Raw genomic sequence first — 55,279 nt, 5'->3', positions numbered from 1 at the left:
TTTTGGAGGAATTTATGTCATCTTGGATTTCAAGAATTATCAAGGGAATGATTATCGCCCTTGGATTTATTTTGCCCGGTGTTTCTGGTGGTGTATTGGCTGCGATTTTGGGCATCTATGAGCGGCTCATCAGCTTTTTAGCCAATATTCGCAAGGATTTCAAGGAAAATTTGCTCTATTTTATCCCTGTTGGAATCGGGGGAATTTTGGGTATTGCCCTCTTCTCCTTTCCGGTTGAATTCCTGCTCAAGCACTTCCAGGTACCCGTTCTCTGGGCCTTTGCCGGTGCCATTGTAGGAACCATTCCTAGCCTGCTCAAGGAATCTACTCAAAAGAGCCAGCGTGACAGCATTGACTGGATTTGGCTGGTTGCAACCTTTATCATCTCTGGTCTTTTGCTCTACAATTTGAACAGTTTGGTCGGAACCCTGCCAGCTAGCTTTGCTAGTTTTGTCTTGGCTGGTGCTCTGATTGCTCTGGGGATTTTGGTACCTGGGCTCAGCCCGTCTAACTTGCTTTTGATTTTAGGGATTTACGCGCCTATGCTCAATGGATTCAAGTCCCTGGACCTGCTTGGCACTTTTCTGCCTATCGCTATCGGTGGGGCCCTAGCTATGGTGGCATTTTCTAAAGCCATGGACCATGCTCTCAAGGTCTACCACTCCCGCGTTTACCACTTTATCATCGGTATCGTCGCTTCATCTACCATTCTCATCCTTATCCCACAAGCTGGCAATGAGGAAGCCATTTCCTATGCTGGAGCTGGCATCGGAACCTGGCTTGCTGCCCTTGTCCTCTTTGTTCTTGGTGCCTGGCTTGGCCTTTGGATGAGCAAACTCGAGGAAAAATACAAGTAGGAGGTCATCCTATGGCAAAGAAAGAAAAAATCAAGAAAACCTTGGTCGACCAGATTCTGGACAAGGCCAAAATTGCCCACGACAGTCTGTTCATCAATGCCCTTGAAGGCAAGGTACCTGAAGGTATCCAAATGGAACAAATCTACAAAACCCTGGCCCTAAAAGGTGATAAGACAGGGCCCATTATCGGAATTGTTCCCATTACCGAGCACCTGTCCGAAAAGAAATTGGCCAAGGTCTCTGGCAACAAGAAGGTCACCATGATTCCACAAAAGGATCTGGAAAAGACGACCGGCTATGTCCACGGTGCCAACAACCCTGTCGGTATCCGGCAAAAGCACAATTTTCCTATCTACATAGACCAGTCAGCACTGGAAACGGGCTACATGATTGTCTCTGCTGGTGAAGTGGGCCGTTCCATCGGCATTGATAGTCGGATCCTGGCTGATTTTGTCAAGGCTAGTTTTTCCGATTTGACCGAGGGAGACTAGCATGAGGATTTACTTTATCCGCCACGGCAAGACCGAGTGGAATCTGGAAGGTCGATTTCAGGGTTATTCTTGCGACTCTGCCCTCCTGGCTCAATCCTATGAGGACTTGAAAAGAAACTGTTTATCAAGTCCGTCAACGTTTAGTCGATTTTGTCAAAAATCTGGAAGATTCCCAGCTATCAACTGTTCTCATCGTGTCACATGGTTCAATCTTAGTCGCTGGAATCATGACGCTGCTGGGCTATCCTGCCCACGAGGTTTGCTCTCGCGGTGGCTTGGACAATGCCTCCGTGACTATTCTTGAAACGTTTGATATTGAGCATTTTATGGAAATTTGCTGGAATGATACATCTTATAAACAGTAGAGAAATCTGCTGTTTTTTTGTTTCCCTGGCTATTTCCTGCTGATTTTTTCCCTATTCTATGATAAAATAGAAGGAACAGACTTTGGAGGAATGAAAATTTTATGTCAACTGAACATTTTGAAGAATTAAATGACCAACAGATTGTCCGTCGTGAGAAAATGACGGCTCTTGCTGAACAGGGAATTGACCCATTTGGTAAACGTTTTGAGCGTTCTGCCAACTCAGCTGAATTGAAAGCCCAATACGAAGACAAATCAAAAGAAGAATTGGAAGAGCTGGGTCAAACGGCTATTATCGCTGGTCGTATCATGACCAAACGCGGTAAGGGTAAGGCAGGTTTTGCTCACATTCAAGACCGCGAAGGCCAGATTCAGATCTACGTTCGTAAGGATGATGTTGGCGAAGAAAATTATGAAATCTTCAAAAAAGCAGACCTTGGTGACTTTATCGGTGTCGAGGGAGATGTTTTCAAGACAAATGTTGGTGAGTTGTCTATCCATGCTCGCAAATTGACTCACTTGTCTAAAGCGCTCCGCCCATTGCCAGAAAAATTCCACGGTTTGACAGACATCGAGACCCGCTACCGCAAGCGTTATTTGGACTTGATTACCAACCGTGAGAGCTTTGACCGTTTTGTAACCCGCTCAAAAATCATCTCAGAAATCCGCCGTTACCTTGACGGACTTGGTTTCTTGGAGGTGGAAACACCTGTCCTTCACAACGAAGCTGGTGGTGCAGCGGCTCGTCCATTCATCACCCACCACAATGCCCAAAACATTGATATGGTCCTTCGTATCGCGACAGAACTCCACCTCAAACGCTTGATCGTCGGCGGTATGGAACGCGTCTATGAAATCGGCCGTATCTTCCGTAACGAAGGTATGGATGCGACCCACAACCCTGAGTTCACTTCCATTGAGGTTTACCAAGCCTATGCGGATTACTTGGACATCATGGACTTGACCGAAGGCATTATCCAGCACACTGCCAAGGCAGTTGTCGGTGATGGTCCTGTGACCTACCAAGATACTGTCATTAACATCCACGAGCCATTCAAGCGTATCCACATGGTCGATGCTATTAAGGAACAAACTGGCGTGGACTTCTGGCAAGAGATGAGCTTCGAGGAAGCAAAAGCCCTTGCAGCTGAGCACAAGGTCCCTGTGGAAAAACACCATACAGAAGTTGGTCAAATCATCAACAGCTTCTTTGAAGAATACGTTGAAGCAACTCTTATCCAACCAACCTTTGTCTATGGTCACCCAGTAGCCGTATCTCCATTGGCTAAAAAAAACGATGAAGACCCACGCTTCACAGACCGCTTCGAGCTCTTCATCATGACCAAGGAATACGGAAATGCCTTTACAGAATTGAACGACCCAATCGACCAATTGGAACGCTTTGAAGCCCAAGCTAAAGCCAAAGAATTGGGTGACGACGAAGCAACAGGTGTGGACTATGACTACATTGAAGCCCTCGAATACGGTATGCCACCAACAGGTGGACTTGGAATCGGTATCGACCGCCTCTGCATGCTCTTAACAGATACAACAACCATTCGGGATGTACTTCTTTTCCCTACGATGAAGTAAGTTTGAGATGAGTGCAGTTTTAGGGACTCATATCAATTCCAATCGCTCTCTTATTTCTCAGCGATTGGCTCCAATAGTCCACTGGACTATTGGACTCCCTAATTGAAATATGCTCTAGCTGAACGCAAATTTATAGCTTCACACCAATTCCAACTAGAAAATCAAAAAAATGAGTTACAGTTTCATTGCTGTAGCTCATTTTCTCTTCTAATCAAACAAATTTCCTAGTCCGGCAAAGGGATTGTTGGTCACGACTTCTTGCTGACCTAGCATCTGTTGGTTTTCATCAAACTCTAAAAATTTCTCATATACCTGGGCGGTCATACGAGCATCTTCTAGGCTATTGTGCCCTCGTCCCTTGACACCCAGATAGTCCGCCACTGAGGTCAGCTTGAGATTGACGATACTGTTTAAGTCTGTTGACCGACGCTCCAAGGCCTCTTCATAGAGGTCAACCTGGTACTGGTCCTTCAAATCCAGACCATTTTCTGCCAGAATAGGTAGATCAGACTTCATAGCATTGTAACCGCTGAGGGCTGCTTGTCCCACAAAGGCCTGAAAATCTGCTAAAACTGTCTCTATTTTAGGGGCAGTTTTAATCTTCTCTGCGGTGATACCTGTCAAACCGTTGATAAAGGACTGGAGGGGAATATCTGTGTAAACATAGCTGTCGAACTGGTCCACTTCCTCATGGTTGACAAACTTAACTGCCGACAGCTGGATTAGCTGATAAGCACCGTTGGCCGCATTAAATTCCAAATCAAACGCTACATATTCCTGTAAATTTTCCATTTTGCACCCTCAAACATCTATTTCTGCATCTATTATACACCATTTTTTCCTAAAATGGACAGATAAAAAGGCTGGCGAATACCAGCCTTTCAGTGAGGGCAAATTTACTTTTCAGCTTCTTCTTTTTTAGCAAAATATTCTCGCACAATCGGTGCGACTTCTTTACCATAAAGCTCGATAGCACGGAGGACATCCTCATGTGGCATAGAGCCGATTGGCAAGTGGAGGAAGAAACGCTCCAAATCCAAGGTTTCGATAGTTTGGATAATTTTTGCAGCGACGTGCTGTGGATCGCCAACAATGCTTGCTCCTTCATCTGTCAAAGAATAGAGGTATTGGGCCTTGGTCATTTCAGACCAGTGTGGCCGGTCCTTTGCGATATTGTTAGTGACCACTTTAGTTGGGTGGAAGTATTCCTCAACAGCCTTGTCATGGTCATCAGCAATCCAGCCCCAAGAATGGGCTGCAACCTTAGTTTTCTCAGGTGAGTGACCGGAATTGCGAGCCACCTTGCGGTAGGCATCTACCAGCGGTTTGAAACGATGAGCCCCTGCTCCAATGACTGCATAAACGATTGGCAGGCCTTTTTGGGCAATCTTGATGGTTGACTCGACATTACCGCCAGTCGCTACCCAGATAGGAAAATCTTCCTGAACAGGTCGCGGATAAACAGGCTTATTGTCCACCGACTGGGTGAATTTACCACCCCAAGTCAAGTTGGTAGCTTTGTCAATCTCTAAAAGCATATCCAATTTTTCATCGAACAGTTCTTCATAGTCATGCAAATCATAACCAAACAAGGGGAAGGACTCCGTAAAGGAACCACGGCCAGCCATGATTTCCGCTCTACCATTTGACAAAGCATCAATGGTGGTGTACTGCTGATAGAGGCGGACTGGATCCATAGAGGAAAGAATCGAAACTGCTGATGTCAGTTTGATATGCTTGGTATTGACAGCACCTGCTGCCAGGACAATTTCAGGTGCAGAGACCGCAAAATCTTCGCGGTGATGCTCCCCAATCCCATAGACATCCAGGCCAACCTGGTCTGCCAGTTCAATCTCTTTGACCAGCTGACGAATGCGCTCGTCGTGGCTGTACGTTTCTCCTGTCTTTTCAAGGGGGGTTGTTTCGCCAAATGTTGAAATACCTAATTCTACCATGATGTTACTCCTTTAATCTGAATGATGTCCTTATTTTATCTTTAACTAGTGATAATGTCAAGCCGTTTGCTCACAGAAAAACGACTAGGAAAAACCTAATCGTTTTGAATGTTATTCATATCGCAGTGCTTCAATTGGATCCAATTTAGAAGCCTTATTTGCTGGGAGGACACCGAAGATGATACCAACTAGGGCTGAGAAGGCGAGACTCCCCAGAACCACTGGGATAGAGATGACGGCGGACATACCCTGACCCATGACCTTGCTGATATTGAGCAAAACGACAGTCGTTTGGGCGATTAAGAGACCAATGGCACCGCCCAGAGTGGTCAAGACCATAGCCTCAATCAAGAACTGACTCAAGATATTGGCACGAGTCGCTCCCAGTGCCTTCCGCAGACCGATTTCCCGTGTCCGCTCGGTCACGGATACCAGCATAATGTTCATCACGCCGATACCGCCGACCAAGAGGGAGATACCTGCAACCGCACCTATAAAGGTGGTCACAATACCTAGCTCACTCTTGAAACTTTCAATCATCGCAGACATGTCAAAAATATCATAGCGAGCCTCTTTTAGACCAGAAACCCTAGTCAGATAGTCCGCAGCAGCCTGACCAACCTCTGTGACCCTGGTCACGTCTTCGACATAGACATAGAGTCCAGAATTTTCTTTCATGCCCATCTCTGCAGCAACCTGGGTATTGGCCATAATGGCATTACCGCCTGAGTTCATCCCAAACATGGCCGTGCCAGCATTGGGCTCCTTGTAAACACCGATAACTAGATAGGCATTGCCATTGAGAGAAACCGTCTGGTTGAGGGAGGCTTCCATGGAGCCAAACAGTTTTTCAGCCAGATTGACATCCAGCATGATAATGCGAGCAAAGCGACTATAGTCATTAGGAGTGAACTTGCGTCCTGCCAAAATTTCTAGATTTTTGACATCAAAATAGGAATGGCTGACCCCATTGATGGTCACATTATCAGCTGATTTGTTACCGGCTTCTATTGTTCCCATATTACTCAAATTGATATAGTAGTTGCTTATACCATCAATTTCCAGAAGTCCTTGCAACATGCTATGGGTCAAGTCAGGCTCTTCTTCCATAGACATTTCCCCAGTGAAGCCAGCATTAAATAAACCCGACGAAACCTCTTCTAAATTTACATAAGGAGAAAAATGGACAGAGACATTATTTTGCTCCCCAGCCAGGGCCTTCTCCATGGATTTCTGTAGACCTTCACCTAGAGCCATGATGATAACAACAGCAGCCACACCGATAATGATTCCCAGCATGGTGAGGAGGGAGCGCATCTTGTGGGCTAGGATTGATTTTAAGGCAAATTTCCAATTTTCCATTAAGCCTCCTCCCTTCTTCTATCCTCAGTGATAATCCCGTCCCGAAGAACTATTTTCCGCTTGGCATAGGCGGCAATCTCTGGCTCGTGGGTGACCATGATAATGGTCTTACCTTCATTGTTGAGCTCAGTCAAAAGCTCCATAATCTGCTGGCCAGTCTTGGTATCCAGGGCCCCCGTCGGCTCATCCGCCAAGATAATGGCTGGGCTATTGACCAAGGCACGCGCAATAGCCACCCGTTGCTTTTGACCTCCAGACAATTCCGACGGCAGGTGGTCCATACGTTCTGCCAATTCAACTTTTTCTAGGTAACGTTTGGCCTTTTTCTTACGTTGGTTGGACGGTACTCCTGCATAAATCAGGGGTAACTCCACATTCTGCAAGGCGTTGAGCTTGGCAAGGAGGAAGAATTGTTGGAAGACAAAACCGATTTGGTCATTGCGGACCTGGGCCAACTTTTTCTCCGATAACTGGCTGACTTCCTCGCCTTCTAGCCAATAGTTGCCAGAACTAGACCTGTCCAGCAAACCAATAATGTTCATGAGAGTGGATTTACCAGACCCAGACGGTCCCATAATGGCTAGAAATTCTCCTTCTTCGACTTCCAAATCAATATCCTTGAGAACTCGCAACTCCTGGTCGCCGTTTTTATAGGATTTGTTGATTTGTGTGAGTTTAATTAGCTGGTTCTTCATCGGCTTCTACCTCTTGACCCTCTTGTAAGTCAAAATCTGGGAGGACAATGACATGGTCACCTACAGACAAGCCCTTGGTTACTTCCTGGTTAAGAGCATCTGCATTACCCAGAGTCACCTCTACTTTTTTAGCCTTACCATCTACCAATGTCCAAACAAAGGTCTTATCATCCTCATAGACAACAGCTGTCACAGGGACCAAGATATTTTTGCTGGTGTTGACCACTTCCATATTGACAGTGAAACCTTGTTTGAGGTCGCCAATATCGCTAGTCAAAGTCACTTTGAAAGGATACTTGGCACCACCGCCAGATCCGCCGCCACCCGGTACTGCTACCGCAGTTTGATCATTGGCTGGATAGTTTGAAATATAGGAAATTTTACCAGTCCAGGTCTGTTCTGGATAGACTTTAGTGCTTAATTTCACTTCTTGGTCAACCTTGATATTGGCCAAATCATATTCTGTAAGCTGACCTGTCACCTGCAGGCTATTTTGGTTGACGATGTGAATGACTGTCTGGCTATTGGTTGAGCTCTTAGAAACAGACTTATTGACCTCAACAACTGTACCTGACACGGTGCTGGCAACGGTCGCTTCATTGACGGCCGTCCACGCCTTGTCTACCGCCGCTTGGGCATCCGCATAGGCATCATTCAAATCCGCCAATTGCAAATCAATGGAACGTTGGGCAGAGGCCGCTGCTTCTCCATCCAAGGCTGGGTCACCTGTTGTTGGCAAGGTCTGACCACCATTTTGCACATCATATATTTGACGTCCAATCTTATCCCGTCCGCGCACAGCCGAATCAAGAGCCGTTTGCAATTCATAAGCATCATAGCGAAGCAGGGCCGTTCCAACCTCTACCTGGCTCCCCTGTTCAACGTAAAATTCACTGATATCGCCTTTAGAGGGGTCATAATAGACAAACTGCTCTTCACCCGCAGCCACTGTCCCCGTCAACAAGGTCGACGAAGCAATCGAACCTTCCTGAACCACCCTGTAGGTCATGGGTAATGTAAAGTCTTCACCTGCGCTACCTGAACCACCTAAGGCATTAGAGAAGAGTAAGGCCCCACCGACCAGGGCTACCGATGCAACCCCAAGACCAGAAAAAAGGGCAATTTTTGCTTTTTTGGACTTAAACATATCTGTCTCCTTTACATGTTACAAAAATAATTGTCTTATAAAGATAATACACTTATACATCGTTTTTTGCAAGTGTTTTCCATACTAATTTTATAATATTTTTGTCAATTATCCCACTTACATTTTTGTAAGAAATAGCTTCTATCAATCATGCAGGTATGGCCAGTATTTTTACAAAATAATAGTAAGAAAAACCTAAACAAGGTTTCACGATAGACGTAGCGGATTTTTGATTGAAAGATAAAAAAAGGGTAGAATGTAGTCAAGAAATCTTTGGAGGAAGAAAATGAGAGAATTTGATATTATCAGCATTGGTGGAGGAAGTGGTGGTATTGCCACTATGAATCGAGCGGCTATGTATGGTGCCAAGGCTGCCGTTATTGAAGGCAGCTATATCGGTGGAACCTGTGTCAATCTAGGCTGTGTTCCTAAAAAAATCATGTGGTACGGTTCTCAAGTAGCTGAAGCCATTCACACTTATGGACCAGAATACGGCTTCACCAGCCAGGACGTTCACTTCGACTTCGCAACCCTGCGTCAGAACCGTGAGGCCTATATCGAGCGTTCTCGTTCCTCTTATGGCAATACCTTCAAAAACAATCAGGTTGAGGTCATTCAAGGTTTTGCTAAATTTGTAGATAGCCATACGGTCGAGGTCAATGGTGAGCGAATCAAAGCCAAACACATTGTCATCGCTACTGGTGGTCTTCCAGTTATTCCCGCCATTCCAGGTGCTGAATTGGGTGTCGTGTCCGACGACTTCTTTGCCTGGGAAGAATTGCCAGAGTCTGTCGCTGTTATCGGCGCTGGCTATATTGCCGTTGAGGTGGCTGGCGTCCTACACGGTTTGGGAGTGGATGCCCAGCTCTTTGTCCGCGGCGACCGCCCATTGCGTAACTTCGATACCTACATTACGGATGCCCTCATGGAAGAGATGGAGCGGACTAAGCTCCCACTTCACACCCATAAAACGCCAAGCAAGCTGGAGAAAACGCCAGAAGGAAAAATCCAAATCTTCTTTGAGGACGGCACTTCCCACATTACTGACCAGGTTCTCTGGGCTGTTGGGCGCAAGCCAAATACCGACCAGCTTAACCTAGAAGCTGCTGGTGTGACACTAACAAAATCGGGCCACATCGAAGTCAACCAATACCAAGAAACAGTGGTTCCTGGCATCTATGCCTTGGGCGACGTGACGGGTGAAAAAGAGTTGACACCCGTTGCTATCAAGGCTGGACGGCTCCTATCGGAACGCTTATTCAACGGTAAAACAGATGCCAAAATGGACTACACAGACATTCCAACTGTTGTCTTCTCCCACCCAGCTATCGGTACGGTCGGATTAACAGAAGACCAGGCCCTTGTTCAATACGGTGCGGACCAAGTCAAGTGCTACACTTCAGCCTTTACCTCTATGTACACAGCCATGGCAGACAACCGCCAGCTGACCAAGATGAAACTAGTCACCGTTGGTCCTGAAGAACGAGTGGTCGGCCTCCACGGTATCGGCTACGGTGTCGACGAGATGATCCAAGGTTTCTCAGTTGCTATCAAAATGGGAGCTAGCAAGGAACAATTTGACGCCGTTGTGGCCATCCACCCAACTGGCTCAGAAGAATTTGTCACCATGCGATAGAAATTTCATAAAAACGCTCAGACTTTCATCTGGGCGTTTTATCATCTTATGGCAAAATAGCAATGGCTCTAACTGGTGAACCCGAGCCCTTTTCCCAATGTGGAAAGGCGATGGAGATCAAGCTCCCCGTCGCTGGAACCTGATCAAGATTGTTGAGGACTTCTACCTGGTAAATGTCTTTTGACAGAAGATAGTATTCCTCTGGAAGGCTACCACCATTCTCTGCTGCTGACACTCCTGAGTCTGTATCCAGGGTCTCATGACCAACGGCCTTGACCTTGCGTTCCTCAATCAGATACTCCAAGGCATCATGGCTCCAACCTGGGGTATGTTGCACTCCATTTTCATCCAAATTTCGGATGGCATCCTGGCTTGGCCAGCGTTTAGACCAGTCTGAACGGAAGGCAACAAAAGACTCCTCTGCAATAGGACCATGTTCCTCTTCAAAATCCAAAATATCCTGCTTGGTGATTTGGTAATCTGGATTTGCTGCAACTGCCTGCGACTTATCGATAACATAAAGAGGCAGGAGCAAATCTTTCAAGTCAATCTCGTCCAAATAACGAGCCCCCTCCACAAAGTGAACAGGCGGGTCGATATGGGTACCATACTGGCCAACGACCGTGAACTGCTCTACGAAAAATCCGTCCTTGTGGTCAAACAAGGTCTTCTTCTCCAAGGCAGGCAGGGCAGGGAAATGAGGACTATTTTCATTGATTTGATGGGTCAAATCCACCCATTTTTTAGCTTTTAAGGTACGGTAAATAGCTAATAATTCTGACATAGGATGTCTCGCTTTCTTATTTTTATCCATTGTAGCATGAGAATGGACCAGTCTACTTAAAAAACATAGTTTTTTGCTTATATAACTTTTTTATGAATAGCTATAGATTTTTCCTATAACTGTGACAGCTGATAGTCAATGGATTGACTTCCTTTGAAAATCAAACTATAATTTTGTTAACCAATTATTATAAAAGGATAACCATCCCATGAAACAAGAATCAACTCTCCATTTGGTCTACACTGCAATCGGTGCGGCCCTCATTGCAGCCCTTTCACAAATCAGCCTTCCCATTGGTCCTGTTCCCTTTACTCTCCAAACCCTGGCTATCGCCCTGATTGCCTGCCTCTACCCAAGGAAACTGGCCCTGGCAAGTGTCGGAATTTATCTGACCTTGGGTGCCATTGGACTGCCTGTATTCGCAGGATTGTCAAGTGGAGTGGCCAATCTTTTCGGACCGACTGCTGGATTTCTCTGGGGCTTTTTGGCCTACGCGGCTATCACATCCAGCTTGACGACAAATAATAGTTCTCCATTCCAGGTCTTTCTGGCTTGTCTGCTGGGAACCGCTACTTGCTTTGGACTGGGATGTTTAGTATTCAAACTGGTCAGCGGTGCTAGCTGGACAGATACACTTGTCTGGACAGTCCTGCCCTTCATCCTGCCTGATTTAGCAAAAATTTCCCTCGCCACAGTGGCACACAAACTCCTCCAACCAGTTATGAGAAAAAGGAACCTAATCGCTTAGGCTCCTCATCTTACTAATTGGTAAATGCATCCAGCATGACTTGAAATTCTTCATTGCTGAGGGTAATGCCCTTGCCCATCTTGGTATGGTCGGGACTCCAAGTGCGGATGTCATATTTGGCTGGTGCCCCGTTAAAGGACACACGATTAAGCTCCTTGGTCCAGCCCTTATCATTCTCAGATAGGACCAAGAGTTTTTCTTCGATTTCAAATGTAAATTCTGCCATTTGTTACCTCCTTCACTTATTTGTTCGCAAACACTTGTCATTTTTATAAAAATTGTATAAGATGATTATAGCAAGTTTGAAAGGATATTGCCATGAAGAGGTTTTTGGAATCCATTTTCGACCGTATCAATGATTTTCTGGTTTACAGATCCCAACCAAAGCCTATGGAGCCTGCAACCAGAGAAGAGATTCAAGAGTATCTTGAGCTGGCCATTCAAAAGAAGGCTGCTATCCATGTTATTTATGGTGAACGTAGCTTTACCGGGGATATTGTCAAGTATGACAAGGAACGACAACGCTTGATTATGAAAAATTTCAAACGGCGCGTGACCAGTATCATTCGGATTGATGAGATTAAAAAAATCTCTCTGGTTCCAGAAAACATCAAAAAATCACAATTATCAAAAGGCTGAATTTCTCCAGCCTTTTTCTTATGCACGAATAGTAACAGCCTTGCCGTCCTCTTGATAGAGATTGATGAGCCCTGACTTGCAGGCGCGGATCATATCGCCTGGATAGATTTCACGGTCTAGCTTAATAGTCAGCAGTTCCATAGGCTTATTGGCACGGTCAATCTTATCTCCATTGGAATCATGCAGGCCTTGAATGGTCGTTTCAAAATGACGGAAACCTGGCCCGTAGAACTCAACTTGGTCTCCTTCGTTGATGACATTGCGCTGACGAATAGTTGCTGTCATGGTTTCCTTGTCAAAGGCAACAACTTCAGCGATAAATTTGTACTCAGGAATTTTGCGACGGGCACCAAACAATTGCTCATTTTCAGTTGGTGGATTGTAGTAAAAACCAGTTGCCAGTTCACGCTGGGCTACTTTCCACAACTCGTCAATCAGGTCTTGTTTGATCGCTTCAAACTTTTCTGGACTTTCTAGATAGGCATCGACCGCAGCCTTATAGCAGTTGGTTACGGTTGACACGTAGTGGACAGATTTCATCCGGCCTTCGATTTTTAGGCTATCAACCCCATTTTCAATCATGTCTGGAATATGGTCGATCATACACATGTCCACCGCAGACATGGAGAACTCCTCTGGTATTTCCCCCTTAATCGAACGACGCTCTTCACCGAATGGCAAGTCATAGAGGTTGTACTTCCAGCGGCAAGACTGGGAGCAACCGCCGCGGTTGGCATCACGTTTGCTCATGTGGTTGGAGAGGACGCAACGTCCTGAGTAGGAGATACACATGGCACCGTGGACAAAGGCTTCGATTTCAACATCTGTCCGTTTACGAATTTCAGCTACCTCTTCCATGGTCACTTCGCGGGCTAAAACAACGCGGGTTAAGCCCAATTCCTTCCAGAACTCGAAGGTTTCATAATTGGTCGATGAAGCCTGGGTGGACAGATGGATTTCAAGTCCCGGCGCTTCAGTGGCACAAATGACGATGAGGGCTGGGTCAGACACGATAACCGCATCCAAGCCCATATCCCGCAGTTCACGGAACCAGGCTCCCGCTCCTTCTTCATTCCCTTCATGGGTCACCATGTTAGCCGCAACATAGACCTTGGCACCACGGGCGTGGGCGTATTCAATCCCTTCCCGCATCTCGTCCATAGTAAAGTTCCCAGCCCGGCTACGCAGACCGTAGGCCTGACCGCCAACAAAGACAGCATCGGCACCATAATCAATGGCAACCTTCAATTTCTCCAATGTCCCAGCAGGTGACAAGACCTCGGGACGCTTTAATGCTTTTGACATAATATTCCTCTTTCTATTTGCAGGATAGAATTAAGATAAAAATTAAGAATTGGCGACGGTTTTCAAATGGAACGATATTTTTCCACTTGAAAACCTATTGCAGGGCCTAGAACTCGCCTAAAGGCGGTTCCGTACTTGGACCTTACCTATATTAAGTGGCAAAGTTGGCTCTGCCAGTATAGATTGATTTGAATTAAAATATGCGACGATAGCTAGGTCAAAACGACACTTTTTGACCTAGCTGTCTAGTGTAACTGACTAGGAAAGGTTCAATGGAACTTTCCGTTTAGTGTCAAGCTCCTTTAGAAGCCGACACTAAGTCAGTTACCAGGATAGAATTAAGATAAAATCTAAGAATTGGCGATGACTAAAACAACCCTCTGGACCGGGCTTTCCCATTGACAGGCTCGGGATAAAACAGTCCCACGGACTGGCCTCGCTTCTCTATTTCTAGGCTCGGGATAAAACAGTCCCCCGGACTGGCCTCGCTTCTCTATTTCTAGGCTCGGGATAAAACAGTCCCCCGGACTGTTTTATTACCTCACCTTGTTCCGGTCAAATTCGTAAAATCCGGTGTCCAAACCGCGTTGGCTTGGGTGGAACTTGCGTACTTGTTCGTCCAAGAGAAAGGCTTGGTCGTAGGTGAATTCTCCTTTTTCCAATAAATCACGCGCTTGGACGAATAATTTGGCAATCTCGACGAAGTTCTGACCTGGACAAAAAATACCATCCAACTTCCAATTTCGGTAGCCATGTTCATAAAGCTCTGTCAACTTGGTCATCATGTCGATATCATTGTTAATAAAAATATGCGTTCCGTGTTTATCCTCAAAAATGGAATAATGACTTTCTGGATCTGCAGGTTCTGCCAAGAAAAGTCCACGTTCCTTGGACAAATCCGTCTCATCCGCCTTAGTGAAGTTATAGTAGTTTTTGAGCAAGGTCCGCTTGGAATGGTGGATAACAGAGGCACCGTAAACCAATATTTCCGCAGGAATTTCCAGATTTTCCGAAATATCAAAGAGTTCTGCCGATGGGATTTCTCTTGCTAAGACAGCCTCGACAGCGCCGTGGTCCTTCCAGAAATTGATTTGTCGGCTGGATGTTACAAAGACAGATGTGTCGTAAATAAGCTTGAAATTGTAGCCGTCCCGCTTATTGATATAAAAAACACCTGCATCCCCAACGACCAGATAATCGACCTTGATTTCTTTCATCAATTCCATAAAAGGCTTGATATTGTCCATCATATCTTGGTGCATGAGAGCGTTGGCTGCGACAGTCAATTCCTTGCCTGCCTCGTGAACCAGCTCTGCTATTTGGCGAAGCTCATCATAGGAAAAATTGGTCGGAATGCGGAGGGCATGGTCTGCCTCACCAACATAAATACGGTCAACACCTGCTGCTAACAGTTCTTTGACCTGTTCAATGCTTTCAGCTGTTGCTGTTATAATAATATTTTTCATAATGTTCATTATATCACAAAGATTTTCTAAAAAAGGAAGCGGACCTGAATTTTAATCTTCAGACTTTTCTAATTTCTTTGTAACAATATTGTAATAATCTTGTTACAGTTTCCACTCAATTTTATGGTATTCTTGAAAAGCAAAATAAAGGAGACGATATGGCACTTAGACAATATCGGCCTGACCAAATCCCCACTGAAGAGTATATCCCGAAAGAGAAACAGGCCCCTTATCAAGCGTACCAAGCAAGAGAATCCAGTCTTCCACGAATCAATGAATTATTATTTTTTGTGAATATTGTTGTTTTTAGTATTTTGACGGTTCTAGCAACTTACGTGTATCTTTCGCTGAACATCCCTGCCTTCCTGTCCTTCTGCTTGGCTATTCCAAGTGGTTTTATTGGCATGCAGCTGCTCAAATACTCATCAAATAAAATATTTAAACGATTATTCTCGTAAACATCACCTGAGGGCTCAAAGCCCTCTTTTTCTTGCAAAAAAGCCAGGGCAGTAATCCTGTCCTAGCTCGCTGTCTTCGTAAAAAAACTAATATTGATTCAATAGCCTTGATGTAGAAATCCACTACTCTTGACGGACGTGGCTAATCTTATATCTGAACTGGTCTGCCCGCGCAATACTAAAGGTAAACTCAATAATCTTATTTTTTTGATTGTAGGTCTTCCGAGTGATATGAAGAACAGGACTATTGTTTTTAATGCCCAGGACCTTGGCCTCATGGTCTAGTGCAATACTGGCATAAAATTCTTCTTCTGCCAGCCGAATGGTTTGATTGTAATCTTCAGCAAATATTTCATAGAGCGGCATGTGATTAAGGCGCTCTTCAGTCATTCCAGGTACAACTTCAGCTGGAATATAAGTCTTTTCCAGCATCATTGGAACATTATCAGCCAGGCGAATCCGTTCTAATTCAACGATGGGCTCGTTGATGTCGATTTGCAGCTGCTTGGCCAGATACTCGGACGCATTTTTCTCAAGCAACGACAAAATCTGGGTCTTTGGAACCTTGCCGATTTTCCGCATCTGCTCTGTAAAACTATAGGCAGAGGACAGATCAACAGCAGGCTCTCTTATCTCTGAAACATAGGTTCCCTTACCATGTTTTTTATAAACAAGTCCCCTTCTTTCCAATTCTTGAATTGCCAGGCGGACTGTAATCCTACTCACCCCATGAATATGAGTTAACTCGCGCTCAGAAGATAATTTATCATTCGGCTCCATGGTATTCCGAATCTTCATTTCCAATTCGTCTACCAATTGTAAATATAGCGGTTTGTCACCTGCTTCGGTAACCATATTATCACCTCTTTCATTGGTTATAACCACCATTAGTATAGTAAAAAAACGTTCGGAAATCAAGAGTTTGTAGGGATTTTCCCTACTTTACATTTTTTAGGAAAATTTCAAGAAAAATGTCGGTAAATCATCCGTGACTGCCAGTAATAGACTCATTTCCTCACCAACTTAACCACCGCTTCGGTCCTCGCGGTATGTGGAAACATGTCCACACTTTGAATATAGTCAACATCATAGACTTTGGTCAGCTGGGTTAAATCACGCGCCAAAGTTGAGACATTACAAGAAACGTAGACCATTTTTTTCGGTTGGTATTTAACAATAGTTTTGAGGAGGGCATCGTCTAAACCAGTTCGTGGTGGGTCCACAACAAGGGCATCAGCTCGATAACCTTCTTGGTACCATTTAGGAATGATTTTTTCTGCTTTACCTGCTTCATAATGGGTATTATCAAAGCCCATACGACGCGCATTTTCCTTAGCATCTTGGATAGCTTCTGGGATAATATCCATCCCGCGCACGCTTTTGACCTGCTTGGCAAAGGCAAATCCAATAGTACCAACCCCGCAATAGGCATCAATCAAGTGGTCTTCTGGACTCACATCAAGAGCCTTGACTGCCTCACCGTAGAGCACCTGTGTCTGTTCAGGATTGAGCTGGTAGAATGCTCTTGGAGACAATTGGAAACCATAGTCCAAAACTTCTTCTTCAATAGCGTCTTGTCCCCAGAGAATCTCCGTTTCTGCACCGTAAATCTCACTAGATTTGGAGGTATTGAGGTTAAAAGCAACTGTTTTGATTTGCGGAAAGGCTGCAATTAAATCCTTAATGACAGCTGTTAAATTAACCCATTTGCTAGAAATAAAGATGATTTGAACCTGGTCGGTAGCTTCTGCCTTACGAACCATGACCGTCCGAATCCCATGGATTTTGCGCTCATTGTAGATAGGCACTTTGTATTTGTCTAAAAGATTGGTAATCTTGTTAATGATTTCCTGCGTCAACTGATCCTGCACCAAGCAATCTTCCAGAGAAACAAGTCGGTGGCTTCCTTCAGCATAAAGCCCAGCCTTGACGGAACCTCCAAAGGAGCGGGTTTGAAATTGCAACTTTGCGCGGTAATGCTGCGGCTTATCCATCCCTAATGTTGGACGAATCTCGTAGTTTTCAAAACCTGCTGGTTTAAATTTCTTGAGAGCTTGCTTAAGCAAATCCACCTTAAAATCAAGCTGCTTATCATAGCGAAGATGCATAATTTGGCAACCACCGCAAGCTTCATAGATAGGGCATTCCGGCACAACACGGAACTTAGATTTTTTATTAATTTCAAGAATCTTGGCTTCAACAAAGTTACGATTAACAGATATCACTTGGCAAAAGACTTCTTCTCCTTTAAGGGCACCTCGAACAAAAACTAGCGTTTTCTTATAAAAGCCAATCCCTTCGCCATTAATTCCCATGCGTTTGATTTTTAAAGGGATCCGTTGGTTTACTTGTAGATTCATGTTTCTATTTTACCGAAAATTCCTGTATAATGAAAGAATGAGAGTAACAAAGATTGAAAAGAAAAAAAGGCTCTATTTGCTGGAGCTGGATAGTTCAGATAAGCTCTATATCACTGAGGACACCATTGTACGCTTTATGCTGACCAAGGACAAGGAAATTTCTGAACAGGAGTTGGCGGAGATTCGGGACTTTGCCCAATTTTCTTATGGGAAAAACCTGGCTCTTTATTTTATTTCCTTTAAGCAGCGGACCAAGAAGGAAGTGGCTGACTATCTGCGAAAGTACGAAATTGATGAGAACACCATCCCAGCGATTTTGCGCAATCTAGAGGAGGAAAACTGGGTCAACGACCTAGCCTATGCGGAAACTTTTGTTCGGCAGAATAGCTTGAACGGGGACAAGGGGCCAGCTGTCCTTCGGCAAAAATTGCAGCTCAAGGGTCTTGAAAAATCCCTGATTGACCAGGCACTGACAGATACAGACTTTTCTGAGCTAGCGGCAAAGGTTGGAGACAAGATTCTACGAAAATATGGCCACAAATTGCCTCTCCGCGCCCTGCAGGATAAGATTGCCCAAGGACTGGTGACTAAGGGATTCTCCTATGGACTGGCCAAAAGCGTGGTAGCTAACTTGGACTTGGACAGTGATGAGGAGGCAGAAGCCGATTTGTTGGAAAAAGAACTGGACAAGCAATACCGCAAATATAGCCGAAAATATGAAGGCTATGAGCTTCAACAACGTCTGACCCAAGCCCTGGCCCGAAAAGGCTATGATTACGGTGACATTCGTTCGGCTTTACGCGACTATCTATGACAAAAATTTCGCCCAAGTGCCAAAAATATGATATAATAGTCAAGATAAATTGTAATAGTAGAAAGTTGGTAACAAGGTGAAATTACCAAAAGAAGGCGACTTTATTACAATTCAAAGTTATAAACATGATGGTGAAATTCATCGCGCCTGGCGTGACACCATGGTACTAAAAACAACAGAAAATGCCATCATTGGAGTCAATAATCATACATTGGTCACTGAAAATGATGGTCGACGTTGGGTGACAAGAGAACCTGCTATTGTCTATTTCCATAAAAAATATTGGTTCAATATCATCGCCATGATTCGAGATAACGGGGTTTCTTACTACTGCAACCTTGCCAGTCCCTATGTCCTAGACAATGAGGCTTTGAAGTACATCGACTATGACCTAGACGTAAAAGTCTTTGCGGATGGAGAAAAGCGATTGCTGGATGTAGATGAGTACGAGCGCCACCGGAAATCAATGAATTATTCGACAGATATTGACTATATCTTGAAGGAAAATGTCAAAATCCTGGTAGACTGGATCAACAATCAGCGTGGTCCCTTCTCTCCAGCCTATGTCAACATTTGGTACAAACGCTATTTAGAACTGCGAAATCGATAAAGTCATTCATAAAGAAAATCCTGTTTTTCAGGCTTTTTTCTTACCTGAGAGGAGGTTACTATGGCATTTCAAGAGACAAAAGGGCGCTATGCCAGCTTCGGCGTTGTCACTTCCCTTCCTGGCGAAGTGATCGACCATTTTTGGTTTATCATTGACAATTATTTAAAAGGAGTCCTGCCTTTGAAAAAGATTCTGCGCTTCTCCCTGAAAAATCGCAAGGGCAAACTCAGCATTACCTTTTCACAGGAAGGCTATAAAGAGGTTCTCACCATTGATTTCCAAAACAAATTCGACCCCTTCTTCCCGTCAACAGTATTGGTATTCGATAAAGAGGGGCAAGAAACCGTCGCCCTGCCGAAGGAATTGAATTATATATAGCAAAAGACTTGAGCCGAAACTCAAGCCTTTTCTTTGTCTTAGGAATTAGGATCATCCAAACTACGTCCGTGCAAGCCTTTCTCACGTTGGACTTGGCGGAGTTTCTCAGGGGTCACATCGTTGCCGTCCTCATCGACGACCTTGATACCTTCCACATGGGCACGCACGCTACGGCGGTAACCCTCGATGTACTCCTCACGAAGAGCTGCCTGTTCCTGCAACTCCGCCTCTGTCAAGCCTTCCGCCTTTTTCTTGCGGGCCAGTTCATTGATACGATCGATTTTTGCTTGTTCCATGAATACCTCCTACTTACTATTCAAGAGATTGAAAACAGCTACTGCTGAAGCCTTGTCCGCCAAGGCTTTCAGCAATGCCAAGCGGTTGGCTTTGACTGCTGCGTCATCTACCATAACCATGGTATTGTCGAAGAAGGCCGCGATGACTGGGCTGAGAGCAAAGAGCTTGTCCAAGTTGCCCGCCATATCTTCTGTCAACTCCAAGCCTGCCACTGCAGCAGCAAGGGCTTTTTCCTGGTCGTTTTCAAAGAGGGCCTCGTCAATGACAGTCGCCTCCGCCTTTTCAGCCAAGTTGAAGACCCGTGACAAGTTTTCCACGGCTTCCTTGTAGTCAGCCTCTTTTGATTTTTGGAAAATAGCAGAGCTGGCTGCCAGTTGCAGTCTGACCACAAAGGTTGAGCTAGCAAGCACAGCCTCGCGGATGTCTTTCGGAATCGCCTTATCCATCATCTTCTCTACACGAGCACGGATAAAGTCCATCACAGCTGGCTGGTTGTCGTAAGTCAAGCTAGCAAAGTTCAAGCTGTAGAGTTCCGCAATCAGCTGATCCAATGGAATTTCCCAACCAAAGGCTTCCAAGATTCGAACGATACCCTGTGTTGCACGACGAAGAGCGTAAGGATCGTTTGAACCAGACGGAATCAAGCCAACTGAGAAGAAGGATAGGAGGGTGTCAAACTTATCAGCCAGTGCCAAGACCGCTCCGACCTTGCTTTCAGGCAATTCGCCTTCTGCTGAGTTTGGCAGGTAATGCTCACGGATTGCTGCTGCCACCGCAGGTTTTTCCCCTGCAAGAAGGGCATACTTCTCACCCATGATCCCTTGCAATTCATCAAACTCGCCGACCATGCCTGTCAAGAGGTCAAACTTGTAGATGTCTGCCGCACGCGCCACATCTGCTTTTTCATCCGCAGACAAGCCAGCCAAGTCAGCCAGTTTTTCTGCGATGACTTTTGTGCGTGCCATGTGCTCGTAAAGTGAGCCGATTTTCTCATGGAAGGTCACGACTTTGAGGCGTTCCACCAAGTCAGCAATCTTGAGTTTTTGGTCTTCACGCCAGAAGAATTCGCCATCTTCCAAACGGGCCACCAAGACTTTTTCATTCCCTTTGATGACATTGTCAAGGTGTTGGTCGTTTCCGTTACGGACGGAGATGAAGTTTGGCAAGAGTTTTCCTGCTTTATCACGCACCACGAAGTAACGTTGGTGATTTTTCATGGAAGTGACCAAAACCTCTTCTGGTACTTCCAAATATTTGGTGTCAAATGAACCCATGAAGGCAGTTGGGTACTCAACCAGGTTGAGAACTTCATTGAGCAAATCTTCATCAATTTCGACTGTCACGTTGTGTTTGTCCTCGATAGCCTTGATTTGCTCGACGATCATATTTTGACGCTCTGCGGGGTCTGTAATGACAAACTGTGCACGCAAGTCTGCCTCGTAAGAATCTGCACTTGCAATCTCAGTTTCATTTCCAAGGAAACGATGACCACGGCTGATACGACCAGATGTAATGTCCAAGAAGTCCATATCCAATGCTTCATCGTCCAAGAGAACGGTCAAGGTGTGGACAGGGCGGATGTAGGCGAATTTGTTGGACGCCCAGTTCATGCTGACAGGGAAGGTCATAGCCTTCAAAACCTCTGGAATGCCCGCCAAGACTGCCTTAGCTGGCTGACCAGCTTCATGTTTGGTCACATAGACATACTCTTCACCCTTGATCTCGCGGAACTCAATGTCAGCTGTCGTCAAGCCTTTGCCACGGACAAAGCCTTCTGCAGCTTTAGTGAAGTTTCCATCTGCATCCAAGGCAATCTTCTTAGCAGGACCCTTGAAATCTTCTGTAAGATCAGTCTGCTGGTCTGCCAAACCACGCACACGAACAGCCAAACGGCGTGGCGTTGAAAAGACATCAATGCTGTCAAAAGCCAAGCGATTGTCTGTCAAAAAAGTCGCCATGCGGTCACGCAACTGGTGCATGGCTGGGGTTACGATGTAGGCAGGAATTTCTTCCAAACCAAGTTCAACAAGTAAATTCTTTGTCATTATTCTGCATCCTCCTTCAACAATTCTGCTCGTGTTGCTTCGTCTAAAAGTGGGAAGCCAAGTTTTTTCCGCTCTGCCACAAAGGTCTTGGCAACGACACGGGCAAGGTTACGGATACGGGCGATATAGCCTGCACGCTCGGTTACAGACACAGCTCCACGGGCATCGAGCAGGTTAAAGGTATGAGAACATTTGAGCACATAGTCAAAGGCTGGGTGAACCAAGCCCTCTTCCAAAGCCCGCTCTGCTTCTTTCTCAAACTTAGTGAAGTTTTCAAGGAGCATGTCTTGGTCGGATACTTCAAAGGAATATTTTGAATGCTCATACTCTGGCTGGATGAAGATTTCACCGTATTTAACGCCGTCTGCCCACTCGATGTCGTAAACGGAGTCAACTTCTTGGATATAGGATGCCAAACGCTCCAAACCATAAGTTACTTCGGCTGTGACTGGGCCTGTCGCCAAACCACCAACTTGTTGGAAGTAGGTAAACTGCGTGATTTCCATACCGTCCAACCAAACTTCCCATCCTAGACCAGCTGAACCAGTTGACGGATTTTCCCAGTTATCCTCAACGAAACGAATGTCATGTTCCAAAGGATTGATGCCCAAACGCTCCAAAGATTCCAAGTAGAGTTCTTGGATATTAGATGGAGATGGTTTCATAACGACTTGGAATTGGTGGTGCTGATAAAGTCGGTTTGGATTTTCCCCATAACGACCATCGGCAGGACGACGCGATGGCTCAACATAAGCCGCATTCCATGGCTCAGGACCGATGGCACGTAAGAAGGTGTAGGGACTCATGGTACCCGCACCTTTTTCCGTATCATAAGCCTGCATGAGCAAACAACCCTGCTCATTCCAAAATTGTTGTAAGGTCAGGATAATTTCCTGGAAAGTAAGTTTCTTTGACATAAGTTACTCCTGTTTCTTTTTAAATTTCTTTTTCTAATAATTCTTCCTGCACAAACCAGTTGAGTAGCGAAATGCTTTGGTCTGACTGTGCCCATTTATAATAGGTTTCAAAAAGTGCTTGGACCGAACCTACTTTCTCTACTAACTGGTCAATGGTGAGAAAACTTCGCCAGTACTCGTAAAAAATACTCGCGTAATTTCCTTCGTAAGTGGATTTTCCAAAAGAATCCAAGGAATGCCAGCCGTGTTTTTCTTGAAAGAGGCCAACCAAGAGCTGATTACAAAACCGCTCTTGAGCAAACTCTTCTTCTGTCAAAAAATACTGTCTGCTGATGTACTCGACCATGCCCTCTTCAAACCAGATGTTTGCATCATAGTCCGCAAAGTCATCCAGAAAAAGGTCTGACCAATGCGCCAGCTCATGACCGATAATTTGCAACAGATGATTTTCCGACAAACCTTTGTAGTGAGCACTCAATGTCTGCAAGTCTGGGCTGTTCTCGTAGCTATCTAGTTGATGCTGGTAAATCTTTTTCCAAACTGCTAAGTCTGGTGTCATGACCATGCGGATATCATTAGTGTAGGCTGGTACGGGACTTTGGCCAAGTAATTTTCTTGCGGCTTCTTCATTTGCCCAGATAAGGGCTTGGGGCAAATCACGAACTTGATATTCCTTCCTTAGAAAATGGATATAGTCATGCCATTTTGCCTCGTATTTTGAGACAAATTTCTGATAGTTAAACAGCTGTTCTTGGCTATCCACTAGATAAAAATTCTTCATATCTTCTCTTTCATCTCTGGTAAAACAGAAAAAGAACCACCTTCTCTCCCCCCTGCCTTGCGACATAGGGGCGTTGAGAACGCGGTTCCACCCTAATTTATTACTTCATTTTATATAATTTTTTCACTGAAAGCGCCAATTATTTCCACCCCGGCTCGGCTCCCACTCTCCCAAGCTCGCTAAACAAAGATGCTGAAACAACCTTCTTTCTTGTTGAATAGTATAGCAGATTTACTGGGCTTTGTCTACTACCATATCACAAACTCAAGCTATCCCAGTCTCCTGTCTGGGCAATCTCTACTCGACTACTGATTTGCTTTGCAGATGCTGCTAGGAGGTCACATTCCTCCTGTGTCAAGTCTAGTCGCACCCTGTCTACAATGCCCTCTCTGCCGATGACTGCTGGATAACCTAGATAAACCCCGTACTCTTGCTGGTAATGAGAAACCGGTAGCACTGCTCTGCTATTGCCCAAAACCGCCTCAACCAAGCGTTTGGCCGCCGCTGCGATGGCAAAATTGGTATAGCCCTTGCCGAAAAATACGGTGTGTCCGCCCATGCGCGCCTCCTCTGCCAGCTGGTCCATCTCTTTCTGGTGCAAAAGTGCCTGAATAGGCTGACCCGCCACCGCCACCTGACTCCATGCAGTGAATTGGGAATTGCCATGCTCACCTAGATTGTAGCCTGAGATGGCCGTCGGAGAGACCCCAAATCGATGCCCCACCGCACGTTTCATCCGGGCCGTATCTAGTAAGGTACCTGTGCCAATCACCCGATTGCGAGGAAAACCAGTATAGGTCTGATAGAGCTGACTGATGACATCGACGGGATTCGTAATGACAATCAAAATACCAGAAAAACCTGAAGCAACCAACTTGCTCGAGACTTCTTTGACCTCTTGACTAGTAAAAGGCAGTTCCGCAAAGCGACTATTGGCTGCATTGGCCTGGAGACTGATTTTCCCAAGGCTCGACACGATAATATCTGCGTCCGATAGAGCACTGTAATCATTGGCAATGAAAGTGGCAGACTGCCCCGTATTGGCCACACGGTCCTCCATATCCAGAATATCTGCCGCAAGTTTCTCTTCATTTTTGTCAATCAGGACATAGTCGTCAAAGAGATTGCCTGCCACCAAATCATGCAGGAGGGTGGCTCCGACATGGCCCAGACCTATGATACCGATTTTTCTAGCCATAGACTTCCTCCACCAGACTTTCCAAGGTCAACATGGCCTTAACCACATCCTGAGTTTGAATATTCTGATCAATATTGATGTAGCTTTCCTTGCTAGAGGTCGCAAACTCAGCCACCTTTTGCATAGCAGCTGCCCTATCCTCCGTCACACCCAGCTGTTTCCAAGAATATATGTAGCCGTTCTTTTGGTAAAAAGGCAGGAGTTTTCTGACCTCATCCCTGTCACCCGTCAGGCATAATTGCACCAAAATCCCATAAGAAACCTTGAGTCCGTGGGCAATGCTGTGGGTTTCATGGAGCAGGGTCAATCCATTATGAAGAGCGTGAGCCCCCGATACATAGTCGCTGGTCTGACAGCCGACATTAGCCGCAATGGCAAAGGTCGTATCCACAATCCGCTGAAAGGCTGGACTAAGTTTGTTCTGGTCAAAATCCGCAACAGCTGTCTCCGTGTCCTGAAGTAAAATATCCAGCGAGACCTTGGCTGTCGCTAGCGCCAGTTGAACAAGGGCAGGCAGGTCCGCACGATTTTTCCCTCTGTGAATCGCCTCCAGCTCATACCATTTGGCCAGGGTATCCGAAATGCCTGAAATGAAAAACTCCCGTGGCGAATCCAACAGCAGGTCATAATCCACCACCGTCATAAAACCCGACCGTTGGCAGTAATCAATAGACTTGAAGGTATGGTCTGGATGATAGGCCACCAAGAGCGGGGTCGAGCAGGCACAGGTAGAAACCAGGGTCGGTACAAAAACCGCCTCAATACCCAGACGGTCGGCTGTCCCCTTGGTCGTATCCATGACCTTGCCGCCACCTACGCCAATCAAGACATCCGCACCTAGACTTTTAGCCTTTTCTGCCAAGCGATTCATATCTTCATGACTGGCTGTCTGGTCATAGAAGAGCACCGGCCAATTGGGTTGATTGCCACCGTGTTTGACAAAGGCCGCATAGGATTTCTGCCCTGTCACAATGACCGGCTGCTTGAAGATTACCAATCTTGCTGGCAATTCTTTAATGGCACCGCTGGATGCCACATATTGCCCCGGCTCACCCCGCACTAATTTTTCAAATTCCATACTATTCACCTCTTTTTTATTTATGATATGAAAAAAACAAAGATATATCAACCATTAGCCAACATCTTTGTTTTCTGTCTATTAACGATGGTTGATTTTCTTGGTCACAAAATCTCCGACAAACTGGATGAAGAAGATCATGATCAAGATGAGGAGTGTCGCAACCAAGGTTACATCATCATCCGAACGGTTATAACCATAGGAAATAGCGACGTTACCTAGGCCACCGGAACCAATGGCACCTGCCATAGCGGTGTAACCAACCAGGGAAATCAGAGTCAGGGTTGTTACACGAATCAAGTCTGGCAGACCTTCGCGTAGGTAAACCTTGATAATATCAGGAATAGTGGCTCCTACTGACTGGGCTGCCTCAATCACACCCCGGTCCAACTCTGACAAGACAACCTGAACCTGACGGGCATAGAATGGAAATACAGACAGGGACAGAGGGACCAAGGCAGCTTTGAGACCGATACCTGTTCCTACAATCGCACGGGTTACAGGGTTGAGGACAGCCAAAAGGATGATAAAGGGAACCGCCCGAAAAAGAGAGGCCACCTTGTCCAAAATCCAGAACGCATACTTGTTTTCCAAAATGCCACGAGGGCCTGTCAATACCAAAAGAAGACCTCCGACCAAGCCCAAAAGGCCTCCAAAGATAAAGGACCAGAAGGTCATATAAATGGTCGCCTGAATGGCTGGCAACCAACCGTAAGGCGTATCCCAGCCCATTTTTATCACATTTTCAAATGTTGTTTCAATCCACTGATTCATCTTGTGCTCCCTTCAAAACAGTCACTTCTACCTGTGCCTCTGCCACAGCCTCCAAGGCATGGTGCAATTGGGCAGGTTCACCTGATAAGATAACGACTAGCTCACCCACTGGCGTGTGGTCCAAAATCTCAATATTTCCGTAAAGAATATTGGATGTCACCTGGTACATCTTATACAAATCATTGACAATAGCCGTATCCGTGCTGGCACCCGAATACTTGAGTTGGACCAGAAGACTGTCTTCCGGCAGATTTTGCACAATCCCCTGCTGGTAAATTTTGACCAGTGCTTCATCGATTCCTGTTGCTGTTTTGATAAAGTCCTGGGTCAATTCCTGCTTAGGATGTGAGAAAATCTCAAGAACAGATCCTTCCTCAATCAACTGACCATCCTGCATCACCGCCACCCGGTTGCAAATGTCTTTGACAATCTGCATCTCATGGGTAATCATGACAATGGTCAAGCCCAATTTCTCATTGAGTTCTTGCAAGAGAGCCAGAATCTGCTTGGTTGTTTTAGGGTCCAAGGCAGAGGTTGACTCGTCAGAAATCAAGATTTTAGGATCATTGGCAAGGGCACGCGCAATAGCGACCCGCTGCTTTTGGCCACCTGAAAGTTGAGACGGATAGTTTTCTGCTCGGTCCGCCAAATCAACCAGGTCCAAGAGCTTGGCAACCTTGGCTGCCTTTTCTTCCTTGGTCAAGCCAGAATGCTTGAGGGCAAAAGCCACATTTTCCGCAGCAGTCATCTGGGCCATCAGATTGAAATGCTGGAAAATCATCCCAATTTCACGGCGTTTGATTCGCAGTTGGGCTGGTGTCAACGTAACCTTATCACCTTCAAAAATCACATCTTCATCAATAGTGATTTTACCTGCTGTCGGCACCTGCAAGAGGTTGATAACACGGACCAGGGTTGATTTCCCCGCCCCAGAATAGCCGACAATTCCATAAATATCGCCTTGGTTAATATGGATGGTTACATCCTTAACCGCCTCAATCGTGCGCTTTTTCTGATGAAAGGTCACATCGATATTATCTAGCTTAATCATTTCCTTACTCATAACTTGCTATTAACTCCTCAATTAGTTGAACATGACTATAATAGTCAGCAATTTTTACATTTTCATCGCCCGCATGGTCTCGGCTATTGGCATTGCCCAGTCCAAATCCAGCAATTGGCACCTGCAGGGCATGAAAGACTGTATGCATAGGGCCTGTCCCCGGCGAGGTTGGCAACACCGAAACCCCGTCAACCGTCAACTTTTTAGCTAACTCGATAACTTTGGCAATGGCTGGCGCAGTCATGTCGCTACGGTAGCTCTTGATACCTAGGGTGAAATCGACCTGAACCCTGTCAAAGCCATTCTTCACCAGCTGTTGACGGACCTTGTCCAGCACATCCTGAGGATCCAAATCCGGTACCAGACGAATCTCCATCTTGGCAGAAGCCTGGGCTGGAATAATGGTCTTGACTCCCTGGCCCAGATAGCCTGTAGAAAGACCCTCAATGGTAATGGACGGCTCAAAATAAAGGCGTTTCAAAAATGCTTTTCGCTCTTCCAAGAGTGTTGGCAGGGTCAAGCTGTAAATCTCCGTAAGATTTTCAGGACTGGTTAGGGCGAACTCCTCTACCAAGGCTAACTCTTGCTCATTCGGCTCCTGAACCTGGTCATAGAGACCATCCACCAGGACACGACCATCTGGACTTCGGAGGGACTGGAGGCCGGACAAGAGATACCAGCTAGCGGAGTCAATCACTCCGCCATAGGACGAATGAATGTCCAGCTCTGCCGATTGGACAGAGACATCGAAAGTCACGATTCCCTTGTTTCCGCCAGCGATTTCTAGCTGATTGAGGGCATTTCGGTGACCTTGTTCCCAGATGAGCAAGTCGGCACCTGATAACTGGTCCTTGTACTTGACCAAATACTTATCCAAATCAACCGATGCCGACTCTTCAGCACCTTCCATGATGAAAATAACATTGACCGGTAGTTGACCGTCGTGCTTAGCCTGATAGCTCTGAAGGGCGGATAGGCGAGCTGTAATATGCCCCTTGTCATCATCCACCCCGCGGCCATACATGTGGGTCTCGTCCATTGTCAGTTCAAAGGGTTGCCCCTTGAGCCAAATTTGGTCACTATCAGCCGGCACTGTGTCATAGTGGTTGTAGAAAATCAGGGTCTTGGCATTGGGCACCGTCGCTGCAAAACGAGCCATGACAAAAGGAGCCGTATGAGACTGGTCCAAGATAACCTCTGCCCCTGCACTTTCAAACAAATTCTTGAGGTAAGTAGCAACCTCCAAAAGACCAATCTGCTGGGCAAAGATAGATTTCATACTAATCAGTTTTCTCAGATGCCCAATCCCCTCCTGGACAATCTTGTCTTCCTGGAAGGCTGCGATTTGTGCCTGCTCATTTGTCTGTCCCATTTTTTCTACCTCCTCCAAAAATAGGAAGAGAAGCTGGGGGTCTCCCAGCCTCTATCCTGTTGTTTAATTCTTTTTATTCTGCTTCGTTCCAGATTGGGAAATCTGTTTTCTTAGAGCCGTCCTCAATCAACTTACCAACTTCATCAGTGTTGTATGCTTTGACAAGGGCTTTGATCGCGTCAGCCTTATCTGACTCTTCCCACTTGTCTTGAGCAGCGATAACATTGTACCAAACTTTTGTATTTGGACCTTTTTCCTCGATATACAAGGCAGTGTCTGTATCGATACCTGCTTGTTGAGCGTAGTTATTGTTGATAACTGCCCCGTCAACTGATTCCAATGAACGAGCTGTTTGGCTAGCATCCAATTCAGTAATTTTGATATTTTTTGGATTTTCAGTAATATCAGCAAGTGATGCCAAGTCACCGTCTTTAACTTCCAACTTGATCAAGCCAAGTGACTCAAGCAAGAAGAGGGCACGGCTACCGTTTGTTGGGTCGTTAGGAATTGCGATTTCAGCACCTTCTGGAAGGTCTTCGACATCTGCATACTTGTCTTTACCGTCTGCGATACCTGAGTAGAAACGAATTGGGCTGTAAAGAGTGTAGCCCGCAACCTGCAAGTTTTCACCGTTTTCTGTGTTCCAGTTATCCAAGAAGAAAATGTGTTGGAAGGCATTGACATCCACATCGCCCTCAGCCAAGGCCTTGTTTGGTTGTGAATAGTCTGTGAATTCTGTGAACTCCAACTTCACACCTTCTTTGGCAGCATTTTCCGTAACCTTGTTCCAAACATCAGTCGTGTAAGTATTGCGCGTCATGATACCAACCTTCAAGGTTGTTTCCGCTGCATCTGAAGAAGTTGAACCTGATTCAGATGCTGGAGCACATGCTGCAAGTGTCGCAATGGATAGGGCAGCTGTTGCTGCAAAGGTAAATAATTTTTTAAGTTTCATAGAAAGTAGTCTCCTTAATTTTTGAACTGTATTTATCTTAACACAGAAAATGAAATCTGACCAATTGGTATTTTTTATAGATAGTTATAAGTTTTAACTATATCAAAACCCAGTTTCACTATAGCTTTTGAAAACATGCAAAAACCAACCACCCTATCGAGCAGTTGGTTAGCTTAAAATCGATCAACAATGTATTGGAAGAGTTCGCGGTGTTGACGGCAATCCTCAAACAAGAACTCTGGGTGCCACTGAAGGCCAAAGAGGGCCTGCTTGCCCTTGCTTTCATAAGCCTCAATGGTCCCATCTCGTGGATCACGTCCTGTTGCTACTAAACCAGGTGCCAATTCCTTGATCCGCTGGTGGTGGAAGGAATTGATTTGACTACCTTGGGCAAAGAGGTGGCTGACACGGCTGTGGCCCTCGACTTCTAGCTGGTGAGAGGTTCCTGCCCAATCATTCTGCCAATGGTCCTCCAAGGACTGCTCCAGACTACCACCCAGGGCCACATTGAGCAACTGCATCCCACGGCAGACCGCAAAAATCGGTTTGCCCTGACGAAGAGCCTCCTTAATCAAGGCCAATTCAAACTCATCACGCGCCAACAAATAATCGTCACTGTCAATCTCTTTTTCCTGGCCATACAGGCTAGGGTCTACATGCTGACCACCAGATAAAATCAACTTGTCCACCATGTCAATGTAATCCTTGGCCGAATCCGGACTTCCCATAGGAATCACGATTGGCAAGCCACCAGCCTGACGCACACCGTCTGATAATTCACGCGCCACCGTCACATAATGACGGCCCGATTTGCTTGGAAATTCTTGCTCATTACCCGAAATACCAATCACAACCTTCTTCATAGGAAATCCTCTCTATCAATTTTTTATTATTCTATCACGAGCAAGAAACATCGTCTAATATAGATTTTCAATCTCGTTATAAATTTTATTTATCAAGGCTTGAAAGGACAAAATGTCCCTCCTCCACCTCTAACCACTGACCTTGAGTGACAAAGTCGTGGCTCTGCTTATTCTTTGCCAAATCAGCCAATTCCTGCCGGGCCTGAGCTGGATTCAAACTCAGATTGGACTTTAGCAGATAGCGGGTATAGGCGTGCTGGGGATTTTGGAAAATAGCTGACGCAGAACCCAGTTCGACTAGACTACCCTTATACATGACAGCAATCCGATCTGCAAAGTGCCGCACCAAGGTCAAATCGTGTGAGATAAAGAGATAGGTCAAACCAAATTCATCCTGCAAGCCCCGTAGCAAATCCAAAATGGTCGCCTGTATGGAAACATCCAAGGCTGATGTTGGCTCATCACAGACCACAAACTGAGGCTGCGAGACGACCGCCCGTGCAATCCCAATCCGCTGACGTTGACCACCTGAAAAGGATTTGGGACGCTTGTGAACCGCATCCCCACTGATTCCCACCCGCTCCAGAATAGCCAAGGCCTTGCTTTCCGCCTCTTCCTTGGGCAGGGCGTAGAGGGGTTCCTTGACCAATTCCAAGGCTGATAGGTAGGGATTGAGAGACGAATAGGGATCTTGGTAAATGACCTGCAAGGCCTGTTTTTTCAGCTCCTGATCCGATAGGCTTGGAAAACGAATGTCCCCTTGGCTGGCTGTTTCCAGTCCCAAAATAATCTTGGACAGGGTTGATTTCCCACTACCTGACTCACCTACCAAGCCCAGGGTTTCCCCCTTGAAAATGGACAGGTCAATATCTTTCAGGGCCTGAACCACCTGTTCTTGACCCAACCAGGATTTTTTCCGATAGGTCTTGCTGACACCAGCAACTTCTACCATAATATCTTTAGGCATCTGCTTGCTCCTTTCTTACCCAATGGTCCGGACCGACCTCAACCAACTGACTGGTCGGACTATCTACTGGCAAGCTGCCGTCAAAGGTTTCCAAACGGGCTGCCTTGAGTAGGGCCTGGGTATAAGCATGCTGCGGTTCAGCAAAAATGGTCTCCACATTAGCCTTCTCTACCACCTTGCCCTGACGCATAACATAGACCAGGTCACATATGCCAGCAATCACACTGAAATCATGACTGACAATGGCAATGGTCAAGCCAAAGGACTCCTGCAACTCATTGAGCAGGGCCAAAATCTGAGCCTGAATAGTCACATCCAAGGCCGTTGTCGGCTCATCCGCAATCAAGAGCTGTGGTTTGGCTAATAAAGCCATAGCAATGACAATACGCTGCCGCATACCACCTGAAAACTCAAAGGGAAATTGCTTGAGACGTAAAGCTGGATCCGCAATACCAACCTTTTCTAGAATCGATAATATTTCTGTTTCCACCTGGTCCTTGCTCAAACCTGGCTGGAAACGACGCACCACTTCCCTCAGATGAAAACCAATGGTCCGCAAGGGATTGAGAGAGGTCATAGGATCCTGGAAAATCATGGACAAGGGCAGAGCTTTTGGATTGTCAACAGCCTGTCCGTTCATCTCAAAGCTGCTATAACTTGCCTCCAAACCTTTGGGCAAAATCCCCATCAGAGACTTCATGGTCAAGCTCTTTCCAGAACCCGACTCGCCAACGATACCGACGATTTTTCCCTTGGGAATGCTGAGGTCAATACCGTCCACCAAGACCATTTGAGAGGTCCGTTTCTGATTGGTAATGGTCAGATTGTTTAAGCTAATCAAATTCTCTGTCATTAGTAGACCTCTCTTTCTAGGCAATCACGAATCAAGTCACCAATATTGTTAAAGGAATAAATGGTCAGAAGGATAAAAAGTCCAGGCAAGATTGCCATATGTGGAGCACTCTGCAAGGTTGACTGGGCATTTTGCAGGAGACTTCCCCAAGAAGCCAGCGGTTGCTGGATCCCCATTCCCAAGAAACTGAGGGCAGACTCCGTCATAATGGCCGACGAAATGCTGGTCGATGCCGTTACTATCAAGGTTGGGAGGATTGCTGGTAAAATATGGCGCCAGATGATTTTCCGCTTTTTAACACCGATAAAGGCTGCATAGCCAACATAGTCTGCCACCTTGGCTTTCATGGTCTCGGCCCGTAAAATTCGGGCAATGCTCATCCAAGAAAAGCCACCAATAACGATAATAATAGTTGACAAGCCAGGTTTCAAGAAGACGCTGAGCACGATGACCAAAACCAGCCAGGGAATAGAAGACAGAACTTCAACAATCCGCATGATGACATTATCCCATTTTCCGCCAAGATAACCAGCCGTAATCCCGACCAGGCTGCCGATTGTCACCGAGGCGACCATGGCCATGAGACCGACTAAAAGGGAAATCCGTCCACCGTAGATAACGCGGATAAAGTAGTCACGCCCGACCTGGTCCGTTCCAAACCAATGCTCCGCACTCGGTCCCTGGTTCATCTGCGTCACATCCGTCAGATTGGGATCGATAGGGATAAGGGGGGCCAAGAGAGATAGGACTACCAAAAAGAGGATAAAGATGACTGAAAAGAGATAGAGGGGAGATTCTTTGAGTGTTGCCTTCAATTGTTTGAGTATCAACATTAGTTTTCTCCTCCTTTCCAGACACGGGGATCCACTAGGGCATACAAGACATCCGACAGGAGATTGCCCAGGATGACAAGGCTGGCAGACAGGAGCATAACCGCCATAATCACCGGATAGTCCAGGGCCTTGGTTGCTGCTGTCAGATAAGGTCCCACTCCCGGCCAGGCAAAAATGGTTTCTGTAATGATAGCTCCCGTCACCAACATAGGCAGGGCCATCCCCACCTGAGTGGCTACAGGAATCAAGACATTTCGTGCCACATGCTTGCCGAAGATTTCTGATTTTTTAGCCTTAAAAGCCTCTTGTACGGTCACATAGTCCTTGTCCACCTCCACAATGGCTGATGCCCGGATGAAACGAATTAATTCTGGCAGGAAAGCCATGGTCAAGGTCAGATAGGGCAGGGTGAAATGGGAGAGAAAATCCATAAAATCTCCTTCCTTGCCCAGGGTATACATACCGATAAAAGGAAAGAGGCGCCACTTATAACCAAAGAGGTAAATCAAAATCATGGCAAACCAGAAGGTCGGCATGGCAATCCCGATAGAGGCAAAGGCATCGATAACCTTATCAGCCCACTTCCCTCGCTGGGAGGCTGAAATCAAACCCAAGGCCACTGCCAAGACCAGGGCAGTCAAGTAAGAAGGCAAGACCAGCGAAATAGTATTAGGAATTTTCTCCGCCAAATCCGCCCCAATCGAATGCTGGGTCATCAGAGAAAAACCAAGGTCCCCTGTCAAGAGGCCCTTTAGCCAGATACCGTACTGAACCAAGAAAGGTTGGTTGAGCCCATACCGTTCCTTGAGCAGGTCAATTTGCTCCTGATCCATATTGGGCGTTGTCATGGAATCAATCACATCAAAGGGGGCCAATTGAATCAGAGAAAAGACGATAAAGGAAATGAGTAATAAGAGAGGAATGGCCTGCAAAATCCTCTTTACAATATAACGAAACATAGTTCCTCCAAAAACACGAAAAGGGAGCCGGCCAAAACCCTAGAACCTGTATTCACAGCTCGGCACCTTTAGCTAAGGCTATTTTTCTGCCACTCAGCGTTCGTTTTTCTAGAAATACTGACAGTATTTCTAGAAAAACGGCCTTGATGTGCAAAAAACTATTTCCTATCTAAATGTACCTTACTTGTGAATACAGGTTCTTATAAAGTTCGGACCTAACTTCCCACTATTGTTTGAATGGGCTGACTAAGATTAGTCAGGCCCATTCGTCTTGTTGAACAAAAGACTCCCTTATTCAATCGTCAATTTAGACGGATCTTCAAAGGTAAAGATTGGGACCAAACCAGCCTCTTCGACATTTTTCACACGCTTGTTAACAGCCAAGATTTTCTTGTTGTCCACAATTGGGTAGATAGCCGCTTGATTAGCCAATTCTTTCTGCAAATTGTCATAGATTTCTTCACGCTTAGCCTTATCCAGCTCAACCGCGCCTTCTGCAAAGTAGCCGTCAATTTCTGGTGAAGTCAATTTGAAGTAGTTAGACGCTCCACCTGACTTGAAGAGACGAGCATATTGGTCTGGGTCATTCCCCATGATGTAGCCACCCAGGAAGAGATTGTAGGCTGTTGAGCCTTCCTTGCGCAATTCTGTGAAGAGGGCAGATGAATCGCCACCAGCCAATTCAACCGTTACACCGATAGCAGCCAATTGCTGTTGGATCAAGGTTGCTTGTAGGGTTTGTGCTGCGTCAGATGAGTTGTAACCCAGGTTGAGGGTCAGATTGCTGACACCTGCTTCAGCCAAGAGCTCTTTGGCCTTCTCAACATTTTGCTCATATTTTTCAACATCATCTGTCTTGTATGGGTTGGCAACTGGAAGGAAGGAATAAGGTGTCTCATAGTATTCTTTATCCAAGTAAGCTGCCTGGTTGAATTCATCCTTGTTTAGTGCAAAGAGAATAGCCTTGCGGACCTTGACATCCTTCAACTCTTCAGTCGTCGTATTGAGACCCAGGTAGCCAACACGGTTTTCACTATATGCATAGGTTTCAAGTGTATCTTTGTCCAAGTCCTTGATAACCGCCGGAAGAACAAAAGCTGCATCTACTTCACCTGTTTGAAGAGCAACTTTAGTCGTATCTGGGCTTTCGATGATACGAAGGACCAGATTGTCGATTTCTGCCTCACCCTTGTAGTAGTTCTCGTTGGCTTCCAACTTGATGTACTCACCATTCTTGTACTCTACAAATTTGTAAGGTCCTGTACCGACAGGGGTTGCCTTCAATTGGTTAACAGATAGGTCTGCCTCATCTTTAAAGATGTGCTCTGGGATAATGTAGGTCTCTGCTACAATATTGTCCAAGGCAGGTGCAGATACTGCTGGAAGGACGAATTTGACCGTATAGTCATCTACCTTCTCAACCGTCACAGGTTGGTCGTTGATATAAAGGCCGTCTGAACCACCATTTTCTTTCTTCACTTTTTCATTGTAAGTAAAGACAACATCATCTGCGTTAAAGGCTTCGCCGTCTGACCATTTAACATCCTGACGGAGTTTAACCGTGATGCTAAGACCGTCTTCTGCAATCTCGTAAGATTCTGCCAATTCATTGACATAGCTACCGTCTGCCTCGATACGAATCAATGGAGAGTAGATAAAGTTGGTCAAGGTCAAGCCCCAACGGTCGCTGGTGTTAAGCGGGTTGGTCGAACTTGGGTCGCCGTCGATAGCATAGGTAAAGGTTTCCGTATCTGCTGATGATGCAGCTTTTGAGCTAGAGCCTGTATTGGACGCTCCGCCATTGGCGCAAGCCGCCAAGGTCAAAACTGCTACAGTTGATAAGAGGCCAGTAAGCCATTTCTTTTTCATGTCATTTTCCTCCATTTTACAAAAGTAGTACTAGTTTACCAAGAATCAACTGGCTTGACCAATATATAAAATTTATGAAGACTTAAAATTTATCTATACAGATCGTCTTCAAAGAAAAAACTCTCCGTCCTAGAAGCTACATGTCCAAGACTGAGAGTATTTGTTATTTATAGATATAAAATTGCAAGCGTCAATAGACTCATTCCAAGGCCAAGACCCCAAAGGAAGAAGTCCACCTTCCATTCGCTCCATTTTTCGGATTTGCCAGATAAACCGCCTAGTTCCAAGTGATGGTGGAAAGGAGTCATGCGGAAAATCCGACGACCTTCTCCAAACTTTTTCTTGCTGTATTTGAAATAGGACACCTGTAGCATAACGGATGACGTTTCAAGGACATAAACAAAGCCGATGAGGAGCAGGGTCCATTCCACACGAAGAGCGATTGAAATCGTAGCTAGCATGCCGCCCAGTGCTAGCGAACCGACATCCCCCATAAAGATTTTTGCGGGTTTGCGATTGTAGACGAAAAATCCAAGCAAGCCACCAATCATGGTTACACAGACCAAAAGAATGTCAAACTTCTGTTCCTTGTAGGCAATGACAGAATAGGCAAGCAAACTAATAACAACCGAAATGGAGGCCAAGCCATCAATACCATCCGTCAAGTTGACTGCATTTGAGAAACCAACCAACCAGAAAAGAACAAAGGGTAAATAAAGCATACCGAGATTGATGATTTGACCAAATACATTGAGTTCACCACCACCAGCAGCTCTTACATGGACAAAGTAGAAAACAAGTCCACCTAAAATCTGTAATGCTAATTTTTGTTTAGGGTTAAGACCTTCATTGATTTTTTTGAATATTTTCAAGAAATCATCCAAAAAACCGACCAATCCATAGAGTGCAAGGATGAAGAGAATAGCTAAAACACCACCAGTTAACATGTTAAGGCTAGCAGCAAAAATAAATGTAACTAAGATAGCAACAACGAGAAAAACTGTTCCCCCCATTGTTGGTGTACCTGCCTTAAATTGATGTTGTTTTACATCTTCGTGCATCTGTTGCCCTTCGATGCGTTTGGCTTGATAAAAAGTAATAAAGCGTGGTATCAGAATCACCGTTGCTAAAAAAGCAACCAATCCCGATAATAGTGAAAATTGCATTTTAATTTTACTCTCCTAGTGTAATCGTTATTTTTTTGTGTTTACTGATTTTTGTACCAAACTCAATACTCTGTTCAACAACCATCGAACCTGCTCCTTCATAAGTGACTTCAAGACCTAGCCATTCTGCAAGAATATCCATATTTTCTTTTGTCAAACCATATAAATCAGGCATATCTTCTACTGAATCTGTCAGCAAGAGAATTTGCTGGTTTGAAGAAAGATTTGTTCCGACATCTACAGATACTTTCTTTATTTCGGAACCATTCCCTACAATAACTGGCTGAATTAAATAACGACGCAATTCCTCAGCAGTTGTGCCTGGGCCTTGACCAATAACATCTGGTAACTTAAATTCTGTTTCATTTTCCACAAACTGCAATGAAGGAGCAACATTATCCAAGTTTAAATTATCTTTCAATAACATAGCCTCTTTCAGTATTGGATTAAATATATCCTCCCACTCCATTCCAGTATAGGATTCTGGCTCTCTCAAGATTGCATACATAATAAATTCTGGATCCTCTGCTGGAACCATGGCTACGACTGACTGAAGGTATTGACCATCAATGTAACCCGTTCCATCTTCCTTGGCAATCTCGCCAGTACCTGATTTTACTGCTACAACATAACCATTAACCTGAATAACTGGAGACATAGTCCACTTGTTATAGAGCGTACCAAAAACTGGATCAGTCCCAACAGTGATCATGTAATCCCGTGTATCTGAAGCTGCTTTTTCAGATACAGGATGGCCAACCACTTCAGGTTTGGCAATACGCACCGAATCGGAATTTGGATCATACAAGCCTGAGATGAACTTGGGTTGCAACATGGTTCCGTCATTACCAATAGCCGAGAAGGCCCGCAACATCTGGACCTGAGTCGCTGAAATACCCTGACCGAATGAAGACATGGTAATGGTTACGATGTTGTCGCCCGGCAGGAGGCCTGCACTTTCAGACCCCATTCCAAAACGTGTCGGATAGCCAAAACGGAACTTGGCTAGGTAATCCAACCATTTCTCATTGCCCATTTTTTGTTCCAACATGATCGTCCCGACGTTACTGGATAGGGCAAATGCCTGGGCCATATTGAGGGAAACAGCAGACTCTCCCCCATTGACCGTCCAGTCGTTAACCGTTGCATCCGCAATGGTATAGCCATTATTGACAAGCATCTGATTAGGATCAAAGACATTGCTATCGATTGCTGATGCCAAGGTCATGACCTTCATGGTCGAACCTGGCTCCATAGTGGCCTGATACAGAAGGGAGTACTGGAGCAAATCTTTATCAGCTAACCCTTCTTTTGTATCCGCATCATAGCTTGGTCGTTGAGTTGTTGCTAAAATCTCACCAGTTTTGGCTGATACCAAGGTTGCACTGGCATATTTTCCCTTTGTCTTATCAAAGAAAATATCCATGTTGGTTTCTAGCGAACGTTGCAAATCAGCAGATAGAGTCGTATAAACATCTTGACCATTTACAGTTTCTTGTTCTACATTTTCAGTACCTGGTAAAATCCGCCCCTGGCTATCTTTCTCATAAAGTACTTTACCATCTTGACCTGCCAAAATATCATTAAGGTAGTATTCCATACCGCTCACACCCTGTAAACTATGACTACCATCCTTGTTTTCAACCGGGTTAGCCAACCCCACGAAAATTGAAGCAAAATTTCCATTTGGATACATTCGACCAGGGCTCATGTTAAACTTAATGCCCTTGATGCCGGCCGCTTCCATTTCCTGACTAATGGTCATCATGGTATTGTAGGAAATATTTTTCCCCTTAGCACCAAAGTAAATGTGGCTCAATTCTGGCTGCTTCAACTGCTTGAGAGCATACTCCTCATCAATATCTAGAAGATTTTTAAAAATAGAAGCCACCTTGGAGAATTGGCTCGACTCTACATATAAAATCTCATTGGAAGCTGATACATAATTCTTATCAACAACTGCATAGACCGTATAGGTGGTCGAATCTTCTGCGATTGGGAAGCCCAGTCGATCATAGATGGTCCCACGCCTTGCTTGAACTGTTACCTCTTGCTGGTGCACACGACTAGCGGCCACTGACAAATCCACTCCGAACTTGGAGTCGGTCCCAATAATGATAGCAAAGTTGATAAGGAAAACCAAAAAGGTAAAAATACTGAGTAAAATCAGGTTCTGACCGACCCTACGCCGGTTCTGCGAAGGCCGGTAGCGTTGTTTCAATATGTACCGTAATAATTTCTTTCGTCTCGTCTGCATTATTCGGCAACCCCTACGTTATTATTGTTTAAGGTCAATCCTTCTTTTTCAGCAATTTCCATCAATCGACCCGAGCGCGTCAATTCCTGGATAGCCTGCTTAGTATCGTCAATTTCGACCTGCTTGGAGTTGATTTGCTGATTGACCCGTGCCATTTCGCCCTGCACCTGCAAGAGCTTGGTCTGGATGAAAATAACCCCAATAGCCAAGAACAGCGCTGTAAATACCAGGCTAGCATAAAAAGCCTTTTCAACGCGGTTAAAGGTTTTGATTTTTTCACTAATCAGACGCATGGTCGTTTCTCTACGTTTTTCTTGCAACATAGACTCTCTCCTATTTATGTACTTTCTTAGCAACACGCAGTTTGGCTGAATGCGCACGATTATTTGCCTCTAATTCTTCTTGACTCGGTAAGATAGGCTTACGATTGACCAATTCAAGTGGCGCCTTCAAGTCATCTGGAATAAATGGCAAACCTTTTGGAACATCAATCGTACTTGCTTCTTTGAAGAGTTGTTTGGTCAACCGATCTTCTAAAGAATGGAAAGTAATAACCGAAATCCGTCCTCCCACCGCCAGCAAATCGATGGCCTGCTGAATAGACTCGTCTGCCGCTCCCAACTCATCGTTGACCTCAATCCGAATAGCTTGGAAAATCTGCTTGGCAGGATGTCCCTTCTTCTTGAGTTCCTTGGCTGGTTTGGCAGATTTGATCAGCTCTGCTAACTCAGTCGTTGTTTCAATCGGCTTGAACGCACGCGCCTGTTCAATCTTACGAGCAATCTGCTTGGAAAATTTATCCTCACCATATTTAAAGAAAATCCGCACCAGGTCATGGTAGTCATAGCTATTGACCACATCATAGGCCGTCAAATGCCCTTCTCGGTTCATCCGCATGTCCAGCGGCGCATCTTGTTTATAGGAAAAGCCACGCTCTCGCTCATCCAACTGGGGACTGGAAACACCCAAATCATAGCAAATCCCATCAATCTCTGTTACACCTAGCTCTGCCAAGCGAGTCTTGAGATTACGGAAATTGTCCTTGATAAAGGTCACTTGTCCCTTTTCAATGTAGGTTGCCAAGCGGATGTGGGCATGGTCAATGGCCGTCTGATCCTGGTCAAAGGCATAGAGATGCCCCCCATCTGTCAACTGACTGAGCAGGTACTCGCTATGCCCTGCCCCACCCAGTGTCGCATCCACATAAATTCCATTTGGTTTGATGTCTAGCATGTCGATGGTCTCATGCAAGAGAACCGTCGTGTGATTAAATTCCTTGGTCATATCTTATCTATTGTACCATAAAATCAGCTTAAACCATGTTTCAAACTTTTTACAAAAAATATGTCAATTATAGTTGACATATCTTTAAGATTTTCTTATAATAACATTAGGAAACATGTCAGATATATTTGACAAAAATGGAGGAGACATCCTCAAAAAATTTTATACAGAGATGTCGCATATATGTGACATAAGATAGGAGGTCATATGAATCGTGTCAAATCCTTCCGAACGGAACTCGGCCTGTCCCAGCTGGAATTAGCCAAGGCTATCGGAGTCTCACGTCAAACCATTAACATGATTGAAAATGACAAATACAACCCCTCGCTGGACCTCTGCATCAACCTAGCCAAGATCCTACAGACCGACCTCAACAGCCTTTTTTGGATTGATTAAAGAAAGGAGAATACTATGAAAAACAAAAGAACTATCGTACGCTCTAGCCTCTCAACCATTCTCTTCCTTCTTCTGATGGCCATTTGGAATATCGCTGATTATAGCTTGGACCATTTCCTTGCTCAAGCAAGTAAACCGACCAGTTGGCTTCAGGTTGCCATTATGGGATTGGTCTACTTCCTAGCGACTCATCACATCACACCCTACCTCATCAAACGGTATAATCTCAACTAAGGAGACAGGCTATGAACAAGGAAACTTTTCAAAACAAGCTCATCAAACGATTTTACGGCATCGCAGGTCCGCTGGATGAATTTCGCCGCAAAGAGGCCATGAGATTGGGCAATATGGCCTTCATCTTCCTCTTCATCGGACTCCTGTTTACTCTTCTTCTGGCTCTCTCCTTGTCCGAACGATTTCCGGAGCAGGTTGGCTACGGCTACCCAGTCTTTTTAGAAATCATCTTGCTAGGACTTCAGAGCTATCTGGCTCTCCAAAGCTATCGCAGCCAGCTGACTGCACTAGATAGGGAGGATTTGTCGGAGAAAGAGGTACGTGGCCTCAAGTGGGCTAGTGTGAAATTCGCTGTATATTTCACTCTGGTCATGTATCTCTGGAATGCCTTTTTCGGGGCCTGGATGGACAAAGACATGGACTTCATAAGCAATCTGACCACTCCTCGCTTTTTCTTCGCAGCTTGTTTAGGCGGTATCTTCGTGGGGATTGTGACTCACATTCAGTTAGTTTATCGCCAGAAACAAGCTCAAAATCTGACTAGTAGCTCTGCTATTTCCAAAAAAGAAAAACCCTGGATGACCAAGCTCATCAAACATTTCTACGGTGTGCGAGGTCCCTTGGATGAATGCCGGCGGGAACAGGCTGATGAAATTGGCGGTCTTGCTTTTGTCTATCTAAGCTGGTTTCTTTTGATAAGCAATGCTGTCGCTTTTATGCTAGCTGTTCGCTATACAACCGAGGTTGCAACCTGGTATCCTATCCTGCTCGGTGCCATTCTCTTTATTCTCATCGCTGTGCTCAGTGTCCAGATGCTCAACCGTGATTTTGGTCAATTCGACCCTGAAGAAATCAGTCCAGAGGAGCAAGCCCGACCCTATCGCCACCCCTTGCGTTGGGGAATTGGTGTCAGCCTATTCAGCTTGATTTTTTCTAGTGTCTCAGACTTGTTTGACAGCAATGGCCCTGTCCTCGAAACTCTCTTTCAACCTAAAAACCTCTTCTACGCTGGTTTTATGGGACTATTTGCAAGCATTGTCATCTCTGCTACCAACTATGTCAAACGACTGGAGGATCAAGAAAACCAACGGAAAATGGAGAGGAGAAAAAAATGAAGAATCACCTATCAACTAAACGACAGTCCATTCTATACTGCATCATTTATATCTTCGTTGCCAGCATTTGCCTGGTCTCCTATTGGGCTCCTGAGCCCTTTGCCTCTCCAAGCCTCCTCACCGTCCCTATCACCATTAGCCTGCGTGTGTCACCTAGTCAAGAAGATATTGCCTACTACCTCCTCCAAATCGTCGTCGCTCTGCTAGCCTTGCTTCTGGTATTCGGTATTGGGGTCTGGCTAGGAAAGGTCAAGCCAATCGGACTCCTGTTCCCATTGGCAATGGGACTCTACCTCGTCTACCTTATTACCAAAAAGGAGTAAACACATGAAATCGAAAACACCCCTCCTTCTCTTCGCCATAGGCTACCTGACCATTACTGGTCTGCTCATTGATGGCTTTCTGACCAATCAGCCCAAACCCATGATAATATTGTTCATCCTGTCTATTCCTATCTTTACTCTCCATTTAGTGGAGACCAAGTCCACAGTGGGGCAGGTTCTATACAGACACAACAGTATTCTTCGTCTTATCGCTGCATTGGGAATCCTTTTAACCCTGGCAGTGGGCTATGCTACGGGGCATGTTGACCTGCTACTGCTCCTAGCCTCCCTGGTCTGGTTACTACTACTTTTACTGCCGTCAATTTTCAAAAGAACCTAGTTCGAGATGTACAAGCTCGAACTTTTTCTTTGTCTTCGGACAATTATTTCTTATACTTAACAAAAATCAAAAATAGTGGCTTAATGGTATTATGACAAACAAACTCACCCCCACTCAAGTTCACGAATTAAAATAAGCCCTCAGAGACAAGACAAATATTCCACATCACAGAAAAATTCAGGCTCTCATTCTTTACTCAGAAAACCAGAGCCTAACAGCTAGCGCAAAATCAGTGGGCTTTGTCCATTTAGCATGTGGTTGTAATAGTGATTGGATGAATGAATTTCTACACCAATTGTCAGAAGCTTATCAGATGACTACATTATTCTAGTCATGGACAATGCCGTCTGGCATAAATCTCAGACATTGAATATCCCTGAGAATATAGAATTTACCTTTATTCCACCTTACACACCAGAGATGAACCCTATTGAGTAAGTCTGGGCCGAAATCCGCAAACGTAGTTTCAAGAATAAGATATTTAGAAGCTTGAATGAGGTTATTGATAAACTTCAAGAGGTTATTCAAAACCTATCTCCTTCTCAACTCAAATCAATTGTACGTAGAGATTGGAGTTTGGCTATTTTTGATTTTAGTTGAGTATTAGTATTAAGTGTAAGGTTCCAGAAAATGGCAGAAAAAAGGAGCTCGGATTTCTCCAAACTCCTACATATAATTAAGCATGCACTGGTGCCAAGCTCTCACCAATTACCTCCAAACGTGCTGCCCATTCTTCGCGGGTCAAGCCGTTTTCAGAGATGTAACGGTTGCGCTCATGGGCACGGCATTCTGCAGAACATCCACGAACATACTTATGCTCATTTTCTTCTGACATGAGGGTACGGCGGTTACAGAATGGGTTACCACAGTTGACATAGCGTTCACATGGTGTGCCATCGAACCAGTCCTTACCAACAACAACTGGGTCTACATGGTTGACATCAACTGCAATACGCTCGTCAAAGACATACATCTTACCATCCCACAATTCGCCACGAACTTCTGGATCCTTACCATAAGTTGCGATACCGCCATGCAATTGGCCGACATCCTTGTAGCCTTCGCGGACCATCCAGCCAGAGAATTTCTCACAGCGGACGCCACCTGTACAGTAAACCACGACACGCTTGTCCATGAATTTTTCCTTGTTGTCACGGACCCATTGTGGCAATTCACGGAAGTTGCGAATGTCAGGACGGATTGCGCCACGGAAATGACCTAGGTCATACTCATAGTCGTTACGGGTATCCAAAACAACGGTATCTTCGTCCAGAAGCGCCTCTTTGAATTCTTTTGGTGACAAGTAAGCACCTGTTGTTTCAAGCGGGTCAATATCACTATCGAAGTTATTGTCTTCTAGACCCAAATGTACGATTTCTTTCTTATAGCGAACGTGCATTTTCTTGAATGCTTGTTCATTTTCTTCATCAATTTTAAACCAAAGGTCGCTGAAAAGCGGGTTAGCATGGACATAATCCATGTACTTTTGAGTTGTTTCATAGTCACCAGAAACAGTACCGTTGATGCCCTCATCAGCAATCAAGATACGCCCCTTGAGACCAATCGATTTACAGAATTCCAAGTGCTCAGCTGCATAAGCTTCCGCATTTTCGATTGGAACATATTTATAATATAGCAATACGCGAATGTCTTTTGACATGGTGTGATTCTCCTTTAATCTTTGCAATAGATTAGCGCTATTCAAGCGATTTGACCAGCTCGAAGCTCTGCTATTTTTCAATAACACAGTCTGTAAAATTATACCCCGAATCCGGCAGAAATACAAAAATCTTGATTGAAACTATTGGTCTGATAATTCTTCCCTCAATGCCTGCAATTTCCCAAGCTGCTCCTATGGTAGGACTATTTGCATGTTATTATGGTTTGAAGCTATAACAGAAAAATACCTGAGAATCTCTTCTCAGGCACATTTCTTAATCTTTTGACAAACTTCCAGTTTGAGTTTGTGATTTGGTATAAACGGCCACCAAAATTGTTCCTGCGATAGCCACTGTCAGGCCATTCACAATACCAGCAACCAAGCCTTGCGCAAAAACCTTATTTGCAGGCTCGCTATAAACCAGGATATCCAAAACAGGTGCAACTACTCCCCAAGCTACTACGTTAGCAATAATTTGGAAAATGTTGAAGGAAAGAATATCTTTTTTCTCGAAAATTCCCTCTTGGACACGAAGACGATTTTTGGCAAAACCAAGCACTAAACCAAATACACCTGATGCCAAAACCCATGACCACCATGGTGAACCATACTGCAATGAATCCTTGAAAGCATGACCGATAAAGCCGACCAAGAAACCAACAACTGGACCAAAGATAACAGAAAAGAGGGATTGGACAGCATACTGAAGCTGAATCGAAGTATTTGGTACAACAAGTGTCGGAATGCTGATTAAAATCCCAATTACCACAAAGAGGGCTGCACCAATACCGGTTGCGACAACTGTTTTGATAGAATTATTTTTCATCCTAAATCTCCTTAAAAAATATGTTTAGTTAACAATGCGTTTGATTTCAATATGCCAGTTTTGACCGACACCAACGTTGTAGGCTTTGGCAAATGAACCCTGGTTGATAGCAAGACCAACACGGTAGAGGGAATTGATATACAAGAGTGGCTGACCAATGCGGACATCCGCAAAGGACTTGCCATAGGTCACTTGGTTTTGGTAGACTAGCATATCGTTGTTGTAAATGGTCACCTCAAAGCGGTCTTCAAACTGCGGGTTGAGGGTATAGAACTCCTCACGGGTAATCGAGGTCCAGAGAGAACCGAAGCGAACATCGAGAATGTCGATGGCGCCCTTGACAAAGTCTTGTCCAAGTTCTGTTGGAACGGTTGGAATTTCAACAACGTCTTCTACTCGCAGTTCTGGCCCCACTTCTTCAAAAGTGATATGCCCAGATGCCAACTTAGCACCGGTATAAGCATAGACATCGCGACCATGGAAAGTATAGGAATGCTCTGTATTAGCTCTACGATTGGCCACTTCAGAAATCTCGCGTACTGCCTTGATACCAACGTGCTTCTTGATGAAAGACAGAGTACCGTTGTCAGGGGTAACGATATAGTGATTTTGCTCGGTCAATGCCACCACGCTCTTACGCTTGGAGCCAACACCTGGATCAACAACCGATACAAAAGTAGTGCCTTCTGGCCAGTATTCCACTGTCTGGAAGAGGCGGTAAGAGCCCTCAAAAATATTGTAAGGGGTGATATCGTGGGTCAAATTGTGAACCACAAGGTCACGTGATTCCTGGAGGGCTACACCAATCATGGCTGAAACCGCTCCGTCAACAAGACCAAAATCCGATTGTAAAACAAGTAAATTATTAGACATAAGTTCTCCCAAATTTGATACTGTTCTAGGATAACAAAAAACGCTTCAAGAATCCAATAGGTAATTTCTAAGCTCTGTTATAAGTTTTAACTATAACAAGAAAAGGAGCCTGAGTGTCTGATTAAAAATACACCCAAGTTCCTTATTCCTTAGGCTACAATAGCCTTAGCCACTTCTTCTGTCGTCATGCGTGAGAAGTAATGCGTGGTATCGATTTCTTGCAACTTGGCAAGGACGTCCGCATATTCGTAGCGTGTACCAATCAGCAATTTCTCAATATCCGAAACATCTCCGATACCAAAGAAGTCACCATAAATCTTGATATTTTCGATAACAGATTTCTCCGTTTTCACATAGGTTGTGATTTTACCTGCTGGGTAGCGAACGTTGCGCTCCACAGTGTACTCAGGCGTTTGACCGAAATTCCAGTCCCAAGTACCAAATTGGGTATCATGGATTTCTTGGATACGAGCCAAGTCCTCGTCAGTCAGGACATACTCGTCCATATCTGGATATTCCTTCTTCATTTGGTTAAGGATGGCATCCTTGAACTCCAGAACAGTCATTTTTTCTGGTAATTCATCATTGATATTGGTCACACGCGCACGGACAGATTTAACCCCTTTAGACTCAATCTTGTCCTTGGAAACTTTGAGCGCATTGGCAAGGACGGTCATATCCACGTCAAAGAGGAGACAGCCGTGGTGCATCATACGACCTTTAGCATAGGCTTGGGCATTTCCACAGATTTTCTTCCCATCAATCTCAAGGTCGTTACGTCCTGTGAAATTAGCCTCAACACCCAGAGTTGCCAGCGTGTCAATCACAGGTTTGGAGAAGGTTTTGAAGTCAAAAGCACCTTCTTCAGACTTATTGGAAATAATGGTGTAGTTGAGGTTGTTGAGGTCGTGGTATACCGCGCCACCACCTGACAAACGACGAACAACGTGAATGCCGTTTTCATCTGTGTACTCTTTGTTAATTTCTTGAATAGCATTCTGATGCTTACCGATGATAATGGCAGGCTCATTGATCCAGAGAATAAAGATTTCATCAATATCGGTCAATTCCTTGAAGGCATAGGCTTCGAGAGCGATATTGTAAGCAGGATTGTTACTGTTATTTACAATGTATTTCATGCTAGACTCCTTGATTTTATAAATTGTTAACCACCTTTTATTATATTGGAAACGATAACAAAAAACAAGCGCGAGGCTTGTTTTATATTAATCAATATCGGCACCGTTGCTGGCGATAACCTTCTTGTACCAGTCGAATGATTTTTTCTTAGAACGCTTGAGTGTTCCATTACCTTCATTGTCACGATCTACGTATATAAAGCCGTAGCGTTTTTTCATCTCACCGGTACCTGCAGACACCAGGTCAATACAGCCCCAGGTTGTGTAGCCCAGCAATTCTACGCCGTCCTCAACAATGGCATCACGCATGGCTTCAACGTGCTTGCGGAGGTAATCAATCCGGTAGTCGTCTGCCACATAGCCGTTTTCATCCGGCGTATCGACAGCGCCCAGACCATTTTCAACAACGAACATTGGCTTCTGATAGCGATCCCAGATAGAGTTGATCGTGATACGGAAGCCAAGTGGGTCAATCTGCCAGCCCCACTCTGAGGCATCCAGATATGGGTTTTTGATAGAGGCAAAGATGTTACCAGCTGTCTTTTCATTGACTTTTGGGTCACCAGATGCCACACGGCTTGAATAATAAGAGAAGGAAATGAAATCAACTGTATGCTCTTTCAAAAGGGTCAAATCTTCCTCTGTCATCACGATATTCAAGTTTTCGCGTTCAAAATGCTTCTTGGCATAATTTGGGTATTCCCCACGCGCTTGTACATCAATGAAGAAATAATTTTCACGATCCTGGTTGATAGCCGCCCAGACATCGCGCGGATGACAAGTATTTGGATAATATTGACCCGCCGCCAACATACAGCCGACCTTGTTTTCTGGGTCGATTTCATGGGCAAGCTTGGTCGCAATAGCTGAAGCCACTAACTCATGGTGGGCCGCTTGGTATTTGACCTCTTCTACATTTTCACCTTCTTCAAAGTAAAGTCCTGCACCCATAAATGGCGCATGAAGAATCATGTTGATTTCATTAAAGGTCAACCAATATTTAACCAAGCCCTTATAGCGAGTGAAGAGAGTCCGGCAAAGACGCTCGTAGAATTCCAGCATCTTGCGATTGCGCCAGCCACCATAGTGCTCAATCAAATGCATCGGACAGTCAAAGTGAGTAATGGTCACCAAAGGCTCAATCCCGTATTTGTGACATTCCTTGAAGAGTTCTTCGTAGAACTGCAAGCCTTTTTCATTTGGCTCTAACTCATCTCCCTTAGGGAAAATCCGTGTCCAAGCGATAGAAAGACGATAAGTCTTAAAGCCCATTTCGCCGAAGAGGGCAATATCTTCCTTGAAATGATGGTACATGTCGATAGACTCTTTAGCCGGATAGAAATAACCATCCTCAAAGTCAAACATTTTTTTGCGACCTGTGATAATTGGTCCACGGTCTGGTCCGATTGGCACCACATCTACATTGGCAAGACCACGGCCATCCGCATCGTAGGCACCCTCACATTGGTTGGCAGCTGTAGCACCACCCCATAAAAATCCCTTTGGAAATACTTTTCTTGTCATCTTTTCTCCTTTTCCTATCCTTCTTTTTGATAAAGAGTTTCTTTGTTAACGGGATCCACAATGCTTTGCAAATCGTAGTGACCGTCTTCATAAGTAAAAGTCAGTATGGCACAATTCCGCATCCGTACTCGCGGAAAATCTGTCAATACCTGTCTGAAAAATTGGGCAATGGCAGCTCCATGGCTAACTACTAAAACGGATTGATTATCCGCTTCTTCCATAATGCCTCCAATGTCAATGGAAAGATATTTTTCATAACTTGCTCCTTTCTCTTTTCATTCTATTGTACCAAAAGCTAGGTAAATGACAAGGCCGTGACACAGCACTTCATTCCCTAAATTTTGGTAACAATTGATATAAAGAGTATTTCCCGATGAAATCATTTTCTTGACACAATTTTGCCTTTTTTGTTTCAAGTAATAGATATTACTTTTTTGTTTATTGGAGGATTTGATGATGATAAATAATTTACAATATTTCATTACTAACAGAATAAAAATGTTAGCACAATTCAACATTATGCAAACCCCTGAACAATATCTTTTTACTCATATAGACACAAAAGGTGATGTAAATAAACCCGTACATATTGATTATCTTAACAATAAAATGAGGTCTGTGGAGAATCGACATAAGTTGAGACATGCAACACTGCATAAATTTTCAAGCAAAATAAGCAAAATCGAACCAGAAAATACAAAAGTTTACCTTATCTTGATTCTAGAAAATGTGTCAAATAGAAGTATTCACTTTTAATTTTTGTATATATCATGTATAATGTATTTACAAATACAGGAGGTATATCCGATGAATGTTTTATTACGCAAAACAGGTAACAGTACTGTTATTACTATTCCAAACGCCATTAAAGAAGCGCTTGGTGCAGAAATTGGTGAAGAAATCGAATTCGTCACTTCAGGAAATAATGTCATCATCCGTAAAGCTGAGCCAACATTTGACTTTGACAAAGAGTTAGAAAAAGCTATGAGCCAATACGATGAATTATTGAAAGAGCTGGTAGATAAATGAAATACCTATCCGCTGAAGACATTATCAAAATCAATGTTATGGTTATTGGAAAACATTCCCCAAAGGAGCCCGTTGGGATAGCTGATCCAAACAGCCTGCAGATGATTGTTGAGCAGCCAAAACAAGAGATTTTTGGAAAAGTACTTTATCCCGGCATTTATAGTAAAGCTGCCATTATCTGGATAAACCTAATTAAGAAACACCCATTCAAGAACGCCAACAAGCGAACTGCCGTACTTGCTTTACATATGTTTCTAGCAATGAATGGTTATCAATCCAATCTTTCCTTCAACGATGGACTGGAAAAAACGATTGATATTGCTACGTTTCAAGGTGACTTCGAGGAATTAAAAGATAACATTATCCAGTTCTTGAAAGAAGAAAATCGAGTATACAAAAAATAGAAAAGTGGTTATCGACCGAAGTTGATAGCCACTTTTCTATATTCTACTGTATTCTACTGTATTCTACTGTATTCTACTGTATTCTACTGTATTCTACTGTATTCTACTGTATTCTACTGTATTCTTATTACTAATAGTATTCTGACTGCAATCATTTATCAACATTGATTGCAGTCATTTTTACTTAGACTCAGCCAAACTAAATCAGAGTTCAGGTAATTCTAGGATTTCTAGGAGGCCATCACTAATAAGTTCAGTTAATGATGCAGCCATATGTTCGTTTACTTTCTCTGAGTATTATTTTTATAATATTCACTAAAGAAGTCTATTTACATTGAGCTTAAGAGATAATTATTTTATTTTCAAAAAGATATTGTTCACATTTTTTAAACTGATCATAATACTGTTGTAAATCTTTTGAATTTTTATTTAGAGCATCTACTCTATCAATTACTTCAAGATAATAATTCCCGACTATATTTTTTAAATAGACAAGTAATAATAGTTTATATGAACCATCTACTCCCTCGAATAGACAAAAGATAAAATGAGATTGGTTTTCATTTGGGTTATTTGAAATAAATGATTTAGGAAATATGTAATTCTCATGATGTAAATTATTTAGTTTAAAAAAGTTAGTATTTTCGTTTAAATGTATATGTACTGCATTAAACGAAAAATAACCACCATCTATAGTATCTATACTTAAATTATTTTCTTTAACATACGGTGTAAGCATATAGGTAGACTTTATTGTTCCTGAATTTTCATATATCCTGATTCTAGGCACCTCGATTTCCTTCTCCGCACCATTGAATGAAGCTTTTACTTTCGACTTACCTTCTATTTTATAAGAAATAGATAGCTTAGCTCTCCTATCAGTTTTCAAAACATTAATTCTTTCTATGTATACAGTAATTATACTAATAAGAAATGCCAAAAATGCAATTGGTTCACTTATAACCTGCTTATAAACATAAACAATTATATTAACTAATAATTCAACACCTGATACTTCAGACTGCCTCAATACATAAATCAATAAGGATAGCGCCACCCAGAACCAAAAATTTTTATAGAAATATTGTTTTTTCAAATTAAGTTCACCACCTCATGTTTCTATCGTATGTTCTCAGAGAATTAACATAGTCAGCATGATTTATCCTTTATAATTACTTCCAATAGCTTATCTGCAACAATATCTTCAACATACTTTCTTATCGCTCGAACGTTAGGAAGTGCATTTAATTTAGATTCCAAGATTTCTAAAATCTTAACTTCATCTAAATATCCCTTATACTCCTTAGTCATGGATTCTGAGTCAATAATTTTTGAATAGACTATCTTTGAAATCTGCCTTTTCTCATCAAAAGATAAAGGAGAAAATTTAACAAAACCATCGAATCGACTTAATAATGCTACATCAATATTATTCTCCATTTCTGAAAGATTTTTAAAATTAGATGTGCAAATAATGATTGAGTTACTGAGATCTACCTTATAATTTTGGTCCTCATAGATGCCTTCATCAAACATTTGAAAGAAGGTACTATGAAAAAATGCAGGTGCCAGAGCAAACTCATCAAGCAAAATAACATTAGATTCTCTGTTTAATAATGTTTTAGAAAATGAGTCTTCGCTATGATTTGTTGATTTAAAATATTTTACGCTTGATTCACCACCAACCATCGACATTTGTTCTCTAATAATATTGTCATTCCCATATAGTGTCGTTGATAGTTGTTTTGCTGTCTCCGTTTTTCCAATCCCTGGTTCACCATAGAACATTAAAACTAATGGTTTTGAACTTGGACGTATTAGTTGAGCAACTAGTTTTCTTAATAAACTTTTCTTAGCTTCTCCTTGGCCAATTATATTTTCATTTAAGTCATGTATAACGTCTTGAAACTGTTTCTTTTCAATTTTCTTAAAAGTACTTTGTTCAATATGTACACTCTCTGAAGGAATTTGTTGCCTAATTAAGTGGAAAAATTTTTTAGGCGGATTATGAAGGTACACTTCTAGAATATCGGCAAATTCAAATATTTTTACTAATAAATCGATATTTTCAAAAACTAAACTTGTCGATAACGAATATGAGTCCATCCTAAAAACACAGTAATCCTTTCCCACTAGTGGTTCTGCTATTTCCTGAATTTTAGCTCCATTTGTCCAGTTTATAAGTACTTCATTAAACGAAACGTAGTTATCTAATTTAGCCACTCTTTCATTAAACTTTTGAACCGGCTCAAAAAAAATATTAAATCTTACCATTACACACCTGCCACTAGAACATCATATATCGGTATTTTCTCATTATCTTGTTCTTCATCAAAGTCAGTTCCAAGTTGCGACCGCCTATTGCTTGATAATCTATCTATCATGGTATTAAAACTTAAATCAATCGAATCTACTTCTCCAACCTTAATTCCATAGAGTTTGATATCCATCTTGGTTAAGTCACTCAACGTATAATTATTACGTAGACCCGATATATTGAATCTAAAAACACTTTCTTTACTCTCAGAGCTAATACCCCTAATTTCATAATATCCAGAAAGTCGGTCTAAAGTTCGTTCAATATTCTTTATTTCAATACCTTGAAAATTATTTTTATCATCATCCGTAATACTATTCATTTTAGTAATATCACTAATCATATCGAGAACAGGAGTGATGTTACGGTAAAAAGCAGGAGAATCTTTTTCAATAAACAACTTAACGTTATCTAAACATTCTACTTTTGAAGAACCTTTTTTATTGGTTACAAACTTTTTAAAGTTACTTAGCAATGTAGAGGTAATCTGTGATTCTACTACACCACTTCGTTGATATGAAGCATTACCAGAGAGTCCTATCTTAAATCGAGAAAAGAAATTCATACCAACCCTTCCCTCGGCATCTACCTCAACCATATTTTCGGACACACGTTTTATGATATCAGATTGTATCCCATTTTGATGTAATTCTAAAAAATCAAAAACGGCTTGCTCATCAAGATAAACAATTTTCCCAGCAAAAAAATTGGCCATTACTTCCTCCTTGTTACTATATTTTCAGACTATTTGAGCAATCCTATTATACCAAAATTCCTAAAAACTACTCCTCTACGTACTTAAATCACTAAACTCAAAAAATTATTATTTAATCTCTATATCCAGAGAATAGATAATTGTAACAACTTCTTCCACTTCACAATGCACCTTAAAACGCCCTAGAAATCTAGAGCGTTTTTGTATTGATATTAAAATAAAATGGCTTTTATCAACTAACAGTTTTCAACTTTGCTCCGAAAATAGAATAAACTAACAATCCCAATCCAACTAGATAGATTAGATAACCCAATCCAGGAGTTCCGAATCTATAAACATAAAATGGATTCCAAATTAATACTGAAGCAATTTCAATAATTGCATAACGTCTTACATTATTTGTATTACCTTGTAATAAATTTGATACTAGTAAAAATGCAACTATCCATATTACCGATGAAACTATAGGATGATCAGCAAAAGCTGGTGTCGCAAGCAAGAATTTATTCATAATATTGAATGGCAATAGTTGCGAAATTACCAACAACACATTTTATGTTTATTTTGAGAAAGATATAAAATCAATATATCCCTTTTCTCCGATTTTTACAACGGCATTGTAGGACTTTCTATCTTTCGTTTTGATTCCTTTTACCAGGGTTTCTTTTCCCTCCAGTAATTCTTTTACATTCGTTTTGGTTAGTTTTTTCTTTCTAAAATGTTCAGCTAAAGTAAACTTACATTCAGGATAATTTGAACAACCATAAAACGATTTTTTTAATACAATATTGTTGCCACACTTAGGACATTTTCCTACAAGGGGTCCCGAGCGCTTAGTGGGAATTTGTACCCCTTATCGATACAAATTCCCCGTAGGCGCTAGGGACCTCTTTAGCTTCTTGGAAGCTGTCAGTAGTATATCTAATAATTTATCTCCATTCCCTTTAGTAACGTGTAACTTTCCAAATTTAAAAAAGCGACTCATAGAATTATTTCCTCCCGTTAAATAATAGATAACTATTAAAAATAGACAATACTTGCTCATAAGTAACGGTACTTAAATCGTTTACTTTGGCGTGTTTCATTGCTTGATGAAACTGATTTTTAGTAAACAGTTGACGATATTCTCGATTGACCCATTTTGAAACAAAGTACGTATATAGCTTCCAATATTTATCTGGAACATCTGTG

The 55,279-nt window shown here is 43.7% G+C and carries 59 protein-coding genes and 4 pseudogenes; 20 read left to right on the top strand and 43 right to left on the bottom strand.

All coding sequences use genetic code 11. From position 1 onward, the window contains the following. Positions 1–14 precede the first annotated feature (14 nt). The 4 genes and pseudogenes from ACVC7T_RS02275 (at position 15) to lysS (ending at position 3,305) form a co-directional block, all read left to right on the top strand. Entirely contained in the window at positions 15–857 is an 843-nt protein-coding gene (locus ACVC7T_RS02275) for a DUF368 domain-containing protein (protein WP_105160546.1), read from the top strand. A gap of 11 nt (positions 858–868) precedes the next feature. Then, positions 869–1,348 (top strand): aminoacyl-tRNA deacylase, encoded by a 480-nt coding sequence (locus ACVC7T_RS02270; protein ID WP_105160545.1) that lies wholly within the window; start codon positions 869–871, stop codon positions 1,346–1,348. A gap of 1 nt (position 1,349) precedes the next feature. Then, positions 1,350–1,713: pseudogene (locus ACVC7T_RS02265) on the top strand (phosphoglycerate mutase family protein). 101 nt (positions 1,714–1,814) lie between these two features. Beyond that, a complete protein-coding gene (lysS, locus tag ACVC7T_RS02260) occupies positions 1,815–3,305 on the top strand; it encodes a lysine--tRNA ligase (protein WP_105160543.1) in 1,491 nt (496 codons plus the stop codon). A gap of 207 nt (positions 3,306–3,512) precedes the next feature. Here the strand turns inward: lysS and ACVC7T_RS02255 are convergent, their stop codons facing one another. The 5 genes from ACVC7T_RS02255 to ACVC7T_RS02235 form a co-directional block, all read right to left on the bottom strand. After that, positions 3,513–4,097: a 3'-5' exonuclease gene (locus ACVC7T_RS02255; protein WP_447262398.1), complete on the bottom strand. Its 585-nt coding sequence runs from the start codon at positions 4,095–4,097 to the stop codon at positions 3,513–3,515. Positions 4,098–4,201: 104 nt separating this feature from the next. After that, a complete protein-coding gene (locus ACVC7T_RS02250; RefSeq protein WP_105110684.1) occupies positions 4,202–5,260 on the bottom strand; it encodes an LLM class flavin-dependent oxidoreductase in 1,059 nt (352 codons plus the stop codon). 111 nt (positions 5,261–5,371) lie between these two features. Continuing rightward, positions 5,372–6,622 (bottom strand): ABC transporter permease, encoded by a 1,251-nt coding sequence (locus ACVC7T_RS02245; protein WP_447262397.1) that lies wholly within the window; start codon positions 6,620–6,622, stop codon positions 5,372–5,374. Further along, the gene (locus ACVC7T_RS02240) at positions 6,622–7,317 is read right to left on the bottom strand and encodes an ABC transporter ATP-binding protein (RefSeq protein ID WP_105110682.1); all 696 of its coding nucleotides are present in this window, start codon (positions 7,315–7,317) and stop codon (positions 6,622–6,624) included. Before ACVC7T_RS02240 ends, ACVC7T_RS02245 begins: the two co-directional genes overlap by 1 nt. After that, positions 7,298–8,464, bottom strand: a complete 1,167-nt coding sequence (locus ACVC7T_RS02235; protein WP_172009367.1) for an efflux RND transporter periplasmic adaptor subunit — start codon at positions 8,462–8,464, stop codon at positions 7,298–7,300. Before ACVC7T_RS02235 ends, ACVC7T_RS02240 begins: the two co-directional genes overlap by 20 nt. 286 nt (positions 8,465–8,750) lie before the next feature. On the opposite strand from ACVC7T_RS02235, the gene gorA reads away from it, so the two are divergent. Continuing rightward, a complete protein-coding gene (gorA, locus tag ACVC7T_RS02230; RefSeq protein ID WP_447262396.1) occupies positions 8,751–10,100 on the top strand; it encodes a glutathione-disulfide reductase in 1,350 nt (449 codons plus the stop codon). 46 nt (positions 10,101–10,146) lie between these two features. Here gorA and ACVC7T_RS02225 read toward each other — a convergent pair whose 3' ends face one another. Then, positions 10,147–10,884: a cyclase family protein gene (locus tag ACVC7T_RS02225; RefSeq protein ID WP_105160538.1), complete on the bottom strand. Its 738-nt coding sequence runs from the start codon at positions 10,882–10,884 to the stop codon at positions 10,147–10,149. Positions 10,885–11,092: 208 nt separating this feature from the next. On the opposite strand from ACVC7T_RS02225, the gene ACVC7T_RS02220 reads away from it, so the two are divergent. After that, positions 11,093–11,632 carry a biotin transporter BioY gene (locus ACVC7T_RS02220; RefSeq protein WP_447262395.1) on the top strand — a complete coding sequence of 180 codons (540 nt, stop codon included), beginning with the start codon at positions 11,093–11,095 and terminating at the stop codon, positions 11,630–11,632. A gap of 13 nt (positions 11,633–11,645) precedes the next feature. Here the strand turns inward: ACVC7T_RS02220 and ACVC7T_RS02215 are convergent, their stop codons facing one another. Further along, positions 11,646–11,858: a YdbC family protein gene (locus tag ACVC7T_RS02215; RefSeq protein WP_105123074.1), complete on the bottom strand. Its 213-nt coding sequence runs from the start codon at positions 11,856–11,858 to the stop codon at positions 11,646–11,648. Positions 11,859–11,950: 92 nt separating this feature from the next. Here ACVC7T_RS02215 and ACVC7T_RS02210 point away from each other — a divergent pair, with 92 nt between their 5' ends. Beyond that, positions 11,951–12,271 (top strand): hypothetical protein, encoded by a 321-nt coding sequence (locus ACVC7T_RS02210; RefSeq protein ID WP_105123073.1) that lies wholly within the window; start codon positions 11,951–11,953, stop codon positions 12,269–12,271. Between the two features lie 18 nt (positions 12,272–12,289). Here ACVC7T_RS02210 and ACVC7T_RS02205 read toward each other — a convergent pair whose 3' ends face one another. Together ACVC7T_RS02205 and ACVC7T_RS02200 are read right to left on the bottom strand one after the other, a co-directional pair. Continuing rightward, positions 12,290–13,576 (bottom strand): peptidase U32 family protein, encoded by a 1,287-nt coding sequence (locus tag ACVC7T_RS02205; RefSeq protein ID WP_105123072.1) that lies wholly within the window; start codon positions 13,574–13,576, stop codon positions 12,290–12,292. Between the two features lie 536 nt (positions 13,577–14,112). Continuing rightward, positions 14,113–15,042: a peptidase U32 family protein gene (locus ACVC7T_RS02200; protein ID WP_105110674.1), complete on the bottom strand. Its 930-nt coding sequence runs from the start codon at positions 15,040–15,042 to the stop codon at positions 14,113–14,115. A gap of 158 nt (positions 15,043–15,200) precedes the next feature. Here ACVC7T_RS02200 and ACVC7T_RS02195 point away from each other — a divergent pair, with 158 nt between their 5' ends. Beyond that, on the top strand, positions 15,201–15,500 hold the full coding sequence (locus ACVC7T_RS02195; protein WP_105110673.1) for a DUF3270 family protein: 300 nt from the start codon (positions 15,201–15,203) through the stop codon (positions 15,498–15,500). Between the two features lie 123 nt (positions 15,501–15,623). Here the strand turns inward: ACVC7T_RS02195 and ACVC7T_RS02190 are convergent, their stop codons facing one another. Together ACVC7T_RS02190 and rlmD are read right to left on the bottom strand one after the other, a co-directional pair. After that, on the bottom strand, positions 15,624–16,355 hold the full coding sequence (locus tag ACVC7T_RS02190; RefSeq protein ID WP_105110672.1) for a GntR family transcriptional regulator: 732 nt from the start codon (positions 16,353–16,355) through the stop codon (positions 15,624–15,626). 152 nt (positions 16,356–16,507) lie between these two features. Beyond that, positions 16,508–17,860: a 23S rRNA (uracil(1939)-C(5))-methyltransferase RlmD gene (gene rlmD, locus ACVC7T_RS02185; protein ID WP_447262394.1), complete on the bottom strand. Its 1,353-nt coding sequence runs from the start codon at positions 17,858–17,860 to the stop codon at positions 16,508–16,510. Positions 17,861–17,897: 37 nt separating this feature from the next. Here rlmD and recX point away from each other — a divergent pair, with 37 nt between their 5' ends. The 3 genes from recX (at position 17,898) to ACVC7T_RS02170 (ending at position 19,662) form a co-directional block, all read left to right on the top strand. Further along, entirely contained in the window at positions 17,898–18,674 is a 777-nt protein-coding gene (recX, locus tag ACVC7T_RS02180; protein ID WP_394733623.1) for a recombination regulator RecX, read from the top strand. 76 nt (positions 18,675–18,750) lie between these two features. Then, positions 18,751–19,284: a nucleoside tri-diphosphate phosphatase gene (gene ntdP / locus ACVC7T_RS02175; protein WP_172010073.1), complete on the top strand. Its 534-nt coding sequence runs from the start codon at positions 18,751–18,753 to the stop codon at positions 19,282–19,284. Between the two features lie 60 nt (positions 19,285–19,344). Beyond that, the gene (locus tag ACVC7T_RS02170) at positions 19,345–19,662 is read left to right on the top strand and encodes a DUF960 domain-containing protein (RefSeq protein ID WP_105110891.1); all 318 of its coding nucleotides are present in this window, start codon (positions 19,345–19,347) and stop codon (positions 19,660–19,662) included. A gap of 38 nt (positions 19,663–19,700) precedes the next feature. Here the strand turns inward: ACVC7T_RS02170 and ACVC7T_RS02165 are convergent, their stop codons facing one another. The 20 genes from ACVC7T_RS02165 to rsmH form a co-directional block, all read right to left on the bottom strand. Then, the gene (locus tag ACVC7T_RS02165) at positions 19,701–19,958 is read right to left on the bottom strand and encodes a DUF896 family protein (RefSeq protein WP_099833091.1); all 258 of its coding nucleotides are present in this window, start codon (positions 19,956–19,958) and stop codon (positions 19,701–19,703) included. A 9-nt stretch (positions 19,959–19,967) separates the two neighbouring features. Next, entirely contained in the window at positions 19,968–22,004 is a 2,037-nt protein-coding gene (gene glyS / locus ACVC7T_RS02160) for a glycine--tRNA ligase subunit beta (RefSeq protein ID WP_447262393.1), read from the bottom strand. Then, positions 22,004–22,921 (bottom strand): glycine--tRNA ligase subunit alpha, encoded by a 918-nt coding sequence (gene glyQ, locus ACVC7T_RS02155; RefSeq protein WP_002939388.1) that lies wholly within the window; start codon positions 22,919–22,921, stop codon positions 22,004–22,006. Before glyQ ends, glyS begins: the two co-directional genes overlap by 1 nt. A gap of 19 nt (positions 22,922–22,940) precedes the next feature. Further along, positions 22,941–23,702, bottom strand: a complete 762-nt coding sequence (locus ACVC7T_RS02150) for an elongation factor Tu (protein WP_105160333.1) — start codon at positions 23,700–23,702, stop codon at positions 22,941–22,943. Positions 23,703–23,958: 256 nt separating this feature from the next. Then, positions 23,959–24,900 (bottom strand): L-lactate dehydrogenase, encoded by a 942-nt coding sequence (locus tag ACVC7T_RS02145; protein ID WP_394732260.1) that lies wholly within the window; start codon positions 24,898–24,900, stop codon positions 23,959–23,961. Continuing rightward, the gene (locus ACVC7T_RS02140) at positions 24,893–25,978 is read right to left on the bottom strand and encodes an iron-containing alcohol dehydrogenase family protein (protein ID WP_447262392.1); all 1,086 of its coding nucleotides are present in this window, start codon (positions 25,976–25,978) and stop codon (positions 24,893–24,895) included. Before ACVC7T_RS02140 ends, ACVC7T_RS02145 begins: the two co-directional genes overlap by 8 nt. Positions 25,979–26,059: 81 nt before the next feature. Then, positions 26,060–26,752, bottom strand: a complete 693-nt coding sequence (locus ACVC7T_RS02135; RefSeq protein WP_105110886.1) for a methionine ABC transporter permease — start codon at positions 26,750–26,752, stop codon at positions 26,060–26,062. After that, positions 26,736–27,815, bottom strand: coding sequence for a methionine ABC transporter ATP-binding protein (locus tag ACVC7T_RS02130; protein WP_447262391.1), 1,080 nt, complete (start codon positions 27,813–27,815; stop codon positions 26,736–26,738). Before ACVC7T_RS02130 ends, ACVC7T_RS02135 begins: the two co-directional genes overlap by 17 nt. After that, positions 27,808–29,187, bottom strand: a complete 1,380-nt coding sequence (locus ACVC7T_RS02125) for a M20/M25/M40 family metallo-hydrolase (protein ID WP_105160330.1) — start codon at positions 29,185–29,187, stop codon at positions 27,808–27,810. Before ACVC7T_RS02125 ends, ACVC7T_RS02130 begins: the two co-directional genes overlap by 8 nt. Before the next feature lie 73 nt (positions 29,188–29,260). Continuing rightward, positions 29,261–30,142 (bottom strand): MetQ/NlpA family ABC transporter substrate-binding protein, encoded by an 882-nt coding sequence (locus ACVC7T_RS02120; protein WP_394732256.1) that lies wholly within the window; start codon positions 30,140–30,142, stop codon positions 29,261–29,263. Positions 30,143–30,315: 173 nt separating this feature from the next. Continuing rightward, on the bottom strand, positions 30,316–31,005 hold the full coding sequence (locus ACVC7T_RS02115; RefSeq protein WP_257104109.1) for a gamma-glutamyl-gamma-aminobutyrate hydrolase family protein: 690 nt from the start codon (positions 31,003–31,005) through the stop codon (positions 30,316–30,318). Between the two features lie 85 nt (positions 31,006–31,090). Further along, positions 31,091–31,972 carry an ATP-binding cassette domain-containing protein gene (locus ACVC7T_RS02110; RefSeq protein WP_105160328.1) on the bottom strand — a complete coding sequence of 294 codons (882 nt, stop codon included), beginning with the start codon at positions 31,970–31,972 and terminating at the stop codon, positions 31,091–31,093. Further along, positions 31,965–32,825 (bottom strand): ABC transporter ATP-binding protein, encoded by an 861-nt coding sequence (locus tag ACVC7T_RS02105; RefSeq protein ID WP_105160327.1) that lies wholly within the window; start codon positions 32,823–32,825, stop codon positions 31,965–31,967. The genes ACVC7T_RS02110 and ACVC7T_RS02105 overlap by 8 nt, the downstream gene beginning before the upstream one ends. Continuing rightward, entirely contained in the window at positions 32,825–33,658 is an 834-nt protein-coding gene (locus tag ACVC7T_RS02100) for an ABC transporter permease (protein WP_105138510.1), read from the bottom strand. Before ACVC7T_RS02100 ends, ACVC7T_RS02105 begins: the two co-directional genes overlap by 1 nt. Then, complete coding sequence (locus tag ACVC7T_RS02095; protein ID WP_167786048.1) at positions 33,658–34,617, bottom strand: ABC transporter permease subunit; 960 nt, start codon at positions 34,615–34,617, stop codon at positions 33,658–33,660. Before ACVC7T_RS02095 ends, ACVC7T_RS02100 begins: the two co-directional genes overlap by 1 nt. A 291-nt stretch (positions 34,618–34,908) precedes the next feature. After that, positions 34,909–36,486 (bottom strand): ABC transporter substrate-binding protein, encoded by a 1,578-nt coding sequence (locus ACVC7T_RS02090; RefSeq protein WP_447262390.1) that lies wholly within the window; start codon positions 36,484–36,486, stop codon positions 34,909–34,911. 167 nt (positions 36,487–36,653) lie between these two features. Next, positions 36,654–37,652 (bottom strand): phospho-N-acetylmuramoyl-pentapeptide-transferase, encoded by a 999-nt coding sequence (mraY, locus tag ACVC7T_RS02085; protein WP_447262389.1) that lies wholly within the window; start codon positions 37,650–37,652, stop codon positions 36,654–36,656. Positions 37,653–37,659: 7 nt separating this feature from the next. Then, a complete protein-coding gene (gene pbp2x, locus ACVC7T_RS02080) occupies positions 37,660–39,909 on the bottom strand; it encodes a penicillin-binding protein PBP2X (RefSeq protein WP_447262388.1) in 2,250 nt (749 codons plus the stop codon). Continuing rightward, positions 39,909–40,232 carry a cell division protein FtsL gene (gene ftsL, locus ACVC7T_RS02075; protein ID WP_105110874.1) on the bottom strand — a complete coding sequence of 108 codons (324 nt, stop codon included), beginning with the start codon at positions 40,230–40,232 and terminating at the stop codon, positions 39,909–39,911. The genes pbp2x and ftsL overlap by 1 nt, the downstream gene beginning before the upstream one ends. A gap of 10 nt (positions 40,233–40,242) precedes the next feature. Beyond that, on the bottom strand, positions 40,243–41,193 hold the full coding sequence (rsmH, locus tag ACVC7T_RS02070; RefSeq protein WP_447262387.1) for a 16S rRNA (cytosine(1402)-N(4))-methyltransferase RsmH: 951 nt from the start codon (positions 41,191–41,193) through the stop codon (positions 40,243–40,245). Positions 41,194–41,400: 207 nt separating this feature from the next. Here rsmH and ACVC7T_RS02065 point away from each other — a divergent pair, with 207 nt between their 5' ends. The 6 genes and pseudogenes from ACVC7T_RS02065 to ACVC7T_RS02040 all read left to right on the top strand — a co-directional run. Beyond that, complete coding sequence (locus tag ACVC7T_RS02065; RefSeq protein ID WP_105122471.1) at positions 41,401–41,589, top strand: helix-turn-helix transcriptional regulator; 189 nt, start codon at positions 41,401–41,403, stop codon at positions 41,587–41,589. A 15-nt stretch (positions 41,590–41,604) separates the two neighbouring features. Beyond that, entirely contained in the window at positions 41,605–41,823 is a 219-nt protein-coding gene (locus tag ACVC7T_RS02060; RefSeq protein ID WP_172021249.1) for a hypothetical protein, read from the top strand. Positions 41,824–41,834: 11 nt separating this feature from the next. Beyond that, positions 41,835–42,938: a DUF3278 domain-containing protein gene (locus tag ACVC7T_RS02055; RefSeq protein ID WP_447262386.1), complete on the top strand. Its 1,104-nt coding sequence runs from the start codon at positions 41,835–41,837 to the stop codon at positions 42,936–42,938. Continuing rightward, a complete protein-coding gene (locus ACVC7T_RS02050) occupies positions 42,935–43,261 on the top strand; it encodes a hypothetical protein (protein ID WP_105110869.1) in 327 nt (108 codons plus the stop codon). Before ACVC7T_RS02055 ends, ACVC7T_RS02050 begins: the two co-directional genes overlap by 4 nt. A 4-nt stretch (positions 43,262–43,265) precedes the next feature. After that, positions 43,266–43,601, top strand: a complete 336-nt coding sequence (locus ACVC7T_RS02045) for a hypothetical protein (RefSeq protein ID WP_105110868.1) — start codon at positions 43,266–43,268, stop codon at positions 43,599–43,601. A 238-nt stretch (positions 43,602–43,839) separates the two neighbouring features. Further along, positions 43,840–44,201 (top strand): annotated as a pseudogene (locus ACVC7T_RS02040) (transposase); the annotation flags it as partial. A gap of 76 nt (positions 44,202–44,277) precedes the next feature. Here ACVC7T_RS02040 and trhO read toward each other — a convergent pair. From trhO to ACVC7T_RS02010, 6 genes are all read right to left on the bottom strand, one after another. Then, a complete protein-coding gene (gene trhO / locus ACVC7T_RS02035; protein WP_105110867.1) occupies positions 44,278–45,261 on the bottom strand; it encodes an oxygen-dependent tRNA uridine(34) hydroxylase TrhO in 984 nt (327 codons plus the stop codon). 274 nt (positions 45,262–45,535) lie between these two features. Continuing rightward, complete coding sequence (locus ACVC7T_RS02030; protein WP_105110866.1) at positions 45,536–46,087, bottom strand: ECF-type riboflavin transporter substrate-binding protein; 552 nt, start codon at positions 46,085–46,087, stop codon at positions 45,536–45,538. 24 nt (positions 46,088–46,111) lie between these two features. After that, entirely contained in the window at positions 46,112–46,960 is an 849-nt protein-coding gene (locus tag ACVC7T_RS02025) for an SAM hydrolase/SAM-dependent halogenase family protein (protein WP_105110865.1), read from the bottom strand. A gap of 149 nt (positions 46,961–47,109) precedes the next feature. Further along, positions 47,110–48,099, bottom strand: a complete 990-nt coding sequence (locus ACVC7T_RS02020) for a lipoate--protein ligase (RefSeq protein ID WP_105110864.1) — start codon at positions 48,097–48,099, stop codon at positions 47,110–47,112. A gap of 87 nt (positions 48,100–48,186) precedes the next feature. Further along, positions 48,187–49,623, bottom strand: coding sequence for a 6-phospho-beta-glucosidase (locus ACVC7T_RS02015; RefSeq protein WP_394718480.1), 1,437 nt, complete (start codon positions 49,621–49,623; stop codon positions 48,187–48,189). Positions 49,624–49,637: 14 nt separating this feature from the next. Then, positions 49,638–49,844, bottom strand: coding sequence for a histidine phosphatase family protein (locus ACVC7T_RS02010; RefSeq protein WP_394718478.1), 207 nt, complete (start codon positions 49,842–49,844; stop codon positions 49,638–49,640). 280 nt (positions 49,845–50,124) lie between these two features. On the opposite strand from ACVC7T_RS02010, the pseudogene ACVC7T_RS02005 reads away from it, so the two are divergent. The 3 genes and pseudogenes from ACVC7T_RS02005 to ACVC7T_RS01995 form a co-directional block, all read left to right on the top strand. Further along, positions 50,125–50,280 (top strand): annotated as a pseudogene (locus tag ACVC7T_RS02005) (site-specific integrase); the annotation flags it as partial. 150 nt (positions 50,281–50,430) lie between these two features. Then, the gene (locus tag ACVC7T_RS02000) at positions 50,431–50,652 is read left to right on the top strand and encodes an AbrB/MazE/SpoVT family DNA-binding domain-containing protein (RefSeq protein WP_024377377.1); all 222 of its coding nucleotides are present in this window, start codon (positions 50,431–50,433) and stop codon (positions 50,650–50,652) included. Next, positions 50,649–51,056: a type II toxin-antitoxin system death-on-curing family toxin gene (locus ACVC7T_RS01995; protein WP_447262385.1), complete on the top strand. Its 408-nt coding sequence runs from the start codon at positions 50,649–50,651 to the stop codon at positions 51,054–51,056. Before ACVC7T_RS02000 ends, ACVC7T_RS01995 begins: the two co-directional genes overlap by 4 nt. 340 nt (positions 51,057–51,396) lie before the next feature. Here the strand turns inward: ACVC7T_RS01995 and ACVC7T_RS01990 are convergent, their stop codons facing one another. From ACVC7T_RS01990 to ACVC7T_RS01965, 6 genes and pseudogenes are all read right to left on the bottom strand, one after another. Continuing rightward, entirely contained in the window at positions 51,397–52,152 is a 756-nt protein-coding gene (locus tag ACVC7T_RS01990; RefSeq protein ID WP_447262384.1) for a hypothetical protein, read from the bottom strand. A gap of 53 nt (positions 52,153–52,205) precedes the next feature. Further along, positions 52,206–53,330 carry an AAA family ATPase gene (locus ACVC7T_RS01985; protein ID WP_105107988.1) on the bottom strand — a complete coding sequence of 375 codons (1,125 nt, stop codon included), beginning with the start codon at positions 53,328–53,330 and terminating at the stop codon, positions 52,206–52,208. Beyond that, entirely contained in the window at positions 53,330–54,088 is a 759-nt protein-coding gene (locus tag ACVC7T_RS01980) for a DUF6414 family protein (RefSeq protein ID WP_105107987.1), read from the bottom strand. The genes ACVC7T_RS01985 and ACVC7T_RS01980 overlap by 1 nt, the downstream gene beginning before the upstream one ends. A 232-nt stretch (positions 54,089–54,320) precedes the next feature. Further along, the gene (locus ACVC7T_RS01975; RefSeq protein ID WP_153047870.1) at positions 54,321–54,599 is read right to left on the bottom strand and encodes a hypothetical protein; all 279 of its coding nucleotides are present in this window, start codon (positions 54,597–54,599) and stop codon (positions 54,321–54,323) included. A 48-nt stretch (positions 54,600–54,647) separates the two neighbouring features. Further along, positions 54,648–54,908: pseudogene (locus ACVC7T_RS01970) on the bottom strand (topoisomerase DNA-binding C4 zinc finger domain-containing protein); the annotation flags it as partial. 169 nt (positions 54,909–55,077) lie between these two features. Beyond that, positions 55,078–55,279, bottom strand: a 202-nt coding sequence (locus ACVC7T_RS01965) for an rRNA adenine N-6-methyltransferase family protein (protein WP_277946397.1), incomplete at its 5' end; no start/stop codon positions are given.

The organism is Streptococcus sp. P25B114 (assembly GCF_053010325.1).
This window is presented reverse-complemented; position numbering and strand designations above follow the sequence as displayed.

What these genes read in the sequence shown, in the direction of transcription:
- ACVC7T_RS02275 (WP_105160546.1), top strand. Translation starts at nt 15, where the DNA reads ATGTCATCTTGGATTTCAAGAATTATCAAGGGAATGATTATCGCCCTT.
- ACVC7T_RS02270 (WP_105160545.1), top strand. Translation starts at nt 869, where the DNA reads ATGGCAAAGAAAGAAAAAATCAAGAAAACCTTGGTCGACCAGATTCTG.
- lysS (WP_105160543.1), top strand. Translation starts at nt 1,815, where the DNA reads ATGTCAACTGAACATTTTGAAGAATTAAATGACCAACAGATTGTCCGT.
- ACVC7T_RS02255 (WP_447262398.1), bottom strand. Translation starts at nt 4,097, where the DNA reads ATGGAAAATTTACAGGAATATGTAGCGTTTGATTTGGAATTTAATGCG.
- ACVC7T_RS02250 (WP_105110684.1), bottom strand. Translation starts at nt 5,260, where the DNA reads ATGGTAGAATTAGGTATTTCAACATTTGGCGAAACAACCCCCCTTGAA.
- ACVC7T_RS02245 (WP_447262397.1), bottom strand. Translation starts at nt 6,622, where the DNA reads ATGGAAAATTGGAAATTTGCCTTAAAATCAATCCTAGCCCACAAGATG.
- ACVC7T_RS02240 (WP_105110682.1), bottom strand. Translation starts at nt 7,317, where the DNA reads ATGAAGAACCAGCTAATTAAACTCACACAAATCAACAAATCCTATAAA.
- ACVC7T_RS02235 (WP_172009367.1), bottom strand. Translation starts at nt 8,464, where the DNA reads ATGTTTAAGTCCAAAAAAGCAAAAATTGCCCTTTTTTCTGGTCTTGGG.
- gorA (WP_447262396.1), top strand. Translation starts at nt 8,751, where the DNA reads ATGAGAGAATTTGATATTATCAGCATTGGTGGAGGAAGTGGTGGTATT.
- ACVC7T_RS02225 (WP_105160538.1), bottom strand. Translation starts at nt 10,884, where the DNA reads ATGTCAGAATTATTAGCTATTTACCGTACCTTAAAAGCTAAAAAATGG.
- ACVC7T_RS02220 (WP_447262395.1), top strand. Translation starts at nt 11,093, where the DNA reads ATGAAACAAGAATCAACTCTCCATTTGGTCTACACTGCAATCGGTGCG.
- ACVC7T_RS02215 (WP_105123074.1), bottom strand. Translation starts at nt 11,858, where the DNA reads ATGGCAGAATTTACATTTGAAATCGAAGAAAAACTCTTGGTCCTATCT.
- ACVC7T_RS02210 (WP_105123073.1), top strand. Translation starts at nt 11,951, where the DNA reads ATGAAGAGGTTTTTGGAATCCATTTTCGACCGTATCAATGATTTTCTG.
- ACVC7T_RS02205 (WP_105123072.1), bottom strand. Translation starts at nt 13,576, where the DNA reads ATGTCAAAAGCATTAAAGCGTCCCGAGGTCTTGTCACCTGCTGGGACA.
- ACVC7T_RS02200 (WP_105110674.1), bottom strand. Translation starts at nt 15,042, where the DNA reads ATGAAAAATATTATTATAACAGCAACAGCTGAAAGCATTGAACAGGTC.
- ACVC7T_RS02195 (WP_105110673.1), top strand. Translation starts at nt 15,201, where the DNA reads ATGGCACTTAGACAATATCGGCCTGACCAAATCCCCACTGAAGAGTAT.
- ACVC7T_RS02190 (WP_105110672.1), bottom strand. Translation starts at nt 16,355, where the DNA reads ATGGTTACCGAAGCAGGTGACAAACCGCTATATTTACAATTGGTAGAC.
- rlmD (WP_447262394.1), bottom strand. Translation starts at nt 17,860, where the DNA reads ATGAATCTACAAGTAAACCAACGGATCCCTTTAAAAATCAAACGCATG.
- recX (WP_394733623.1), top strand. Translation starts at nt 17,898, where the DNA reads ATGAGAGTAACAAAGATTGAAAAGAAAAAAAGGCTCTATTTGCTGGAG.
- ACVC7T_RS02170 (WP_105110891.1), top strand. Translation starts at nt 19,345, where the DNA reads ATGGCATTTCAAGAGACAAAAGGGCGCTATGCCAGCTTCGGCGTTGTC.
- ACVC7T_RS02165 (WP_099833091.1), bottom strand. Translation starts at nt 19,958, where the DNA reads ATGGAACAAGCAAAAATCGATCGTATCAATGAACTGGCCCGCAAGAAA.
- glyS (WP_447262393.1), bottom strand. Translation starts at nt 22,004, where the DNA reads ATGACAAAGAATTTACTTGTTGAACTTGGTTTGGAAGAAATTCCTGCC.
- glyQ (WP_002939388.1), bottom strand. Translation starts at nt 22,921, where the DNA reads ATGTCAAAGAAACTTACTTTCCAGGAAATTATCCTGACCTTACAACAA.
- ACVC7T_RS02150 (WP_105160333.1), bottom strand. Translation starts at nt 23,702, where the DNA reads ATGAAGAATTTTTATCTAGTGGATAGCCAAGAACAGCTGTTTAACTAT.
- ACVC7T_RS02145 (WP_394732260.1), bottom strand. Translation starts at nt 24,900, where the DNA reads ATGGCTAGAAAAATCGGTATCATAGGTCTGGGCCATGTCGGAGCCACC.
- ACVC7T_RS02140 (WP_447262392.1), bottom strand. Translation starts at nt 25,978, where the DNA reads ATGGAATTTGAAAAATTAGTGCGGGGTGAGCCGGGGCAATATGTGGCA.
- ACVC7T_RS02135 (WP_105110886.1), bottom strand. Translation starts at nt 26,752, where the DNA reads ATGAATCAGTGGATTGAAACAACATTTGAAAATGTGATAAAAATGGGC.
- ACVC7T_RS02130 (WP_447262391.1), bottom strand. Translation starts at nt 27,815, where the DNA reads ATGAGTAAGGAAATGATTAAGCTAGATAATATCGATGTGACCTTTCAT.
- ACVC7T_RS02125 (WP_105160330.1), bottom strand. Translation starts at nt 29,187, where the DNA reads ATGGGACAGACAAATGAGCAGGCACAAATCGCAGCCTTCCAGGAAGAC.
- ACVC7T_RS02120 (WP_394732256.1), bottom strand. Translation starts at nt 30,142, where the DNA reads ATGAAACTTAAAAAATTATTTACCTTTGCAGCAACAGCTGCCCTATCC.
- ACVC7T_RS02115 (WP_257104109.1), bottom strand. Translation starts at nt 31,005, where the DNA reads ATGAAGAAGGTTGTGATTGGTATTTCGGGTAATGAGCAAGAATTTCCA.
- ACVC7T_RS02110 (WP_105160328.1), bottom strand. Translation starts at nt 31,972, where the DNA reads ATGCCTAAAGATATTATGGTAGAAGTTGCTGGTGTCAGCAAGACCTAT.
- ACVC7T_RS02105 (WP_105160327.1), bottom strand. Translation starts at nt 32,825, where the DNA reads ATGACAGAGAATTTGATTAGCTTAAACAATCTGACCATTACCAATCAG.
- ACVC7T_RS02100 (WP_105138510.1), bottom strand. Translation starts at nt 33,658, where the DNA reads ATGTTGATACTCAAACAATTGAAGGCAACACTCAAAGAATCTCCCCTC.
- ACVC7T_RS02095 (WP_167786048.1), bottom strand. Translation starts at nt 34,617, where the DNA reads ATGTTTCGTTATATTGTAAAGAGGATTTTGCAGGCCATTCCTCTCTTA.
- ACVC7T_RS02090 (WP_447262390.1), bottom strand. Translation starts at nt 36,486, where the DNA reads ATGAAAAAGAAATGGCTTACTGGCCTCTTATCAACTGTAGCAGTTTTG.
- mraY (WP_447262389.1), bottom strand. Translation starts at nt 37,652, where the DNA reads ATGCAATTTTCACTATTATCGGGATTGGTTGCTTTTTTAGCAACGGTG.
- pbp2x (WP_447262388.1), bottom strand. Translation starts at nt 39,909, where the DNA reads ATGCAGACGAGACGAAAGAAATTATTACGGTACATATTGAAACAACGC.
- ftsL (WP_105110874.1), bottom strand. Translation starts at nt 40,232, where the DNA reads ATGTTGCAAGAAAAACGTAGAGAAACGACCATGCGTCTGATTAGTGAA.
- rsmH (WP_447262387.1), bottom strand. Translation starts at nt 41,193, where the DNA reads ATGACCAAGGAATTTAATCACACGACGGTTCTCTTGCATGAGACCATC.
- ACVC7T_RS02065 (WP_105122471.1), top strand. Translation starts at nt 41,401, where the DNA reads ATGAATCGTGTCAAATCCTTCCGAACGGAACTCGGCCTGTCCCAGCTG.
- ACVC7T_RS02060 (WP_172021249.1), top strand. Translation starts at nt 41,605, where the DNA reads ATGAAAAACAAAAGAACTATCGTACGCTCTAGCCTCTCAACCATTCTC.
- ACVC7T_RS02055 (WP_447262386.1), top strand. Translation starts at nt 41,835, where the DNA reads ATGAACAAGGAAACTTTTCAAAACAAGCTCATCAAACGATTTTACGGC.
- ACVC7T_RS02050 (WP_105110869.1), top strand. Translation starts at nt 42,935, where the DNA reads ATGAAGAATCACCTATCAACTAAACGACAGTCCATTCTATACTGCATC.
- ACVC7T_RS02045 (WP_105110868.1), top strand. Translation starts at nt 43,266, where the DNA reads ATGAAATCGAAAACACCCCTCCTTCTCTTCGCCATAGGCTACCTGACC.
- trhO (WP_105110867.1), bottom strand. Translation starts at nt 45,261, where the DNA reads ATGTCAAAAGACATTCGCGTATTGCTATATTATAAATATGTTCCAATC.
- ACVC7T_RS02030 (WP_105110866.1), bottom strand. Translation starts at nt 46,087, where the DNA reads ATGAAAAATAATTCTATCAAAACAGTTGTCGCAACCGGTATTGGTGCA.
- ACVC7T_RS02025 (WP_105110865.1), bottom strand. Translation starts at nt 46,960, where the DNA reads ATGTCTAATAATTTACTTGTTTTACAATCGGATTTTGGTCTTGTTGAC.
- ACVC7T_RS02020 (WP_105110864.1), bottom strand. Translation starts at nt 48,099, where the DNA reads ATGAAATACATTGTAAATAACAGTAACAATCCTGCTTACAATATCGCT.
- ACVC7T_RS02015 (WP_394718480.1), bottom strand. Translation starts at nt 49,623, where the DNA reads ATGACAAGAAAAGTATTTCCAAAGGGATTTTTATGGGGTGGTGCTACA.
- ACVC7T_RS02010 (WP_394718478.1), bottom strand. Translation starts at nt 49,844, where the DNA reads ATGGAAGAAGCGGATAATCAATCCGTTTTAGTAGTTAGCCATGGAGCT.
- ACVC7T_RS02000 (WP_024377377.1), top strand. Translation starts at nt 50,431, where the DNA reads ATGAATGTTTTATTACGCAAAACAGGTAACAGTACTGTTATTACTATT.
- ACVC7T_RS01995 (WP_447262385.1), top strand. Translation starts at nt 50,649, where the DNA reads ATGAAATACCTATCCGCTGAAGACATTATCAAAATCAATGTTATGGTT.
- ACVC7T_RS01985 (WP_105107988.1), bottom strand. Translation starts at nt 53,330, where the DNA reads ATGGTAAGATTTAATATTTTTTTTGAGCCGGTTCAAAAGTTTAATGAA.
- ACVC7T_RS01980 (WP_105107987.1), bottom strand. Translation starts at nt 54,088, where the DNA reads ATGGCCAATTTTTTTGCTGGGAAAATTGTTTATCTTGATGAGCAAGCC.
- ACVC7T_RS01975 (WP_153047870.1), bottom strand. Translation starts at nt 54,599, where the DNA reads ATGAATAAATTCTTGCTTGCGACACCAGCTTTTGCTGATCATCCTATA.